Origin of the sequence: Variovorax paradoxus, from assembly GCF_040544635.1 — a bacterium.
GTDB classification, from domain to species: Bacteria; Pseudomonadota; Gammaproteobacteria; order Burkholderiales; family Burkholderiaceae_C; genus Variovorax; species Variovorax paradoxus_R.
In genome coordinates, this window is the sequence record NZ_JBEPKJ010000018.1 from 53,708 (window position 1) to 109,720 (window position 56,013).

50 protein-coding genes, 1 tRNA gene and 2 pseudogenes (2 of these 53 only partly in view) are annotated in these 56,013 nt (G+C 65.1%); 16 read left to right on the plus strand and 37 right to left on the minus strand.

The features are described 5' to 3' along the window. Positions 1-2,176, plus strand: the 3' portion of a protein-coding gene (locus ABIC94_RS25290) for an FtsX-like permease family protein (protein WP_354375745.1). Its footprint begins 425 nt before the window's first position; the window shows 2,176 of its 2,601 coding nt (coding positions 426-2,601); its start codon lies off the left edge, out of view; the stop codon is at positions 2,174-2,176. Between the two features lie 9 nt (positions 2,177-2,185). On the opposite strand, the gene ABIC94_RS25295 is transcribed toward ABIC94_RS25290, so the two are convergent. Then, positions 2,186-4,726 (minus strand): penicillin acylase family protein, encoded by a 2,541-nt coding sequence (locus ABIC94_RS25295; RefSeq protein WP_354375746.1) that lies wholly within the window; start codon positions 4,724-4,726, stop codon positions 2,186-2,188. 99 nt (positions 4,727-4,825) lie between these two features. Here ABIC94_RS25295 and ABIC94_RS25300 point away from each other — a divergent pair, with 99 nt between their 5' ends. The 7 genes and pseudogenes from ABIC94_RS25300 (at position 4,826) to ABIC94_RS25330 (ending at position 11,203) form a co-directional block, all read left to right on the plus strand. After that, on the plus strand, positions 4,826-5,902 hold the full coding sequence (locus tag ABIC94_RS25300; RefSeq protein ID WP_354375747.1) for a PLP-dependent cysteine synthase family protein: 1,077 nt from the start codon (positions 4,826-4,828) through the stop codon (positions 5,900-5,902). Then, positions 5,902-6,972, plus strand: coding sequence for a carotenoid 1,2-hydratase (locus ABIC94_RS25305; protein WP_354375748.1), 1,071 nt, complete (start codon positions 5,902-5,904; stop codon positions 6,970-6,972). The genes ABIC94_RS25300 and ABIC94_RS25305 overlap by 1 nt, the downstream gene beginning before the upstream one ends. A 92-nt stretch (positions 6,973-7,064) precedes the next feature. Beyond that, the gene (locus ABIC94_RS25310) at positions 7,065-7,517 is read left to right on the plus strand and encodes a hypothetical protein (protein ID WP_354375749.1); all 453 of its coding nucleotides are present in this window, start codon (positions 7,065-7,067) and stop codon (positions 7,515-7,517) included. 81 nt (positions 7,518-7,598) lie between these two features. Beyond that, positions 7,599-9,437, plus strand: a complete 1,839-nt coding sequence (locus ABIC94_RS25315; protein WP_354375750.1) for a bifunctional metallophosphatase/5'-nucleotidase — start codon at positions 7,599-7,601, stop codon at positions 9,435-9,437. Positions 9,438-9,450: 13 nt separating this feature from the next. Continuing rightward, positions 9,451-9,577: pseudogene (locus ABIC94_RS25320) on the plus strand (DNA adenine methylase); the annotation flags it as partial. Between the two features lie 398 nt (positions 9,578-9,975). Further along, positions 9,976-10,637, plus strand: a pseudogene (locus ABIC94_RS25325) (peptidoglycan recognition protein family protein). Continuing rightward, complete coding sequence (locus tag ABIC94_RS25330; protein ID WP_354375751.1) at positions 10,634-11,203, plus strand: hypothetical protein; 570 nt, start codon at positions 10,634-10,636, stop codon at positions 11,201-11,203. The pseudogene ABIC94_RS25325 and the gene ABIC94_RS25330 overlap by 4 nt, the downstream one beginning before the upstream one ends. 176 nt (positions 11,204-11,379) lie before the next feature. Here the strand turns inward: ABIC94_RS25330 and ABIC94_RS25335 are convergent, their stop codons facing one another. The 9 genes from ABIC94_RS25335 to ABIC94_RS25375 form a co-directional block, all read right to left on the minus strand. Next, positions 11,380-12,366 (minus strand): branched-chain amino acid ABC transporter permease, encoded by a 987-nt coding sequence (locus ABIC94_RS25335; protein WP_354375752.1) that lies wholly within the window; start codon positions 12,364-12,366, stop codon positions 11,380-11,382. 5 nt (positions 12,367-12,371) lie between these two features. Beyond that, positions 12,372-13,247, minus strand: a complete 876-nt coding sequence (locus ABIC94_RS25340; RefSeq protein ID WP_354375753.1) for a branched-chain amino acid ABC transporter permease — start codon at positions 13,245-13,247, stop codon at positions 12,372-12,374. 49 nt (positions 13,248-13,296) lie between these two features. Next, positions 13,297-14,493, minus strand: coding sequence for an ABC transporter substrate-binding protein (locus tag ABIC94_RS25345; protein ID WP_354375754.1), 1,197 nt, complete (start codon positions 14,491-14,493; stop codon positions 13,297-13,299). Positions 14,494-14,549: 56 nt separating this feature from the next. After that, a complete protein-coding gene (locus ABIC94_RS25350; RefSeq protein ID WP_354375755.1) occupies positions 14,550-15,257 on the minus strand; it encodes an ABC transporter ATP-binding protein in 708 nt (235 codons plus the stop codon). 87 nt (positions 15,258-15,344) lie between these two features. After that, on the minus strand, positions 15,345-16,115 hold the full coding sequence (locus ABIC94_RS25355) for an ABC transporter ATP-binding protein (protein WP_354375757.1): 771 nt from the start codon (positions 16,113-16,115) through the stop codon (positions 15,345-15,347). A 207-nt stretch (positions 16,116-16,322) separates the two neighbouring features. Continuing rightward, positions 16,323-17,888: a DHA2 family efflux MFS transporter permease subunit gene (locus ABIC94_RS25360; RefSeq protein ID WP_354375758.1), complete on the minus strand. Its 1,566-nt coding sequence runs from the start codon at positions 17,886-17,888 to the stop codon at positions 16,323-16,325. Positions 17,889-17,918: 30 nt separating this feature from the next. Beyond that, entirely contained in the window at positions 17,919-19,268 is a 1,350-nt protein-coding gene (locus ABIC94_RS25365; protein ID WP_354375759.1) for an efflux RND transporter periplasmic adaptor subunit, read from the minus strand. A 41-nt stretch (positions 19,269-19,309) separates the two neighbouring features. Continuing rightward, positions 19,310-20,797: an efflux transporter outer membrane subunit gene (locus tag ABIC94_RS25370; protein WP_354375760.1), complete on the minus strand. Its 1,488-nt coding sequence runs from the start codon at positions 20,795-20,797 to the stop codon at positions 19,310-19,312. After that, positions 20,790-21,326, minus strand: coding sequence for a MarR family winged helix-turn-helix transcriptional regulator (locus ABIC94_RS25375; RefSeq protein ID WP_354375761.1), 537 nt, complete (start codon positions 21,324-21,326; stop codon positions 20,790-20,792). The genes ABIC94_RS25370 and ABIC94_RS25375 overlap by 8 nt, the downstream gene beginning before the upstream one ends. Before the next feature lie 75 nt (positions 21,327-21,401). Here ABIC94_RS25375 and ABIC94_RS25380 point away from each other — a divergent pair, with 75 nt between their 5' ends. Continuing rightward, complete coding sequence (locus tag ABIC94_RS25380; RefSeq protein ID WP_354375762.1) at positions 21,402-23,186, plus strand: ABC transporter transmembrane domain-containing protein; 1,785 nt, start codon at positions 21,402-21,404, stop codon at positions 23,184-23,186. 51 nt (positions 23,187-23,237) lie between these two features. Here the strand turns inward: ABIC94_RS25380 and ABIC94_RS25385 are convergent, their stop codons facing one another. From ABIC94_RS25385 to ABIC94_RS25505, 25 genes are all read right to left on the minus strand, one after another. Next, positions 23,238-23,693: a DUF1178 family protein gene (locus ABIC94_RS25385; RefSeq protein ID WP_354375764.1), complete on the minus strand. Its 456-nt coding sequence runs from the start codon at positions 23,691-23,693 to the stop codon at positions 23,238-23,240. A gap of 7 nt (positions 23,694-23,700) precedes the next feature. Then, positions 23,701-24,306: an NUDIX hydrolase gene (locus ABIC94_RS25390; protein WP_354375765.1), complete on the minus strand. Its 606-nt coding sequence runs from the start codon at positions 24,304-24,306 to the stop codon at positions 23,701-23,703. Between the two features lies 1 nt (position 24,307). Beyond that, the gene (locus ABIC94_RS25395) at positions 24,308-24,613 is read right to left on the minus strand and encodes a DUF2818 family protein (RefSeq protein ID WP_354375766.1); all 306 of its coding nucleotides are present in this window, start codon (positions 24,611-24,613) and stop codon (positions 24,308-24,310) included. A gap of 16 nt (positions 24,614-24,629) precedes the next feature. Beyond that, complete coding sequence (gene nuoN / locus ABIC94_RS25400) at positions 24,630-26,117, minus strand: NADH-quinone oxidoreductase subunit NuoN (protein ID WP_354375767.1); 1,488 nt, start codon at positions 26,115-26,117, stop codon at positions 24,630-24,632. A 24-nt stretch (positions 26,118-26,141) separates the two neighbouring features. Then, the gene (locus tag ABIC94_RS25405; protein WP_354375768.1) at positions 26,142-27,617 is read right to left on the minus strand and encodes an NADH-quinone oxidoreductase subunit M; all 1,476 of its coding nucleotides are present in this window, start codon (positions 27,615-27,617) and stop codon (positions 26,142-26,144) included. Between the two features lie 24 nt (positions 27,618-27,641). Further along, a complete protein-coding gene (nuoL, locus tag ABIC94_RS25410; RefSeq protein ID WP_354375769.1) occupies positions 27,642-29,678 on the minus strand; it encodes an NADH-quinone oxidoreductase subunit L in 2,037 nt (678 codons plus the stop codon). 7 nt (positions 29,679-29,685) lie between these two features. After that, positions 29,686-29,994 carry an NADH-quinone oxidoreductase subunit NuoK gene (gene nuoK / locus ABIC94_RS25415; protein WP_012748597.1) on the minus strand — a complete coding sequence of 103 codons (309 nt, stop codon included), beginning with the start codon at positions 29,992-29,994 and terminating at the stop codon, positions 29,686-29,688. Continuing rightward, a complete protein-coding gene (locus ABIC94_RS25420; RefSeq protein ID WP_354375770.1) occupies positions 29,991-30,656 on the minus strand; it encodes an NADH-quinone oxidoreductase subunit J in 666 nt (221 codons plus the stop codon). Before ABIC94_RS25420 ends, nuoK begins: the two co-directional genes overlap by 4 nt. Before the next feature lie 37 nt (positions 30,657-30,693). Continuing rightward, positions 30,694-31,215, minus strand: coding sequence for an NADH-quinone oxidoreductase subunit NuoI (gene nuoI, locus ABIC94_RS25425; protein ID WP_055805171.1), 522 nt, complete (start codon positions 31,213-31,215; stop codon positions 30,694-30,696). Positions 31,216-31,232: 17 nt separating this feature from the next. Continuing rightward, complete coding sequence (gene nuoH / locus ABIC94_RS25430) at positions 31,233-32,309, minus strand: NADH-quinone oxidoreductase subunit NuoH (protein ID WP_354375771.1); 1,077 nt, start codon at positions 32,307-32,309, stop codon at positions 31,233-31,235. Then, positions 32,306-34,468 (minus strand): NADH-quinone oxidoreductase subunit NuoG, encoded by a 2,163-nt coding sequence (gene nuoG, locus ABIC94_RS25435; protein ID WP_354375772.1) that lies wholly within the window; start codon positions 34,466-34,468, stop codon positions 32,306-32,308. The genes nuoH and nuoG overlap by 4 nt, the downstream gene beginning before the upstream one ends. Before the next feature lie 20 nt (positions 34,469-34,488). Further along, positions 34,489-35,829, minus strand: coding sequence for an NADH-quinone oxidoreductase subunit NuoF (gene nuoF, locus ABIC94_RS25440; RefSeq protein WP_354375773.1), 1,341 nt, complete (start codon positions 35,827-35,829; stop codon positions 34,489-34,491). Next, a complete protein-coding gene (locus ABIC94_RS25445) occupies positions 35,829-36,377 on the minus strand; it encodes an NADH-quinone oxidoreductase subunit NuoE family protein (protein ID WP_354375774.1) in 549 nt (182 codons plus the stop codon). Before ABIC94_RS25445 ends, nuoF begins: the two co-directional genes overlap by 1 nt. A 10-nt stretch (positions 36,378-36,387) precedes the next feature. Continuing rightward, the gene (locus tag ABIC94_RS25450; protein ID WP_354375775.1) at positions 36,388-37,641 is read right to left on the minus strand and encodes an NADH-quinone oxidoreductase subunit D; all 1,254 of its coding nucleotides are present in this window, start codon (positions 37,639-37,641) and stop codon (positions 36,388-36,390) included. Position 37,642: 1 nt separating this feature from the next. Next, on the minus strand, positions 37,643-38,254 hold the full coding sequence (locus tag ABIC94_RS25455; RefSeq protein ID WP_354375776.1) for an NADH-quinone oxidoreductase subunit C: 612 nt from the start codon (positions 38,252-38,254) through the stop codon (positions 37,643-37,645). Positions 38,255-38,267: 13 nt separating this feature from the next. Continuing rightward, a complete protein-coding gene (locus tag ABIC94_RS25460; RefSeq protein ID WP_012748606.1) occupies positions 38,268-38,747 on the minus strand; it encodes a NuoB/complex I 20 kDa subunit family protein in 480 nt (159 codons plus the stop codon). 15 nt (positions 38,748-38,762) lie between these two features. Further along, entirely contained in the window at positions 38,763-39,122 is a 360-nt protein-coding gene (locus ABIC94_RS25465; RefSeq protein WP_055805154.1) for an NADH-quinone oxidoreductase subunit A, read from the minus strand. A gap of 65 nt (positions 39,123-39,187) precedes the next feature. Continuing rightward, a tRNA-Leu gene (locus ABIC94_RS25470) sits at positions 39,188-39,272 on the minus strand. 117 nt (positions 39,273-39,389) lie between these two features. Further along, complete coding sequence (gene secG, locus ABIC94_RS25475) at positions 39,390-39,815, minus strand: preprotein translocase subunit SecG (RefSeq protein WP_354375777.1); 426 nt, start codon at positions 39,813-39,815, stop codon at positions 39,390-39,392. Between the two features lie 39 nt (positions 39,816-39,854). Next, positions 39,855-40,619 carry a triose-phosphate isomerase gene (gene tpiA, locus ABIC94_RS25480; protein ID WP_354375778.1) on the minus strand — a complete coding sequence of 255 codons (765 nt, stop codon included), beginning with the start codon at positions 40,617-40,619 and terminating at the stop codon, positions 39,855-39,857. A 13-nt stretch (positions 40,620-40,632) separates the two neighbouring features. Further along, positions 40,633-41,631, minus strand: a complete 999-nt coding sequence (locus ABIC94_RS25485) for an NAD(P)H-quinone oxidoreductase (RefSeq protein ID WP_354375779.1) — start codon at positions 41,629-41,631, stop codon at positions 40,633-40,635. Positions 41,632-41,718: 87 nt separating this feature from the next. Then, on the minus strand, positions 41,719-44,037 hold the full coding sequence (pnp, locus tag ABIC94_RS25490) for a polyribonucleotide nucleotidyltransferase (RefSeq protein ID WP_354375780.1): 2,319 nt from the start codon (positions 44,035-44,037) through the stop codon (positions 41,719-41,721). A gap of 215 nt (positions 44,038-44,252) precedes the next feature. Beyond that, the gene (gene rpsO / locus ABIC94_RS25495; protein WP_007837783.1) at positions 44,253-44,519 is read right to left on the minus strand and encodes a 30S ribosomal protein S15; all 267 of its coding nucleotides are present in this window, start codon (positions 44,517-44,519) and stop codon (positions 44,253-44,255) included. A gap of 115 nt (positions 44,520-44,634) precedes the next feature. Then, complete coding sequence (locus tag ABIC94_RS25500) at positions 44,635-45,792, minus strand: pyridoxal phosphate-dependent aminotransferase (protein ID WP_354375781.1); 1,158 nt, start codon at positions 45,790-45,792, stop codon at positions 44,635-44,637. 11 nt (positions 45,793-45,803) lie between these two features. Then, positions 45,804-47,099, minus strand: a complete 1,296-nt coding sequence (locus tag ABIC94_RS25505; RefSeq protein ID WP_354375782.1) for a branched-chain amino acid ABC transporter substrate-binding protein — start codon at positions 47,097-47,099, stop codon at positions 45,804-45,806. A gap of 121 nt (positions 47,100-47,220) precedes the next feature. Here ABIC94_RS25505 and ABIC94_RS25510 point away from each other — a divergent pair, with 121 nt between their 5' ends. Further along, positions 47,221-47,592 carry an Hsp20/alpha crystallin family protein gene (locus tag ABIC94_RS25510; RefSeq protein ID WP_354375783.1) on the plus strand — a complete coding sequence of 124 codons (372 nt, stop codon included), beginning with the start codon at positions 47,221-47,223 and terminating at the stop codon, positions 47,590-47,592. 198 nt (positions 47,593-47,790) lie between these two features. Continuing rightward, complete coding sequence (locus ABIC94_RS25515; protein WP_354375784.1) at positions 47,791-48,552, plus strand: alpha/beta hydrolase-fold protein; 762 nt, start codon at positions 47,791-47,793, stop codon at positions 48,550-48,552. Here the strand turns inward: ABIC94_RS25515 and tsaD are convergent. Next, on the minus strand, positions 48,485-49,549 hold the full coding sequence (gene tsaD / locus ABIC94_RS25520; protein ID WP_354375785.1) for a tRNA (adenosine(37)-N6)-threonylcarbamoyltransferase complex transferase subunit TsaD: 1,065 nt from the start codon (positions 49,547-49,549) through the stop codon (positions 48,485-48,487). The genes ABIC94_RS25515 and tsaD overlap by 68 nt on opposite strands. A gap of 75 nt (positions 49,550-49,624) precedes the next feature. On the opposite strand from tsaD, the gene ABIC94_RS25525 reads away from it, so the two are divergent. The 4 genes from ABIC94_RS25525 (at position 49,625) to ABIC94_RS25540 (ending at position 54,260) form a co-directional block, all read left to right on the plus strand. Beyond that, complete coding sequence (locus tag ABIC94_RS25525; protein WP_354375786.1) at positions 49,625-50,905, plus strand: nitrate- and nitrite sensing domain-containing protein; 1,281 nt, start codon at positions 49,625-49,627, stop codon at positions 50,903-50,905. Positions 50,906-51,248: 343 nt separating this feature from the next. Further along, complete coding sequence (locus ABIC94_RS25530) at positions 51,249-52,493, plus strand: CmpA/NrtA family ABC transporter substrate-binding protein (protein WP_126749741.1); 1,245 nt, start codon at positions 51,249-51,251, stop codon at positions 52,491-52,493. Between the two features lie 22 nt (positions 52,494-52,515). After that, entirely contained in the window at positions 52,516-53,454 is a 939-nt protein-coding gene (gene ntrB / locus ABIC94_RS25535; protein WP_354375787.1) for a nitrate ABC transporter permease, read from the plus strand. Further along, a complete protein-coding gene (locus ABIC94_RS25540; RefSeq protein ID WP_354375788.1) occupies positions 53,451-54,260 on the plus strand; it encodes an ABC transporter ATP-binding protein in 810 nt (269 codons plus the stop codon). Before ntrB ends, ABIC94_RS25540 begins: the two co-directional genes overlap by 4 nt. Positions 54,261-54,285: 25 nt before the next feature. On the opposite strand, the gene ABIC94_RS25545 is transcribed toward ABIC94_RS25540, so the two are convergent. Beyond that, complete coding sequence (locus ABIC94_RS25545; RefSeq protein ID WP_354375789.1) at positions 54,286-55,584, minus strand: ANTAR domain-containing protein; 1,299 nt, start codon at positions 55,582-55,584, stop codon at positions 54,286-54,288. Between the two features lie 257 nt (positions 55,585-55,841). Here ABIC94_RS25545 and ABIC94_RS25550 point away from each other — a divergent pair, with 257 nt between their 5' ends. Then, positions 55,842-56,013: the 5' end (the start) of an MFS transporter gene (locus ABIC94_RS25550; RefSeq protein WP_354375790.1), read on the plus strand. The gene runs 1,094 nt beyond the window's last position; only the first 172 of its 1,266 coding nucleotides appear in the window; it begins with the start codon at positions 55,842-55,844; its stop codon lies beyond the right edge, outside the window.

Sequence of the window (56,013 nt, forward strand, 5' to 3'; positions counted from 1 at the left end):
GTTTCTCAACGCATCGGCGCGCAACGTGCTGGGCCTGGCGGCCGAAGCCGTGGAAGGTGATGCCGAAACCGTGCAGTTGCGCAGCAGTGGGTCTTGGCAACGGCTCGAAGTCGCGGGCCACGTCGCCGCCACCGGCGCGGCGCTCGCGGTGATGGATATCGGCGCCGCGCAAGACCTGTTCGACAAGGTCGGCCAGCTCAGCCGCGTCGACTTGAGGCTTGCTCCCGGCACCGACCGGGCGACTTTTATCGCATCGCTGCAGCGGTCGCCGGGCTGGCCCGCGGGCTTGCAGTTCGCCGAACCGGGTGATGCGGCCGAGCGCGTGAGCAATCTCTCGCGCGCCTATCGCGTCAACCTGACGGTGCTGGCGCTGGTGGCGCTTTTTACCGGCGCATTTCTGGTCTTCTCGGTGCTGGCACTCAGCGTGGCCAAGCGTGCGCAACAGTTCGCGCTGCTCGGCGTGCTGGGCCTGACGCCGCGCGAGCGGCTGCGCCTGGTGCTGATCGAATCGCTGGTGCTGGGCCTGATAGGAAGCGCCGCCGGCCTGGCGCTGGGGACGGCGCTCGCAGCCTTCGCGCTGCGTGTGCTCGGCGGCGACCTGGGCGGTGGATATTTCCAGGGCGTGGCGCCTACGCTGCACTGGAGCAGCGGCTCGGCACTGCTGTACGGCGCGCTCGGCGTTCTGGCGGCGCTGGTTGGCGGCTGGTGGCCCGCGCGCGCGGCGCAGGCGCTGCCCGAGGCGCAAACGCTGAAGGGCCTGGGCGCCGCACCCGTGCAAAGCAAAAGCCACTGGCTGGCGCTCGGGCTCATTGCCGCGAGCGCGGGGCTGGCCAACATGCCGGCTGTCGGCGGCATTCCCGTCGCAGCCTATCTCTCGGTGGGCTGCCTGCTGGTGGGCGGCATCACCGCACTGCCCTGGCTGATTGCGCTGCTCTACGACCGCGTGGCGCCCATGTTCGCGCAGCGCGTGTTGCCGATGCTGGCCATCGAGCGCGCAAGGCGAATGCGCGGCACGGCGGCCGTGGCGGTCAGCGGCGTGGTCGCGAGCCTGAGCCTCGCGGTGGCGCTCACGGTCATGGTTGCGAGCTTTCGCGATTCGGTCACGCATTGGCTCGACGTGGTGCTGCCGGCCGATCTCTATCTTCGCGCCACCTCGAGCGGCCGCTCCGGCAATTCGGGCACGCAGAGCAGCAGCGACACGGCCACCTTCTCGCCCGCTTTCGTGCAGGCCTTGGCGCAACTGCCCGGCGTGGAACGCACCGGCACCCTGCGCACCCGGTCGCTGCAGCTCGACCCCGCGCAGCCTGCCGTCACGCTGATTGCGCGAAGCCTCGAAGGCGGCGCGGCGCAGGCGCTGCCGCTGGTGGGCCCCGCGCTACCGGTGCCTGCGGGGCAGATCGGCATCTACGTGAGCGAACCGATGGTGGAGCTGTACGGCGCGAAACCGGGCGCCCTCTTCGCGCCGCTTTCGTCTGCATTGGGCGTCGCAGGTTCCGGGCCGGTGGCGTTCTTCGTGGCGGGCGTGTGGCGCGACTATGCGCGGCAGTTCGGCGCTATCACCATGGACGCGCGCGATTTCGAACGCCTCACAGGCGAGCGCGAAGTAAGCGATGTGTCGCTGTGGCTTGCGCCGGGTGCGTCCGAAAGCACCGTGCAGGCTGCGATCCGCGAACTGGCGGCACGCCGCGGAAGCGCCGGGTCCGATTCGAGCATCGAGATTTCATCGGTCGGGCAGATCCGTGCGACCTCATTGCGCATCTTCGACCGCAGCTTCGCGGTGACCTACTGGTTGCAAGCGGTAGCCATTGCCATCGGTCTGTTCGGCATTGCGGCGAGCTTCAGCGCGCAGGTTCTGGCGCGGCGCAAGGAGTTCGGGCTGCTCGCGCACCTGGGTTTCACGCGGCGGCAGGTGCTGGCCGTGGTGGCGGGTGAAGGTGCCGCATGGACGGCCATCGGTGCCGTGGCGGGGCTCGTGCTGGGCTTGGCCGTTTCGGTGGTGCTGGTGAAGGTGGTCAATCCGCAGAGCTTTCACTGGACCATGGACTTGCTGGTGCCGTGGACGAGGCTGCTGGTGCTGTGCGGCGCGGTGGTGGTGGCCGGCACCGTCACCGCGTGGCTGGCGGGGCGGGCCGCGGCAGGCAAGGACGTGGTGCTCGCGGTGAAGGAAGACTGGTAAGGCGTCTATCTACCGCGCAGGTGTCAGTTGAATGCGCTCCACCGTCTCTTTTTCCACAGCCCCGCGGCTATAGACCAGCGGCACGTACTTGCCTTCGAGCCACAGCGGCGCAAGGTCGCGGTAGTTCGGACTGTCCGGGTTGCCCGACTGCCCGGGCGTGTTGATCACCCGAGAGGCATCCCAGTTGCCCACATCGAGCACCATCCGGAACGATGCCCCTGAAGTCAGCTTGTAGTCGCTGGCACGGTAGCTTGCCGCCATGGGCGTAAAGGCCGAACCCGACATCGGCCAGTCGCCGACCTCCAGCTTCTTGCGCGTGGCCGAATCGACCACGCCGCCGAGCGGGTGGCGGAACTCCGCGCGATGCAGCGCGCCCCACTTCCAGGCCGCCATGTCGGGCCCGAGCTTGGCGGTGAGCTCCTGCATGGCCGGCGGCAGCGTCTGCAACAGCAAGGCATCACGCTGCGCGTCGCTGACCCAGCCGGAGGGGTTTTCGAGCAACAGCACCATGCGCGTGTTGTCGCCGGGCGTAGCCAGCGATGCAGCGGCATCACCGGCACCGGCCTTGAGCACGGCGGTGCGCAAGGTCTTGCTGCTCCACACTTCGTACAGCGCCGCGGCGGCGCTGTCGCGGTGCATGGTGCCGTCCCAGCCCTGCAGCAGGCGCAGGCCGGCTGCTGTCTGGGCGTCCTCGCTGCGCAAGCCCGCCAGGAGTTTGAGCAGCCGCTGTGCGGGCGTCGCGACGATGTCGTTCTGCATGCGTTCCGAGTCCTCGATGGTGAAGCGCGAGCCCGCCGCCGCCTTTGCCGCGAACAACTCCTTGAGGCGGCGCGCGCGGGCCGCATCGCTCCATTCGTAGCCGACGCCTTTCTTTGCAGCCGGATGATCGGGCGGAATATTGTTCTCGTTCGCGGTCACCACGTAGCCGCGCGCGGGGTTGAACTCCGAAGGCAGTTCGTCGCCGTTGCGAAAGCCCGACCACTCGTAGCGGCCGTCGCCCGGCACCGGCATCAAGCCGTCCCAGTTGAGGCGGATGGGCGTAAGGCCGCCCGGCATCCAACCGACGTTGCCATTGCGGTCGGCATAGACCTGGTTCTCGCCGGGGGCGCCCCAGCGGTTCATGGCGGCGCGAAACTGGTCCCAGTTCTGCGCGCGCATGTAGTCCATGGAACCGAAGTACGGCGCCATGCCGGGCTCGAGCCACGCGGCCCGCAGCGCGAAGGCACGCTGCTTGCCGGGCTCGGACAGCAGCACCGGACCATGGCGGGTGAAGGTGTTCACCACCTCGCGCGGCGCGCTTTCGCCGCGCACCGTAATGCGCTCGGTGACGCTCGTCATAGGCTCCCAGCGGCCCTGGTAGCGGTACTCGCTCGGGTTCTGGGGATTCAGCTGGTACACGTACAGATCCTCCTGGTCCATGTAGAAGCGCGTGAGGCCGAAGGCGATGGTGCCGTTGTGCCCGATCGAAAGTCCGGGAAGGAAGGGCTCGCCGGCGCCGATGGCGTCCATGCCGGGCGCGCTGAGATGCGTCATGTAGCGCAGGCTCGGCGCACCATGGGCGCGGTGCGGGTCGTTGGCGAGAATGGGCCTTCCGGTGGACGTGAGCTTCGGCGCAATGACCCAGTTGTTGCTGCCATAGGCGGCTGTGGGGTCGCCTTGCAGTGCCTGCCGCTGCTGCTCTTCTTCGTCGGCGTTTCCTGCCACGGCTTCGGCGCTGCCCGGCGGCATCGCCACTGATGCGGCAGCCGCACCGGCCAGCCGCGTGTTCTCCTTGGTGAAGCGCGGCGACTCGGTGGCGCGCAGGTAGGCGGCGCGCAACTCGGCCGCCGGAATGGTGCAGGGATCGAAGCCGGGCGGCACCTGCGGCGTGACCGGCGGATCGAGTTCGCGGCGCAGCCAGTCCGCCTTGATGCCTTCGCTGCCAGCGCAGAAGGCGCGGGCACGGTCCACCTCGGACGTGAAGTTGAGCGTGAGGCCGTGGTGCCGGATTCGCACCACGTCTTCGGGCGACCAGGTGGCCGGCTGGTAGCCCAGCAGCGCAAACTCGGTCGGCAGCAGCGCCGGCTGCGCGCGCACCTGGGCGACATAAGCGTTGACGCCCGCGGTAAAGGCCTCGGCCACGCGCTTGGCATCGGAGCCGTAGGCCAGCCATTCGCGGTACATGTCGCCGCGATAGAGCACGGCGCGCGCGGCACGGTCGCCCTCGACCCATGCGGGGCCGAAGTCCTTCGCCATCTCGCCGAGGCCGCGCTTGCGCCAGAGGTCCATCTGCCAGAGCCGGTCGCGCGCGGCAATGAAGCCCTGCGCCACGAAGGCATCGTAGAGCGTGCCGGCATACAGGTGCGGCACGCCCCAGCGGTCGACCAGCACCTCGGCTGGTTTCTCGAGGCCGGGCACCGCGAACGACGACGGTGCACGCGGTGGCGTCTGCACACTCGGAGGCCCCGATGCGCAGCCCGCGAGCACGAGGGCCGCGAGCGCTGCGGCGCCAATGGAATGCCTTTGACCTAACGAGCGCCGCGACGTCGGGCGCAGGTGTCTTGTTCTCATGCGTCTTGTCTCCTGCCGGGTGGAATTTGGCAGCGCACAGTATCCCGATTTGCGCGTTCGCTGGGTGCTGCGAGGGATGACTTGTAGACTTCCTCCTACATGCAGCAAACACCCTCCTCCATTTCATGCGGCGGCTGGCTCGGCTCTGCCATACGCCGCATCGAAGCCGACTACCAGCGCAGCGCCGACACGCACCTGATTCCGCTGCCGCTGCCCTCGCTTGCCGCGGCCGGCATCGACCTGTACCTGAAGGACGAGTCGACGCACCCCACGGGCAGCCTCAAGCACCGGCTCGCGCGTTCGCTTTTTCTCTATGCGCTGTGCAACGGATGGGTGCGCGAAGGCACGACCATCGTCGAGGCCTCGAGCGGCTCTACGGCGGTGAGCGAAGCCTACTTCGCGCGGCTCCTGGGCCTGCCCTTCATCGCGGTGATGCCGCGCAGCACCTCGCCCGAGAAGGTGGCGCAAATTGCCTTCTATGGCGCGCGCTGCCACTTCGTCGATCATGCGGCGCAGGTCTACGAAGAGGCGCGCGCGCTCGCCGAGCAGACCGGCGGCCACTACATGGACCAGTTCACGTATGCCGAACGCGCGACCGACTGGCGCGGCAACAACAACATCGCCGAGAGCATGTTCCAGCAGATGGCGCGCGAGCGGCATCCGGTGCCGGCATGGATCGTGGTGGGCGCGGGCACCGGCGGCACCAGCGCCACCATCGGGCGCTATGTGCGCTTTCGCTGCCACGACACGCAGGTGTGTGTGCCCGACCCCGAAGGCTCGGTGTTCTCGGCCTATCACCGCACGGGCGACACCACGCTGACGGCGGCGGGTTCGCGCATCGAAGGCATCGGCCGGCCGCGCGTGGAGCCGAGCTTCATTCGCACGCTGGTCGACCGGATGATCGAAGTGCCCAACCTCGATTCGGTGGCGGCCATGCATGCGCTCTCGGCACTGCTGGGCCGCAAGGTCGGCCCCTCGACCGGCACCAACTTCGTCGGCATGCTGGCCATTGCACAAGAGATGCGTGCCGCCGGCCAGCAGGGTTCCATTCTTTCGCTTCTGTGCGATGCGGGCGAACGCTACCTGCCGAGTTATCACGATGCGGCCTGGGTGCGGAACGCATTCGGCGACATCGAGCCGGCGCAGCAACGCATGGACGCGCTGGTTGCGCAGTGATGCCCCCGCCTGCCTTCCACAAGCTCTCGCGCCGCAGCCTGCTGCTCGCGGCGTTGGCCGCTGCGCCCGCAAGCTGGGCCTTGCCCGAGCGCGCGCTGCAGTTCCCGCGCGACTTCGGCAGCCACCCCGATCTGCAAACCGAGTGGTGGTACATCACGGGCCACGCAAGGACCGCGGTAGGACGCGAGTTCGGCTTCCAGGTGACCTTCTTCCGCTCCCGCGTCAATGCGGCGCAAGGCATGCGATCGGCCTTCGCGGCCAGGAACCTCGTGTTCGTGCACGCAGCCGTCACCGACCTCGAAGGCCGGGTGCTGCTGCATGACCAGCGCATTGCGCGCGCGGGCTTCGGCGTTGCGTCAGCCAGCGAAGCCGACACCGACGTGCGCCTGCGCGACTGGTCGCTGGCGCGCAAGGACGGCAGCTATTCGGCGCGCATTTCCGCCGGCGAGTTCGCGCTCGACCTGCGTTTCACGCCCACGCAGCCGGTGCTGCTGCAAGGCAAGGGCGGGCTCTCGCGCAAGGGCCCGGAGGAAGCACAGGCGAGCTACTACTACAGCGAGCCCCAGCTCAAGACGCAGGGCACGCTCACGCTCAAGGGCCGGGCCTTCGACGTCGATGGCACCGCCTGGCTCGACCACGAGTGGAGCGAGGCGCTGATGCATCCCGAGGCGGTAGGCTGGGACTGGATCGGCATGAACCTGGACGACGGCAGCGCCCTCACGGCCTTTCGCCTGCGCCGCCGCGACGGCAGTGCGTTGTGGGCCGGCGGCTCGTTTCGCACACGCGATGGAGCTCTTCGCGTTTTCAACAACGACGAGGTGCGCTTCGACGGTGCGAATGCGTGGACCAGCCCGCGCACGCAGGCAAAGTACCCGACCCAGTGGCGCGTGCAGACCCCATCGGGAAACTTCGAGGTTCGCGCACTGCTCGACGACCAGGAGCTCGACAGCCGCGGCTCCACCGGCGGGGTGTACTGGGAAGGCGTGAGCGACCTGCTCGATGCGCAAGGGCGCCGCGTCGGGCGGGGCTATCTGGAGATGACCGGCTACGCCGCACCGCTGCGGCTCTGAGGCCGCACAGCCTGCCTTTGTCATCACGCCGTCATGCCGGGCCTCTGAACTCGGCCTTCGACATTGCACGATGGACGTGCGTCAAGGCTTGAATGAACAGACCCCGGGTCGTCGCGCTGCTGATGGTTTTCCTGGCCGTTGCGGGTCTCGCGTGGGCATTCGCAGCGGCGCGCCCTGCGCCAGCCGCGGTCGGCTCGCAGCTTGAAATCCGCTGGCACGGCAACGGCATCATCCTCCAGGGTGCGGTGAGGGACGCGGCCACGCAACATGTGCTGGTGGAAGGCGCGACCGCGCGGCTCGGCGGCGAAGCCGACCAGGTGGTGGACTGGCTGGACATCGTGCCCGCGGCGCTGCCCGTTGCGAACGCCGAGGCACTCGCCGGCCTGATTCGCCTTGGGCAAGAAGGCTGGCATCTCCAGCGGCACGCCGCCGATGCATCGCTGGCCGTGCAATCGCCCGGCGACGAGCGCAGCGTGCAGGCGAGGGAACTGCTGCAACGCGCCTTCGGCCCCGACGTGGCCGTTCGCCTCGTCTCCCTGCCCTGACGGCTCCGCCGCCCGGGCGGTCATGGTGACGTCATCTGCCTTGTCCAGCATGCGCTGCATTCCACCAAAGAGGAGAGGCTCATGCACGCATCGTTGAAACATCTCGCCGTGGCGGGGGTTGTCCTGGCCACGTTGTCCGCTTGCGGCGGAAGCAGCAATTCGAACGGGTTCATTCCGTTTGTTCCGGCGCCTGCACCGGCTCCCGCGCCGCCAGCACCGCCCCCTCCTGCTCCGGCCACGCCCGGCAGCGTGGACGTGAAGCTCATTGCCTTCAACGACCTGCACGGCAACCTCGAGCCGCCCAGGCTTTCCATCACCGCCCCGGCCAGCGGCGGCGGCACGGTGCCGGTGCCTGCCGGCGGCGCCGCCTACCTTGCCTCGGCCATTGCGTCGCTCAAGGCCAAGAACGAAAACAATGCCGTGGTCTCCGCCGGCGACATGATCGGCGCCTCGCCGCTGGTCTCGGCGCTGTTCCTCGACGAGCCGACCATCGAAGCGGTGAACGCGATGAAGATCGACTTCAACGCGGTCGGCAACCATGAGTTCGACAAGGGCCAGACCGAACTCCTGCGCATGAAGAACGGCGGCTGCGCCAAGAACACGCCGCTGGAGCCCTGCCGGGTCAACAAGGCCTTCCCGGGCGCGAACTTCGGCTTCCTGGCGGCCAACACCGTGAAGACCGACGGCAACACGCTCTTTCCCGCCACGGGCATGAAGACCTTCACGAAGGACGGCGCCACCGTGAAGGTGGCGTTCATCGGCATGACGCTCAAGGGCACGCCGAGCATCGTGACGCCGGCCGGCGTTGCGGGCCTGAGCTTCAAGGACGAAGCGGACACGGCCAACGCGCTGATTCCGCAATTGAAGGCCGAGGGCGCCGACGCGATCGTCGTCGTGGTGCATGAAGGCGCCACGACCACGGTCGGCTACAACGACAAGAGCTGCGCCGGGCTGAGCGGCGACATCCTGCCGATACTCAACAAGCTCGACGCTTCCGTGGACGTGGTGATCTCGGGCCACACGCACCGCTCGTACATCTGCGACTACGCAAAGACGAACCCGGCCAAGCCCTTCCTGCTGACGAGCGCCGGCCAGTACGGCACCTTGCTGACCGACATCAACCTGACGATCGACACGCGCACCCGCAAGGTCACGGCCAAGACGGCCGACAACGTGATCGTGCAAGGCGAGGCCTACACCAGCGGCGCCAACACGGTCGCGCTGACCGACCAGTACCCCACGTTCGGCAAGAACCAGGAAGTGGCCGCGCTCATCAGCCAGTACCTTGCCATCGCCGCCCCGCTGGTGCAGCGGGTGGTGGGCACGCTCTCCGGCCCGGCCACGCGTACCCAGACAGCATCCCGCGAAAACGTGCTCGGCAACCTGATTGCGGATGCGCAGCTCGATGCGACCAGCCCCAGCAACAAGGGCAGCGCGCAAATCGCCTTCATGAACCCGGGCGGCGTGCGGGCCGACCTCGTGCCGGCCAACGACGGCAGCGTGACCTATGGCCAGATCTTCAGCGTGCAGCCCTTCGGCAACAGCCTGGTGGTGAAGACGATGACCGGCGCGCAGATCAAGGCCCTGCTCGAGCAGCAGTTCAACAGCGGCACCAACACGGTCGCCGCGCCGAGGGTGCTGCTGCCTTCGCGCAGCCTGAGCTACAGCTACAGCCTCTCGGCGCCCGCGGGCTCCCGCATCAGCAACATGGCACTCAACGGAACCGCGATGACCGACGGCACCAGCTACCGCGTGACGATGAACAGCTTCCTGGCCACCGGCGGAGACAACTTCACGGTGTTCAACCAGGGCACGGACACGCTGGGCGGCGACCAGGACGTGGATGCCCTGGAGGCCTACATCAAGGCGAACAGCCCGCTGGCACCGCCCGCGACCAACCGCATTACCGTGGTGCCCTGAGCGGGCTTGCGCCATCGAGCGGCTCGACTGGGGCGGCCTGCCTGGACCGCTACGACCGGCCGCACACACTGTTCTACATGGACCCGCCGTACTGGGAGACCGAGGGCTATGACGTCATGTTCCCCTGGGCGCAGTACGAGTGTGGATGACCTGGCTGAACCGAGCAATATCGACGAGTTCCTCGATCTGATCCAGGGTGTGCGCAACAACCTGTTTGCGGAGCGCGCCAAACTCTTGGAGGCGTTTCCGAGTCACCAACCGTAGAGCGCAGAGGAACCGGAAGCTGGGGCGGGCCGCTTCAGTCTGCCGCGAAAAGCTGCACGGGGCGTGACAAATTGCCGATCTCCCCACAGCCGCTAGCAGCCACCGTAGTCTTTTGGTTGACTGGTGGGCCATGCCCGCGCCGATAAGATGCTGCGGGATCGCCGCTCGGTCGGTCGAAAAGGGAGAGAACTCATGTCAACCATCGGTCAGTTGAGCCGCCTTGTTCTGCGCACCGTACGCCAACCGACGACAAATTATTCCTCAAGGAGGTCGCATGGCAGTTCAAATTGACACAGACGGAATGATCATTCACGCGAGAGTCCGCAGTGCTCGCAGCCAAATCATTGAACGGGGCAGGCGGAGCGTTCCGATCACCGGCATCATCGTGCACCAGACCGATGCGGATACTGCAGCATCCTCGCTGAGCAGCTACACACGTCCCAGGCCAATGGCGCACACTTTCTCATCGACACCAATGGAACCATTTACCAGACGGCCGCGATCTACCAGCGCACGAATCATGTCGGGCCATTGAGGGCGAGGTGCCTTCTCACGGGCAGATGTATGCCGGCATACGGCCCCAAAAATTCAGGTGTAGACGCGATGCACCGCATTGAAATGACCAAACCGCCTAGCGACCGCTACCCGAGCAATATGGAAGCCATCGTTGAGATGGTCGGCAGAGCCAGGTTGCCACTGGGTTTCAGGGCCCCAGACCCTCGCAAGCAGCGATCTACGGAACAGCTACGCGGAGAATTTGGCGTCTACGACACGCCAACCGCAGCTCAAAATCAATCGCTCTCGTGGCTTGTCAAGGCGCTTGAAGACTCCATGCAGATCGCGCCGAGCGAGGTTTTTCGTCATCCAGATGCCAGTAGGAAGAACCCAACGGAGGCGCAGGGAGCGAATTGGAATCTCCCCGTCACGGCCCCATGAACAAGACCAACGTCTTGGCAGTCGCGCTGCTCTTGGCATCAGCGGTCTGCGCTACTCACGCGGCTGACAAGCGATACCCTGTCGCGTATGTGAAGAAGATTGAAATCACTGAACCTTCGATCCGGTCCGCTTGGGAAAGGAAGGATTTCCTAGACTGTGACGACGTTGTCTTGACCGAAGACGACGTTCTCTACGCATTGCGTCACATGCGGAGGGTCTCCGAAAAATCTTATTACAGCGAAGATACGGAGAGGACGGGATGCTTAGGGGGCGCACGAGTCTTTTTTAAGAATGGCAAAGCCATCACTATCGGCATTGAGCCCTCAGGTCGAATAAACACATTTGAGCTGAATGCAAAACTAGAGCCCGCTGGTCGTCCAGAGACCTACTACGAATGCGAGCCCTGCGCGTCACGAAAGATGGCGCTTCTCAAAGATGCCCTGAATCGGGCAGATGAACGCCGACTCAAGCGACTGGAGGCAGAAGGCCAGATTCCCCCAGGTCAGGCAGAACCACGGCTCAAGGCGCTGCGAGAAAGTCGCGAGCCCAACCCATCCAAGAACTGAAACGCGCACTGCCTGAATTCCCGTGCCCGGGTATTCAGGCACCGGGCTGGGGCGCCTGTTGCCGAAGGGCGCACTCTGGGCCATTGCTCGGCCAAGAAGGCTTCGGGGGCTGTCGAACTGGCGTTAAATGCTGGATCAAATCAAGTGCCTGCCCGGATCAATCCAAACGTCGCGCTTCAGGCTTTCTTGCCTTTGCGGCGGTCGAGGAAAGCGATGACCTCGCCCATGACGCCCTTGCGGAATGCGAGCACGCAGATCACGAAGATCAGGCCGGTGACCATGGTCACCGACTCGCCGAGCGTGTTGAACCAGTCGACACCGGTGAGGCGCGCCATGAAGGTGCCGAAGTCACCGACCTTGTTCTCCAGCAGCACCACCACGGCCGAACCTACCAGCGGGCCGGAGAGCGTGCCGAGGCCGCCCACCAGCGTCATGAGGATCACGTGGCCCGATGCGGTCCAGTGCACGTCGCTGAGCGAAGCGAAGCCGAGCACCAGCGTCTTGAGCGACCCGGCCAGGCCCGACAGCGCGGCCGAAATCACGAAGGCCAGCAGCTTGAAGCGGTTGACGTCGTAGCCGAGCGAGATGGCGCGCGGCTCGTTCTCCTTGATGCCCTTGAGCACCTGCCCGAATGGCGAATGCACGGTGCGCGCAATCAGGAGGAAGGCCGCGACCACGATCGCGAGCGCAACGTAGTACATCGTGAGATCGTTGCTCAGATCGACGACGCCGAAGAGCTTGCCGCGCGGCACGCTCTGCAGGCCGTCTTCGCCGCCGGTGAAAGGCGCCTGCAGCACGACGAAATACATCATCTGAGCCAGCGCCAGCGTGATCATCGAGAAGTAGATGCCCTGGCGGCGGATGGCCAGCCAGCCGAACACCAGCCCCAGCAGCGCGCCGGCCAGCGTGCCCATGATCAGGCCGAGCTCGGGTGTGAGATGCCAGACCTTGAGCGCATGGCCCGTGAGGTAGGCCGAGCCGCCCAGGAACGCGGCATGACCGAAGGAAAGCATGCCGGTGTAGCCCAGCAGCAGGTTGAACGCGCAGGCGAACAGTGCGAAGCACAGCACCTTCATCACGAACACCGGATAGAAGCCTATGAAGGGCGCGGCAATGAGCGCCAGCAGCAGCACACCGTAGACGACGAGCGATATTTTCTTCATGGACTTCACTTCTCGCTGCCGAACAGGCCGGCCGGACGAATCAGCAGCACCACGACCATGATCACGAACACCACGGTGGCCGAGGCCTCCGGATAGAACACCTTGGTCAGCCCCTCGATCACGCCGAGCCCCAGGCCCGTAAGGATGGCCCCCATGATCGAGCCCATGCCGCCGATGACGACCACCGCGAACACGATGATGATGAGGTTCTGCCCCATCAGCGGCGAGATCTGGATCACCGGCGCGGCGAGCACGCCGGCGAAGGCCGCCAGCGCCACGCCGAAGCCGTAGGTCAGCGTCACCATCAACGGCACGTTGACGCCGAAGGCCTCGACCAGCCGCGGGTTCTCGGTGCCCGCGCGCAAGTAAGCGCCGAGCCGTGTTTTCTCGATGGCGTACCAGGTGGCAAAGCACACGACGAGCGACGCCACCACCACCCACGCGCGGTAGTTGGGCAGGAACATGAAGCCGAGGTTGGTGCCTCCGCTCAGCGCCTCGGGCGTGCTGTAGGCCAGCCCGGACACGCCGTACACCGAACGGAAGCCGCCTTCGATCAGCAGCGTGAGGCCCAGCGTGAGCAACAGGCCGTAGAGGTGGTCGAGCTTGTAGATCCAGCGCAGCAGCAGCCGCTCGATCAGCACGCCGAACAGGCCCACGATCAGCGGCGCCACCGCCAGCATGACCCAGTAGTTGACGTTGAAATAATTCATCGCCATCCACGACAGCACCGCCCCCATCATGAACAGCGCACCGTGCGCGAAGTTGATGACGTTGAGCAGCCCGAAGATCACCGCCAGCCCCAGGCTCAGGATCGCGTAGAACGACCCGTTGACCAGCCCCAAAAGGAGCTGGCTCAACAGGGCAGGCATAGAGATGTTCATCGTGGAAACAGGTTCAGAAGGCCGTCAAGGACCGGGAGGCGGGTAACAGTTACTTCCAGAGCGCGCAGGTGCTCTCTTCCTTGGTCGTGTAGACCTGGTCGCCCGGCACCTTCTTGACGATCTTCAGCAGGTCCCACGGGCCCTTGGATTCCGAAGGCTTCTTGACCTCGGCCAGCAGCATGTCGTGCACCATGCGGCCGTCCGGGCGAATCACGCCCTTGGCGTAGAAGTCGTTGATCGGCGTCTTCTTGAGGTGAGCCATGACCTTGTCGGCGTCGGTGCTCTTCACGGCTTCGACGGCCTTGAGGTAGGCCATGGTGGCCGAGTAGTCCGCCGCCTGGATGTCGGTCGGCTTGTTCTTGGTCTTGGCTTCGTAGCGCGCGGCCCACTTGCGCGACTCGTCGTCGGCGTCCCAGTACCAGCTGGTCGTGTGCAGCAGGCCCTGCGTGGCCGGCAGGCCCAGGCTCTTCACGTCGGTGAGGAACACCAGCAGGCCCGCAACCTTCATCGACTTGTCGATGCCGAATTCCTTCGATGCCTTCATCGAATTGATGAAGTCGCCGCCCGCGTTGGCCAGGCCCAGCACCTGTGCCTTGGAGCTCTGCGCCTGCAGCAGGAACGACGAGAAGTCCGACGCATTGAGCGGCGCACGCACGGTGCCCACCACCGTGCCGCCCTTGGCCTTGACGACCTTGGCGGTGTCGGCCTCGAGCGCATGGCCGAAGGCATAGTCGGCCGTCAGGAAGAACCAGCTCTTGCCGCCCGTGTCGACCACGGCGCCGCCGGTGCTCTTGGCGAGCGCCACGGTGTCGTAGGCGTAGTGCACGGTGTAGGGGCTGCACTGCGCATTGGTCAGCGCCGAGGTTGCCGCGCCGTTGGTGAAGAACACGCGCTTCTTCTCTTGCGCCACCTTGGCCGTGGCCAGCGCCACGCCCGAATTGGTGCCCGCGAAAATCATCGTGGCACCGGCCGTGTCGATCCACTCGCGCGCCTTGGAGGCCGCAATGTCGGGCTTGTTCTGGTGATCGACGCTCAGCACTTCCACCGGCTGGCCGAGCACCTTGCCGCCCATGTCGTCGATGGCCATCTGGATGGCCGTTGCGCCGCCCTTGCCTTCCAGGTCGGCATACAGGCCCGAGAGGTCGCTGATGTAGCCGATGACGACCTTCTCCTGCGCCTGCACGGCATGGCTGGCAAGACCCGCGGCTCCGAGCATGAGAGCAATGATTTTGAGCTTGGTTTGCATGGTGTCTCCTGGGATGGTTGAGAGAGTCAACGGAAAAACGGTTGGCGCGGCCGCGGCTACACGCCCAGCAGCTCGCTGAGCACGGGCATCTTGGCGTCGAGTTCCTTGGCGCCGAAAGCCTCGACCATGCGGCCGTGCTCCATCACGTAGAAGCGGTCGGCCAGCGGCGCGGCGAAACGGAAGTTCTGCTCCACCATCACGATGGTGTAGCCCTTGGCGCGCAGGGTGTGGATCATCCGGGCGAGCGCCTGCACGATCACCGGCGCCAGGCCTTCGGAAATCTCGTCGAGCAGCAGCAGCTTGGCGCCGGTGCGCAGGATGCGCGCGACCGCCAGCATCTGCTGCTCGCCGCCCGAAAGCCGCGTGCCGGGGCTGTTGCGGCGCTCGGCCAGGTTGGGAAACATCTCGTAGATTTCGGCCACCGACATGCCCGGCCCCGCGCCCTTGAGCGCGGGCGGCAGCAGCAGGTTTTCCTCGGCCGAGAGGCTGGCGAAGATACCGCGCTCTTCCGGGCAATAGCCGATGCCCAGGTGCGCGATGCGGTGCGTGGCCATGCCGATGGTCTGCACGCCATTGACTTCGATGCTGCCCTTGCGGGAGCCGGTCAGCCCCATGATGGCGCGCAGCGTGCTGGTGCGCCCGGCGCCGTTGCGGCCGAGCAGCGTGACGACTTCACCCGGCTGCACGACCATGTCGACGCCGTGCAGCACATGCGATTCGCCGTACCAGGCGTGGAGGCCTTTGATTTCCAGGGCGGCGGTCATCGGGTCTCCTGCCGGGCCGCCCCAAAGGGGGCCCGCGCCCCCTCGGGGGGCAGCGCATACACGAAGTGAGGAGCGTGGGGGCTCATATCAATGGGCCCCTTGCAGTTGGCCGTCGGTAGTGCCCATGTAGGCTTCCATCACCTGCGGATTCTTCGAGACCTCGGCATAGGGCCCTTCGGCCAGCACGGCGCCGCGCTGAAGCACGGTGATGGTGTCTGCAATGGTCGAGACCACGCTCATGTTGTGCTCGACCATCAGGATGGTACGGCCGGCCGACACGCGCTTGATGAGTTCGGCCACGCGGTGCACGTCTTCGTGGCCCATGCCTTGCGTGGGTTCGTCGAGCAGCATGAGTTCGGGATCCATGGCCAGCGTGGTGGCAATCTCGAGCGCGCGCTTGTGGCCGTACGGCAGATTCACCGTCAGCTCGTCGGCCTCGTGTGCCAGGCCGACTTCATCGAGCAGTTCGCGGGCACGCGCATTGAGCGGTTCGAGCGATTTCTCGCTCTTCCAGAAGTGGTACGAAGTGCCGAGCGCGCGCTGCAGCCCGAGGCGCACGTTCTCGAGCAGCGTGAGGTGCGGAAACACCGCCGATATCTGGAACGAGCGGATGATGCCGCGCCGGGCAATTTGCGCCGGCCGCTCGCCCGTGATGTCTTGCCCGTTGAACAGGATCGTGCCGCTGGTCGGCTCGAGAAATTTGGTGAGGAGATTGAAGCAGGTGGTCTTGCCGGCGCCATTGGGCCCGATGAGCGCGTGGATCGAGCCGCGCACGACCTGCAGGTTGACCTTGCTGACCGCGGTGAACCCTTTGAATTCCTTGGTGAGCTGGCGTGTTTCGAGGATGACGTCGCTCATCTCGCGAAGTCGCCCAGGGTCAGGAAAGATATGTCGGTCATGCGGTCCATCTCATGCGCCACTGTCGAGCGCGGCCTGATTGTTCGTGGGCGACCCGCACTTGCATACTGGGGCAAATGCCTATGCTGCAGTGCAACCTGCCCGCGCCGGTGGTTCCGGCATCGGGCGACTGTCGTCGCAATGACAATGACCTATCGGGCTCGAACCCTAGTGCGCGCCTGCTGCGGCGTCGCCGCCTGCACCGCCTTTTTGCGGCCGTGCCAGCCACACCAGCGGAATGAGCAGCAGGAACAGAATCGCCGATGCATAGAAGATGTCGTTCGCGGCCAGCATGAAGGACTGCTGATCGACCAGGCGGTTGATCTGCCCCAATACCTGCTCGCTGCTCAAGCCGCTGCCGGCCAGGCCGTTCATGGCGCTGGTCGCCGCGTTGTTGCCCTGGTTCACCGATTCGGCCAGCTGCGAGTGATGCAGCGCCGCACGGTTCTCCCAGAGCGTGGTGGTAATCGACGTGCCCATGGCGCCCGCGGTAATCCGCAGGAAGTTCGACAACCCCGAGGCGGCCGGAATGCGGTCGGGCGTGAGGCCCGAGAGCGTGATGGTCACCAGCGGAATGAAGAAGAACGCCATCGCAATGCCCTGGATGATCGTCGGGATGATGATCGTCACGAAGTCGGCCTGCGTGTTGAAGTTCGACCGCATCCACAGCACCAGCGCGAACACCAGGAACGAGAAGGTCGCATAGCGGCGCGGATCGATCTTGGACACGGTGAGCCCCACCACCGGCGAGAAGAAGATGGCGAGCAGCCCCACCGGCGCCATGATCATGCCGGCCTGCGTGGCGGTGTAGCCCATCCACTGCTGCAGCCATAGCGGCAGCAGCACCACGTTGCCGAAGAACAAGCCGTAGGCCACGGCGGTTGCCACCGCGCCCGACCAGAAGTTGCGGCGCTTGAAGAGCGACAGGTCGACCACCGGGTGCTTGTCGGTCAGCTCCCAGATGAGGAAGAACGCGAAGCCGACCACGGCGACCACGGCCATCGTGATGATCTCGGGCGAGTGGAACCAGTCGAGCTCCTTGCCCTTGTCGAGCATGAGCTGCATGGCACCGACCCACAGCACCAAGAGCGCGAGGCCGATGGCGTCGATGGGCACCTTGCGCGTGGTGCTCTCACGGTCGCGGTAAAGCGCCCAGGTGATGGCCGCCGCGACGATGCCCACGGGAATGTTGATGTAGAAGATCCACGGCCATGAAATGTTGTCGGTGATCCAGCCGCCAAGGAGCGGCCCCATCACGGGCGCCACGAGCGTGGTCATCGACCACATCGCCATGGCAAGGCCGGCCTTGGCGCGCGGATAGCTCGACAGCAACAGCGTCTGCGACAGCGGAATCATCGGGCCCGCGACGAAGCCCTGCAATGCGCGAAACGCAATCAGCGTCGTCATGTTCGGCGCCAGCCCGCACAGGAGCGAGCTGATCATGAACAGGATCACGCTGGCCATGAACAGGCGCACCTGGCCGAAACGCTGGGTCATGAAACCCGTGAGCGGCACCGCGATGGCATTGGCCACCGCGAAGCTGGTGATGACCCAGGTGCCTTGGGTGGTGCTCACCCCCAGGTCGCCCGAGATGGCCGGCAGCGACACGTTCGCGATCGACGAATCGAGCACGTTCATGAACGTTGCCGCGGAGAGCGCGATGGTCCCCCAGACGCGGGCGGAGCCCTCGAGTGGCGGCGGCGCTACGTAAGCGGGAGCAGCAGCAGTGGCCATTGGCTTTGCCTTGAAGACCGGCAACGGCGATCAGCCGGGATGGGACTGCGATGCAGTGTGCGCCGCGGTGCCAGCGGTTGCTGCTGCTGCGGTAGCGGCGTTGGCGGCACGGCCCGCCGGCGCTGCGGCGGCTGCGGGCGCGCCGCGGCCGAGGTTCGCGGCCACGATGCGATCGACCTCGGCGTCGGCACCATGGTCGAGCTTGCTGTAGACCTGCGTCTGCGAAATGGCGGTGGCGCGCGGTGCGTCGGCCAGCATCTTGCCGGTCTTCTGCGTGATGTCGATCTCGGCATCCATCGAAAGACCGATGCGCAGCGGGTTGGCCTTGAGCTGCTCGGGGTCGAGCGCGATGCGCACGGGCACGCGCTGCACCACCTTGATCCAGTTGCCCGTGGCGTTCTGTGCCGGCAGCAGCGCGAATGCGCTGCCGGTGCCCACACCCAGGCCCGCGACCTTGCCGGTGTATTCCACCTTCTTGCCGTAGACGTCGGCCGTGAGCTTCACGGGCTGGTCGATGCGGATGTTGCGCAGCTGCACTTCCTTGAAGTTGGCATCGACCCACAGCTGGTTGAGCGGCACGATCGACATCATCGGCGTGCCGGCCGCCACACGCTGGCCGAGCTGAACGGTGCGCTTGGCGACGTAGCCGTCGACCGGTGCCGGCATGGCCACGCGCTGCGTGGCGAGATACGCCTCGCGCACCTTGGCGGCAGCGGCCTGCACGCTCGGGTGCTGGGCCACGCTGGTGCCTTCGGTCAGCGACTGGTTGCTGGCCAGCGCTTCGCGCGCGGCCACCACGCCGGCCTGCGCAGCGGCGAGCTGGCTCTTCGCGTTGTCGAGCGCCGTCTCGGCGTGGTTGAGTTCTTCCTTCGAGACCGCGCCGTTGCCCGACAGCGCGCGGCGGCGCTGCAGGTCGTCCTGTGCCTTGGCGATATCGCTCTGCGCCCGGGCGATGTCCGACTGGCGCAAGGTGACCTGCGCGGCCAGCGAGCCGTTGTTGGCGTAGAGCGTGCGCACCTGGCGAACGGCCTGCGCGAGCGCGGCCTCGGCCTGCTCGAGCGCCACCTTCGCATCGGCGGGGTCCAGCTGCACCAGCGGCTGGCCGGCCTTCACGAAGTCGGTGTCGTCGGCGTTGATGGCCATGACGGTGCCGCCGATCTGCGGCGTGATCTGGATCACGTTGCCCTGCACGTAGGCGTTGTCGGTGTCCTCGTAGTGGCTGGCCACGAGCCATTCGTAGAGGCCCCAGCCGCCGCCGGCGACGATCACCACAGCCGCGAGCGCGGTGAGTGCGCGGCGGCGCTTGCCGTTGCCGGCGGGGGCTTCAGGAGTCGCGGGGGCTGCAGTGGCAGCGGACGTCGGAGTGTTGTTGTCGCTCATGATGAAGTTCTTTCCGAAGACGAGAGAAGTCGGTTCAGGGTTCAGTTCAGCGCGGCCGATGAAGCCGCTACCGCAGCAGTGGAGGCAGCGGTGGCCGGCGGCTGCCAGCCGCCGCCGAGTGCACGCGCCAGGCCCACCTGCGTGTCGAGCGCGCGGGCGGCCAGGTCGACAGCCAGCCGGCGTTGCGCGAGCACGGCGGTTTCCGCGGTCAGCACGTTGAGGTAGTTGCCAAGGCCCGCGCGGTAGCGCTGCACGGCGATGTCGTAGGCGCCTTCGGCCGCGGTCTGCGCGTCGCGCTGCTCGGCCTGCTGGCGCGCGATCGACTGCGCGCTCGACACCTGGTCGGCCGCGTCGCGCACCGCATCGAGAACGGCGGCGTTGTAGCTCTCGATGGCGGCATCGAGATCGGCCGCCTTGCCGCGCAGGTTGGCGCGCAGTTGGCCGCCTTCGAAGATCGGCAGATGGATGGCGGGGCCCACGCCCCACTGCTCGCTGCCCGACTTGAGCAGCTTGCCGAATCCCAGGCTCTGGAAGCCGACGAAGGCCGTGAGGTTCACGTTGGGATAGAACTGCGTCCTGGCATTGGCCACGTCGCTCGTGGCGGCCTCGACGCGCCAACGCGCGGCCGCAATGTCGGCGCGGCGGCCGAGCAGGTCGGCCGGAATGTTGGCCTGCAGCGCGATGGGCTTGACGGCTTCGAGCATCGGCGGCTTGAGCGATGCGGACACGTTGGGCTGGCCCACGAGTGCATCGAGCGCGTGCTGCTGCAGCGCGATCTGCTCGTTGAGCGCTTCGATCTGCTGGCGCGCTTCGGGCAGGCCGCCTTCGCTCTGGCGCAGCTCAAGGCGGGTATCGAGGCCGGCGGACACGCGGTCGCGCACGAGCTTGAGCGTTTCATCGCGCTGGGCCAGCGTGCGCTGGGCCACGCCAAGCTGTTCGTTCAGGCGAGCCCACTGCAAATAGCTGCGCGCCACGTTGCTGGCCAGCAGCACGCGAGCGGCATCGGCGTCGGCCGCGGCTGCATTGGCGGCGCCAATGGCGGCCTCGAGCGCGGTGCGGTTCTTGCCGAAAAAGTCGAGCTCCCAGCTTGCGCCGAGCTGCAGCAGGCCGATGTTCTGGGTCGAGCCGCCGAGCGGTGCGGGATAGATGTAGTTGCTGTTGAACTTCTGGCGGTTCAAATCGAGCTCGCCGCTGACCTTGGGCTTGCGGGCGGAGTCGGCGATGTCGGCGGTCGCCTGGGCGCGTGCGAGCCGCGCGCGCGCCACCTGGAGGTTCGGATTGCCGGCAACGGCCTGGTCGATCAGCGTGTTGAGTTGCGCGTCGCCGAAGGCCAGCCACCATTGGCTGTCGACGCTGGGCACAACCGCAGCACTGGTGTCCGCGGCAATGCCCAGCGACGACGCATCGCGCAGCCTGGCTTGCGAACCGATGCCGGCCATGTCGGCACAGCCGGCCAATGCAACCACCAGCAGTGCGGCGGCCATGACGGGGGTGCGCCGCACGGCGCGAGCGGCGAAAGAATCAGTCATTTTTTTCTCCACGGGCTGCAAGGGCCTGCGCGTTGTCGAGGATGCGGCGCAGATAGCCCTTGAGCTGCTCCCATTCCTCTTTGGTGAAACCCGCCAGGTGTTCGTTCTGCACGCGGCTGAGCACGTACGGCACTTCCTTGGCGGCGGCGCGGCCTTCTTCGGTGAGTTCGATGTTGACCACGCGACGGTCCTCGAGCGATCGCACACGGCGGCACAGGCCCTTGGCTTCGAGGCGGTCGAGCAGGCGCGTCATCGCACCCGTGTCGAGCTCGCAGGCGCGGGCGAGTTCGGCCACCGTGGTGGCGACGCCGAGGTGCAGCTTGTACAGCGGCAACCACTGCGGAAAGGTCGGACTGCCGGGCTCGCACATGCGCATTTCTACCGCCTGGGCCACCGCACTCAGGATGCGGCGCATCAGGTAGCCGATGCTTTCCTCGGCCTTGTAGGTCTCGGCCCGATAGAAATCGACCGGCCGGCGATCGGCGTCGGCGGCAGGCGGCGGGACTTGCGGTTTGTCTGGATCGCTCATGCCCAAAATATTAATTGCCTCGACAACTATTGTCAAGGCTGCCTTTGTGGAGGCAAGGGTCAGTAGAATCCGCGCATGGCTTCTTCCCCCCTGTCCTCACCGGCCAAGGGCTCGCCCCGATCACTGTCGGGCCTGAGCCCTTTTCTTCGGCCCTACCGCGTCCAGATCGTTCTGGCGGGCATTTTTCTGGTGATGGCTGCCGTCACGACGCTGGTGTTTCCGCTGGCGCTGCGCAGCCTGATCGACGGTGGGCTGATCAGCGCCGACAAGGGCGCGCAGACCATGGCGCTGCGCGAGCACTTCGGCGCCCTCTTCGCGGTGGCCGTGGCACTGGGTGTGTTCTCGGCCGCACGCTTCTATACAGTGAGCTGGCTCGGCGAGCGCGTGACGGCGGATCTGCGCAACGCGGTCTACGGCCATGTGCTGCGCCAGAGCCCGGCGTTCTTCGAAACGACGCAGACCGGCGAAGTGCTGTCGCGCCTCACGGCCGACACCACGCTGGTACAGACGGTGGTCGGCTCGTCCCTCAGCATGGGGCTGCGCAATGCCGTCATGGGCGTGGGCGCGCTGGCGGTGCTGATCTGGACCAACCCCTACGTGATGGTCCAGGTGCTGGGCATTCTGGTGCTGGTGGTGCTGCCGAGCATGTGGTTCGGCCGGCGCGTGCGCAAGCTCTCGCGCGCCAGCCAGGACCGCGTGGCGGACTCGAGCGCCATCGCGGCCGAGGTGCTCAATGCAATTCCGGTCGTGCAAAGCTACACGGCCGAAGCACGCGAAGCCGACCGCTTCAATGCCTCGACCCAAGACGCCTTTCGTACCGCCGTGCGCCGCACCAAGGCGCGCTCGGTGCTGGTGGCGTTCATCATCATCGCCACCTCGGCGGCGCTGCTGTGGGGGCTGTACCAAGGCACGCAAGCGGTGCTGCGCGGCGACATCACGGCGGGCCATCTCGGCCAGACCGTGGTCTACGTGGCCATTCTTGCCAGCGCAACCGCCGTGCTGGGCGAGGTCTATGGCGACCTGCTGCGAGCCGCCGGCGCAACCGAACGCCTGATGGAACTGCTGCATGCGCCTGCGGCGATCGTTTCGCCGCCGAATCCGGCGGCTGCGCCCGTCCCTGTGGCCGGCAGTGCCATCCAGTTCGATGCGGTGACTTTCCACTACCCGTCCCGGCCCAATACGCCGGCGCTGAAAGACTTCAGCCTGGACATCGCGCCCGGCGAGACGGTGGCCCTGGTAGGGTCCAGTGGTGCGGGCAAGAGCACGGTGTTCCAGCTGCTGCTGCGCTACTACGATCCGCAGTCGGGACGGCTGCTGCTCGACAGCGCGCCGCTGGCCTCGCTCGCGCTGTCCGATCTGCGCACCCGCATCGGCCTGGTGCCGCAAGACGCGGTGATTTTTTCGGCCAGCGCCTTCGAGAACATTCGCTACGGCCGCCCCGACGCGAGTGCCGACGAAGTGCATGCCGCCGCCCGAGCGGCCTTTGCGCACGACTTCCTGCAGGCACTGCCCGAGGGCTACGACACCTTCCTGGGCGAGCGCGGCGTGCGGTTGTCGGGCGGGCAGCGCCAGCGCATCGCCATTGCGCGCGCCATTCTCAAGAACCCGCCGCTGCTGCTGCTCGACGAAGCCACGAGTGCGCTCGATGCGGAGAGCGAGCGCATGGTGCAGGCTGCCCTCGAATCAGCCATGGAGGGCCGTACCACGCTGGTCATTGCGCATCGGCTCGCCACGGTGCAGAAGGCCGACCGCATCATCGTGCTGGACCACGGCGGCATCGTCGAACAGGGAACGCACGCGGCGCTGGTGGCGCAAGGCGGGGTGTATGCCCGCTTGGCGGCGCTTCAGTTCACGGCCTGATTCACGAACCCGCGGACCCCTGCAGCAAGCAAGCCGCAGCAGGGAAGCGAGCTATTGCAGCGTTTCCTTGAGTGCCGCGGGAATCGGCAGCGGCATGACCGGAATGCCCTCGTCGAGCAGCGCTTCGGTCTGCTCGCGGGTTGCCTGGCCGCGGATTCCTCGCTCTTCGGCTTCGCCGTAATGCATCTTGCGCGCCTCGTCGGCAAAGCGGTCGCCGACGTCTTCGGTCTTCGCGAGAACCTCGCGCACGGCGCGCATCCAGCGCGCCTCGGGAGACAGTTCGGCGGGCACCTGGGCGGTAGCGGGTGCCGGTGATGCAGCCTCGGCCGGCGCCTTTGCGTTGCCCAGGTTGAGGCGCGGCGCGCTCAGCAGCTTGACGATGCGCGTGTCGGCGCAGACCGGGCATTCCACCAGTCCGGCGGCAAGCTGGGTCTCGAAAGCTTCATTGGACGCAAACCAGCCTTCAAAGCCGTGACCGTGCGAGCAGCGGAGATCGAGAACCTTCATGCGCGGATTATCCCGCGCCGCCTTGCGAAGCGGTACCCTGCCAATCGAGTGTCCATGCGCCCGAAAGGACGTGCTGCAGCCAGAGCGTGCAAGTGAGCGACTTGGCGTCGGTGACCGTGCCGTCGCGGCACCAGCCGGCCAACTCCTGCGGCGTGGCCGTGAACACGTCGAGAAACTCGCCGTGGTCGAGTTGCCGCTCGCCAAGCGAAAGGCCGCGCGCAAAGTAGATGTGGATGATCTCGGTGGAATACGCCACCGCCAGGTGCATGGCGCCGGCATAGGCCCATTCACGGGCGGTGTAGCCGGTTTCCTCGAGCAGTTCGCGCTGGCCGCAGACGAACGGATCTTCGCCCGCGTCGAGCTTGCCGGCCGGAAACTCGACCATCACATGCCCGACCGGATAGCGGTATTGCCGCTCCAGCACCACACGGCCATCGTCCAGCATCGGAACCACCACCACTGCACCCGGATGAATCACATATTCGCGCGTTGCGGTATGGCCGTCGGGCAGCCGCACGGTGTCGCGGCAGACCTGGAGGAAATTGCCCTTGAGCAGAACCTCGCTGGCCGTGCGCTCTTCCTTCAAGTGCGAATCGGCGATGGGAGAAGTCATGTCAGTGCCTATGTTTCATCAGGTAGCGCCAGGTGAACCCTGGAAAAGCCAGCACGATGAAGAGCGCGCCGGTCACTGCATAGAACTCCCAGCCCTGGGGAGCAATCTGCCCTGCCCGGCTTTCGAACAGCAAGCCGACGCCGCCGGCAACGAAATACAGCACCACCAGTTCGGCGAGCCGCACCGCGAGCGGCTTGGGCTGCGTGGCCAGCGGCACGATGCCAAACAGCCGTTCGTTGAAGAACGGCAGGTTGGCCGCCACCAGCGCCACCAGCAGGACGACCCAGACCGATGCGGTTTGCGACACCGTGGGCAAACCGCGATCAGTTGGCCAGCGTGGCCACGATCGCCTTGGCGCAAAGCGTCATGAGGCCGCCGGGAACGATGCCCAGCACGAGAATCAGCAAACCGTTGACCGAGAGCACGGCGCGCACGTCGCGCGGCGCCGAGACGGTGCTGGCGGTAACGGGCGCATCGAAGTACATGACCTTGACCACGCGCAGGTAGTAGAAGGCGCCGATCAGCGACGTGATCACCGCGAACACCGCAAGACCGATGTAGATCGCCTGGCCCGACGCGATCAGCGCCTGCAGGACCGCGAGCTTGGCGTAGAACCCGACCAGCGGCGGCAGGCCGGCGAGCGAGAACATCGCGATGGCCATCACGCCGGCGTACAACGGGCTGCGCTGGTTCAGGCCGGCAAGATCGGTGATCTCTTCGCTTTCGAAGCCTTCGCGCGCCAGCAGCAGGATGATGCCGAAGCTGGCCAGCGTGGTCAGCACGTAGGTCACGATGTAGAACATCGACGCGCTGTAGGCAAACTGCGCGTTGTAGGTGTTGCCGTTGACCACGCCCGCCACCAGGCCGAGCAGCATGAAGCCCATTTGCGCGATGGTCGAGTAGGCCAGCATGCGCTTGAGGTTGGTCTGCGCAATGGCGGCCAGGTTGCCCACCAGCAGCGAGGCGATGGCCAGCAGGGCCAGCATCTGCTGCCAGTCGATGGCCAGCGGCAGCAGCCCTTCCACCAGCAGGCGGATGATGATGGCGAAGGCAGCCAGCTCGGGCGCCGCGCCAATCAGCAGCGTCACCGCCGTCGGAGCGCCCTGGTACACGTCGGGCACCCACATGTGGAAAGGCGCAGCCCCCACCTTGAATGCCAGGCCCGCGACGATGAACACCAGGCCGAACACCAGCACCTGATGGTTCACCTTGCCACTGGCAATGATCTTGAACACCTCGTTGACGTCGAGCGAGCCGGTCGCGCCGTACAGCATCGAAAGGCCGTAGAGCAGGAAGCCGCTGGCCATGGCGCCGAGCACGAAGTACTTCATGGCCGCTTCGCTGGCCACCGCGTTGTCGCGGCGCAGCGCCACCAGGGCGTAGCTGGACAGTGTGAGCAGTTCCAGGCCCAGGTAGATCAGCAGGAAGTTGCTGCCCGAGATCATCACGAACATGCCCAGCAGCGCGAACATGCTGATGGTGAACATTTCGCCGCCGCGCAGCATGTCGCGGTCCGCCGCATAAGGCCGGCCGTAGACCAGCGTGACCATCAAAGCGACGGTGGCAAAGCACTTGAGCCAGTTGCCCATGGGGTCGCTCACGACCATGCCGCCGAAGCCGTAAATCGTCTTGCCGTCGTTGGCGGCCATGCCGGTCAGAACGGCCACCACGGCCAGCGTGAGCAGCGTCAGGATGTAGGTACGCGTGCGGCGGGCGCCAGTGGTCGACAGGTCGACCAGCGCAATGATGCAGGCCATGACCAGCAGCACGATTTCGGGGTAGATCGCGACCCAGCTGAGTTTGTCAATCATCTCGTTCTCTTCTTCAGCGTGGAATCAGGGCAGTTTGGACGTTGCCACATGGCGCAGGAGCTCCGTCACGGAAACATCCATCACATCGGTGAACGGCTTCGGATAGATGCCCATCCACAGCACGGCAATGGCCAGCAGCGACAGCATCAGGAACTCGCGGGCATTGATGTCGGTGAGTTCCTTGACGTGGTCGTTGCCGACCGGGCCGAGGTACACGCGCTTGTACATCCAGAGGGTGTAGGCCGCGCCGAAGATCAGTGCCGTTGCGGAACCCAGGCCGACCCAGAAGTTGTACTTGACCGCGCCCAGGATGACCATCCACTCGCCCACGAAACCGGCGGTGCCCGGCAGGCCGCAATTGGCCATGGCGAACAGCAGCGCGAACGCGGCGAACTTGGGCATGGTGTTGACCACGCCGCCGTAGTCGGCAATCTGGCGCGAATGCACGCGGTCGTAGAGCACGCCGATGCCCAGGAACATCGCGCCCGACACGAAGCCGTGCGCAATCATCTGCACGATGCCGCCCGAAACGCCCAGCTCGTTGAAGATGAAGAAGCCGAGCGTCACGAAGCCCATGTGGGCGACCGACGAGTAAGCCACGAGCTTCTTCATGTCTTCCTGCACCAGCGCCACCAAGCCGACGTAGATCACCGCGATGAGCGACAGCGCGATCATGAGCCAGGCCCATTCGTGCGAGGCGTCGGGCGCAATCGGCATCGAGAAGCGCAGGAAACCGTAGGCGCCGAGCTTCAGCATGATTGCGGCCAGCACGGCCGAGCCGCCGGTCGGCGCCTCGACGTGCACGTCGGGCAGCCAGGTGTGGACCGGCCACATCGGCACCTTGACGGCAAAGGCGGCAAAGAACGCGAAGAACAGGAAGGTCTGCGCCGTCGAGCCCAGTGGCAGCTTGTGCCAGCTCAGGATGTCGAAGCTGCCGCCCGACTTGTTGTACAGGTAGATCAGCGCCACCAGCATCAGCAGCGAGCCGAGCAAGGTGTAGATGAAGAACTTGAAGGCCGCGTAGATCTTGTTCGGACCGCCCCAGATGCCGATGATCAGGTACATCGGGATCAGCGTGGCTTCGAAGAACACGTAGAACAGGATGCCGTCGAGCGCGGCGAACACGCCGATCATGAAGCCCGAAAGAATCAGGAACGCGGCCATGTACTGGTTGACGCGCTCGGTGATCACTTCCCAGGCCGAGATCACGACCACCACGGTAGTGAACGAGGTCAGCAGCACCAGCCAGAGCGACAGGCCGTCGACACCGAGGTGGTAGTTGACGTTGAAGCGCGCAATCCAGCTGGCCTTCTCGACGAACTGCATCGCGGCAGTGCCGTTCTGGAAGCCCGTGTAAAGCGGTACGGTCACCAGGAAGCTGACGATCGCACCGACCAGCGCGACCCATCGCACGCCCCTGGCGTTCTCGTCACGCCCGAACGCCAGCAGCGCGATACCGAATGCGATCGGCACCCAGATGGCAAGGCTCAACAAACCCATTTTTCTTTTTCTCCAGCGCTTAGCTCAGCGCTTGAACCAGACGAAGTACGTCATCAGGATGAAGATGCCGAGCAGCATCGCGAAGGCGTAGTGATAGATGTAGCCCGACTGCAGCCAGCGCACCGCACCCGAGATGCGGCCGACGACCTTCCACGAGCCGTTGACCACGGCGCCGTCGATCAACGCCTGGTCGCCGCCCTTCCACAGGCCGGTACCAAGGGCACGCGCGCCGCGGGCGAGGATGTTCTCGTTGATCCAGTCGAGGTAGTACTTGTTGTCGAGCAGGCGGTAGACCGGGCCGAAGGCACGCTTGATCGCGGCCGGCAGTGCCGGATTGACCATGTACATGTAGAACGAGAGCACCACGCCGGCCAGCGCCAGCCAGAACGGCGCGGTCTGCAGACCGTGGATGGCCATGGCCACCGGGCCGTGGAAGGCTTCTCCGAGTTCCTTCATGGCATGGTGCTTGTTCGCGTCGACGGCAATGGCCCCCTTGAAGAACTCGCCGAAGAGCATCGGCTCGATCGTCATGAAGCCGATCACCACTGACGGAATGGCCAGCAGCACCAGCGGCAGCCACACCACCATCGGCGACTCGTGCGGCTTGTGGTCGTGGTGGCCATGGCCGTGGTCGTCGCCATGCGCGGCATGGTCGTCATGGTGTGCATCGGGGTTCAGGTCGTAGCGCTCCTTGCCGTGGAACACCAGGAAGTACATGCGGAACGAGTAGAACGCCGTCACGAACACGCCGGCCAGCACCGCGTAGTAGGCGAACTGCGCGCCCCACAGGTGGCTTTCGTGCACCGCTTCGATGATGCTGTCCTTCGAGTAAAAGCCCGAGAAGAACGGCGTGCCGATCAGCGCCAGCGAACCCAGCAGCGAGGTGATCCAGGTAATGGGCATGTACTTGCGCACGCCGCCCATCCAGCGGATGTCCTGATTGTGGTGCATGCCGATGATCACCGAGCCCGCGCCGAGGAACAGCAGCGCCTTGAAGAAGGCGTGCGTCATCAGGTGGAACACCGCGACCGAATAGGCCGAGGCACCGAGCGCTACGGTCATGTAGCCGAGCTGCGAGAGCGTCGAGTACGCCACCACGCGCTTGATGTCGTTCTGGATGATGCCCAGGAAGCCCATGAACAGCGCGGTGATGGCACCGATCACCAGGATGAACGAGAGGGCCGTGTCGCTGAGCTCGAACAGCGGCGACATGCGCGCCACCATGAAGATGCCGGCGGTCACCATCGTTGCCGCGTGGATCAGCGCGGAGATGGGCGTCGGGCCTTCCATCGAGTCGGGCAGCCACACGTGCAGCGGGAACTGCGCGCTCTTGCCCATGGCGCCGATGAACAGGCAGATGCAGATCACGGTCACCAGCATCCACTCGGTGCCGGGGAAGGTGATGCCGGCCAGCGTGTTGGCCTTGGCAAAGGCTTCGCCGTAGTTCAGCGTGCCGGCATAGGCTGCAATCAGGCCGATGCCGAGGATGAAGCCGAAGTCACCCACGCGGTTGACCAGGAACGCCTTCATGTTCGCGAAGATGGCCGTGGGCTTGTTGAACCAGAAGCCGATCAGCAGGTACGACACCAGGCCCACCGCTTCCCAGCCGAAGAACAGCTGGAGCATGTTGTTGCTCATGACGAGCATCAGCATCGAGAAGGTGAACAGAGAGATGTACGCGAAGAAGCGGTTGTAGCCCTCGTCTTCTTCCATGTAGCCGATGGTGTAGATGTGCACCATGAGCGAGACGAAGGTCACCACGCACATCATCATGGCGGTGAGGCCATCGACCAGGAAGCCGACTTCCATCTTCAGGCCGCCGACCACCATCCATTCGTAGATCGTGGCGTTGAAGCGGGCGCCGTCGACGACGACCGACTTCAGCGTCATGGCCGAGATGATGAAGGCGACCAGCACGCCGAGGATGGTCAGCGAATGCGTGACTTTGCGGCCGATGTGGTTGCCGCCGAACTTCGTGCCGAACAGGCCTGCGACGGCGGCGCCGACCAGGGGTGCCAGCGGCACGGCCAGCAGGGTGGATGCGGAAAGGGTTGCGCTCATGTTGCTGTCAACCCTTGAGCGAGTTGAGTTCGTCGACGTTGATGTTCGACTTGTTGCGGAACAGCAGGACCAGCAGGGCCAGGCCGATGGCCGACTCGGCCGCAGCCACCGTCAAGATGAAGAACACGAAGATCTGGCCGTGCATGTCGCCCAGGTAGTACGAGAACGCCACGAAGTTCATGTTCACCGCGAGCAGCATCAGCTCGATGGCCATCAGCAGCACGATGAGGTTCTTGCGGTTCAGGAAAATGCCGATCACCGAAAGCGCAAAGAGCATTGCGCCGAGCGAAAGAAAGTGTCCGAGCGTGAGCGTCATGCCTTGTTTTCCTTTGCCGCTGCTGCGCCTGCATCCGCGGGTGCTTCCACCACCGGCTCGGCGGCGCGCGTGACCTGCATCTGCACGATGCGCACGCGGTCGCGCGCCTTCACGCGCACCTGGTCGGATGGGTTGACGTACTTGCTGTCCTTGCGGGTACGCAGCGTCAGGGCGATGGCGGCCACGATGGCCACCAGCAGGATGACGGCCGCAATTTCGAGCGGATACAGGTACTCGGAGTACAGCAGCTTGCCGAGCTCGAGCGTGTTCGAGCTGTTGGCCGCAACGGCAGCGCTCACGCGCGGCGCCTCCGCCAGGCGGAAGCCGCCCATCAGCACGGCGGCCATTTCAAGCGCAATGAGCGCACCCACGCCGGCTGCCAGCGGAAAGTGCTTCCAGAAGCCCTGCCGCAGGCCGTCGACGTTGATGTCCAGCATCATGACGACGAAGAGGAACAGCACCATCACCGCCCCGACGTAGACGAGCACCAGCGCAATCGCCAGGAACTCGGCGCGCAGCAGCAGCCAGATCGCCGATGCCTGGAAGAAGGCGAGCACCAGGTACAGCGCCGCGTATACGGGGTTGCGGGCGGTGATGACGCGGAAGGCCGCGAACAGCAGCACCGCGGCAAACAGATAGAACAGACCGGTCTTGACGTCCATTGGAATTCGAATTGGTACGGGGTTCGGGCTGGTCGGATCAGCGGTACTTGGCGTCGGCCGCCTTGTTCGCTGCAATTTCTTTTTCGTAGCGATCGCCCACGGCCAGCAGCATGTCCTTGGTGAAGTACAGGTCGCCGCGTTTTTCGCCGTGATATTCGAAGATGTGGGTCTCGACGATCGAATCGACCGGGCAGCTTTCTTCGCAGAAACCGCAGAAGATGCACTTGGTCAGGTCGATGTCGTAGCGCGTGGTGCGGCGCGAGCCGTCGTCGCGCACATCGGATTCGATGGTGATGGCCAGTGCGGGGCACACGGCCTCGCAGAGCTTGCAGGCAATGCAGCGCTCTTCGCCGTTTTCGTAGCGGCGCAGCGCATGCAGGCCGCGAAAACGCGGCGACAGCGGCGTTTTCTCTTCCGGGAACTGCACCGTGATCTTGCGGGCGAAGGCGTACTTGCCGGTGATGGCCAGGCCCTTGAACAGTTCGAACAGCATGAAGCTGCCCAGAAAGTCCTTGAGCGAGAACGGAGCGGACGTTGTTGCGGTGTGCGCAGCAGACATGATGTTGGCGCTTCCAGTTATTTCCAGATATTGAACGGGGTCTGCATCCAGGCGCCGACCACCACCAGCCACACGAGCGTGACCGGAATGAAGATCTTCCAGCCCAGACGCATGATCTGGTCATAGCGGAAGCGCGGGAACGTCGAGCGAACCCACAGGAACATCGTGACCACGCAGAAGGTCTTGGCACCGAGCCAGATCCAGCCGGGAATGAAGCTCAGGAACTCGAACGGCGGCAGCCATCCGCCGAGGAACAGCACGACGCACAGGATCGAGACCAGCCACATGTTGGCGTACTCGGCCAGGAAGAACATCGCGAAGCTCATGCCCGAGTACTCGATCATGTGGCCCGCAACGATTTCGGATTCGCCTTCGACCACGTCGAAGGGGTGGCGGTTGGTTTCAGCCAGGCCCGAGATGAAGTAGACGACGAAGATCGGCAGCAGCGACAGCCAGTTCCACGAGAGGAATCCGATGCCCATTCCCGCGAAGGTGCCCTTGCCCTGCCCCATGACGATGTCGGTCATGTTCAGGCTGGCCGAGACCATCAGCACCACGACGAAGCAGAAGCCCATCGCGATTTCGTAGCTCACCATCTGCGCCGAGGCACGCAGCGCACCCAGGAAGGCGTACTTCGAGTTCGATGCCCAGCCTGCGATGATCACGCCGTAGACCTCGAGCGAGGTAATGGCCATCACGAACAGCAGGCCGGCATTGATGTTGGCCAGTGCCACATCGGGACCGAAGGGAATCACGGCCCATGCAACGAGCGCCGGCATGATGGTCATGATCGGGCCCAGCAGGAACAGGCCCTTGTTGGCGACCGTCGGAAGAATGATTTCCTTGGTCATCAGCTTGAGCGCGTCGGCGATGGGCTGCAGCAGGCCCAGCGGTCCGATGCGGTTCGGGCCGACGCGGATCTGCGTGAAGCCGATGGCCTTGCGCTCCCATAGCGTGAGGTAGGCCACGGCCCCCATCAACGGGAGCACGACCACCATGATCTTGATCAGCGTCCAGATCACGGGCCAGGCCACGGCCGTCCACCAGCCCGCATGGACCAGTCCCTGGCCGAAGGCATGCAGTGAATCGATCATGCCAATGCCTCCTCGGCACGGGCCGGTGCGGTCGATGCGTTGCGCGCATCGGCGGTGAGTTGCAACGACGGTGCGCGGCGCACGATCGAGTCGAGTTGATAGATGCTCGCGACCACGGGCACCGGAGCAGCGCCATCGGCAACCACGGCACTCGCGGCGGTGGCATTGCTCAGGGCATTGGCCGGCACGGCGCCGTTGTCGCCGATGGTGCGAAGCACTTCAGCGGTCGATTCGAAGGCAAAACCCGGCAAACCAAGCAGGTTGGCCAACACGCGCAGCACCTTCCAGGCCGGACGCGCCTCGCCTTGCGGCTTCACGACGGCATGGAAACCTTGCACGCGGCCTTCGGCATTGACGAAGGTACCCGGCGTTTCGGTGAACGGCGCGATGGGCAGCAGCACGTCGCTGAACTCGAGGTTGGCCTTGAAGGGACTCAGCGTGACGACCATCTGCGCATTGCCGATGACATCGGCGGCTGCGGCGCCAGCGGCCGAATCGAACACCGGTTCGGTGTTGAGCAGCAGCACGGCCTTGAGGCCGGAGCCGGCGGCGAGCATGCGGCCGGCGTCGAGGCCGCCGTTCTGCGGGAAGGCGCCGACGAGCTGCGCGCCCACGGTGTTGGCGGCTTCCGTCAGGTAGCCGACGGTGGCGCCGGTCTGCGCGCCGATCCAGTTGGCGAGGGCCAGCAGGCTGCTGGCTTGCGCGTGGTGGGCAGCGGCGTTGCCGAGCAGGATGGCCTTGCGCTCGCCGCTCAGCAGCGAGGCTGCGATGGCTTGCGCGGCGGCGTCGGGTGCGTTCTTCGGTGCCAGCGGTGCGCTAGCGCCATTGGTCTGGCCGATGGCGGCAGCAACGGCGGCCAACGCCTCGACCCATTGGCCGGCTTCGACGATCGTCGATTGCGCCACGTGGATGGCCCAGGCGTCGCGGTCGGCCATCAGGCCGGCCGAGGTGATCACCGACAGCGCTGCGCCCTTGCGCACGGCCTGGCGGATGCGCTGTGCGAACAGCGGGTGTTCCTTGCGCAGGTTCGAACCCACGACCAGCGCGCGCTGCACTTGCGTGAGCGATGCGATCGAGGTGCCGAGCCAGCGCACGCCTTCGAAGGCCGTGAATTCGGCGTTGCGCAGGCGGTAGTCGATGTTGTCGCTGCCGAGTTCACGCGTGAGCATGGCGGCGAGCTGCAGTTCTTCGAGCGTGCTGTGCGGGCTGACCAGCGTGCCGATGCTTTGCGCGCCGTGGTCGGCCTTGATCTGCTTGAGGCCGTTGGCCACGTATTCGAGTGCGGTCTGCCAGTCGACCTGCTGCCACTGGCCGCCTTGCTTGAGCATGGGCTGTGTGAGGCGTTCCGGGCCGTTGAGGGCTTCGTACGAGAAGCGGTCGCGGTCGGCGATCCAGCATTCGTTGACTTCTTCGTTCTCGAGCGGCACCACGCGCATCACGCGGTTGTTCTTGACCTGGACGATCAGGTTGGCACCGGTGGAATCGTGCGGGCTCACCGACTTGCGGCGCGATAGCTCCCACGTGCGGGCGCTGTAGCGGAAGGGCTTGCTCGTGAGCGCACCGACCGGGCAGATGTCGATCATGTTGCCCGACAGTTCGGAGTCGACCGAGTCGCCGAGGAAGGTTTCGATTTCGGAGTGCTCGCCGCGCTGGGTCATACCGAGCTCCATCACGCCGGCCACTTCCTGGCCAAAACGGACGCAGCGCGTGCAATGGATGCAGCGGCTCATTTCTTCCATGCTGATCAGCGGGCCGACGTCTTTGTGGAAGACGACGCGCTTTTCTTCTTCGTAGCGAGAAGAGGAACCGCCATAGCCCACGGCCAGGTCTTGCAGCTGGCATTCGCCGCCCTGGTCGCAGATCGGGCAATCCAGCGGGTGGTTGATCAGCAGAAATTCCATGACGGACTGCTGGGCCTTGATGGCCTTTTCGCTCTTGGTGCGAACGATCATGCCCTGCGTGACGGGCGTGGCGCAGGCCGGCATCGGCTTGGGCGCCTTTTCCACGTCGACCAGGCACATGCGGCAGTTGGCCGCAATGCTGAGCTTCTTGTGATAGCAGAAGTGCGGGATGTACGTGCCCGCCTTGTCGGCCGCATGCATCACCATGCTGCCTTCGGTCACTTCGACCTTCTTGCCGTCGAGTTCGATTTCGATCATGAGTATGTTTCTTCTCGCGCTCAGGCTTGGACGGGCGCTTTCGGGACATAGCCCGGAATCAAGGCCTCGAACTCGTGACGGAAGTGCTTGATCATGGCACGCACCGGCATGGCCGCCGCGTCACCGAGCGCGCAGATCGTGCGGCCCTGGATGTTGTCTGCCACGGAGTTGAGCAGGTCCATGTCCGACGCCCTGCCCTGCCCGTTGTGGATGCGGTCCACCACGCGGTACAGCCAGCCCGTGCCTTCGCGGCAAGGCGTGCATTGGCCGCAGGACTCGTGCATGTAGAAATACGAAAGGCGCCGCAGCGACTCGACCATCGAGCGGCTGTCGTCCATGACGATGACCGCGCCCGAGCCCAGCATGGAGCCGGCCTTGGCGATGGAGTCGTAGTCCATCGTGCATTCCATCATGATGGAAGCGGGCAGCACCGGCGACGACGATCCGCCGGGGATCACGGCCTTGAGCGTGCGGCCCTTGCGAACTCCACCGGCCAATTCCAGAAGCTTGGAGAACGGCGTGCCCATGGGCACTTCGTAGTTGCCGGGCAACTCGACGTCACCGCTCACCGAATAGATCTTGGTGCCGCCGTTGTTCGGCTTGCCGCATTCGAGATACGCCGGACCACCGTTGTTGATGATCCAGGGCACCGCCGCGAAGGTCTCGGTGTTGTTGATGGTGGTCGGCTTGCCGTAGAGGCCGAAGCTGGCCGGGAACGGCGGCTTGAAGCGCGGCTGGCCCTTCTTGCCTTCGAGCGATTCGAGCAGCGCGGTTTCTTCGCCGCAGATGTAGGCGCCGAAACCGTGGGCGGCGTGCAACTGGAAGTTGTACGTGCTGCCCATGATCTTGTCGCCGAGGTAGCCGGCAGCGCGCGCTTCTTCGAGGGCTTCCTCGAAGCGGTCGTAGCTCTGGAAGATCTCGCCGTGAATGTAGTTGTAGCCCACGCTGATGCCCATCGCATACGCGGCGATGGCCATGCCTTCGATCACGATGTGCGGGTTGAACTGCAGGATGTCGCGGTCCTTGCACGTGCCCGGCTCGCCTTCGTCCGAATTGCAGACGAGGTATTTCTGGCCCGGGAACTGGCGGGGCATGAAGCTCCACTTGAGGCCCGTCGGGAAGCCCGCGCCGCCGCGGCCGCGCAGGCCCGAGGCCTTGACTTCGGCAATCACCTGGTCGGGCGTGAGTCCTTCGGTGAGGATCTTGCGCAGCGCCTGGTAGCCGCCGCGCGCTTCGTAGTCGGCCAGGCGCCAGTTGGTGCCGTTCAGGCCCGCATAGATCTGCGGCTCGATATGGCGGTCGTGGAAACAGGTCTGGACGCCCGTTGCCTGGAATTGCTGGAGTACTTGTTCGGGCGACATCACGCGGCCTCCCCTTTGGTCGAACCACGCAGCCCGTCGATGAGCTGGTCGAGCTTCTCGTTGCTCATGAAGCTGCACATGGTGCGGTCGTTGACCAGCATCACGGGCGAATCGGCGCAGGCGCCCAGGCATTCGCTCTGCTGCAGCGTGAACAGGCCGTCGGCCGTTGTCTCGCCCATCTTGATGCCGAGCTTCTTCTCGAGGTGAACGAGCGCGGTGACGCCGTCGCGCAGCTGGCACGGCAGGTTGGTGCACACGTTGAGCTTGAACTTGCCCACCGGATGCTGGTTGTACATGTTGTAGAAGGTCGTGACCTCGTGCACGGCGATGGGCGCCATACCGAGGTACTCGGCGATCTCGCGTTCGCGCTGCATGCTCACGAAGCCTTCGTCCTGTTGCACGATGGCCAGGCAGGCCATCACGGCCGACTGCTTGCCCGCTTCGGGGTACTTGGCGACTTCGCGCGCAAAGCGCTCGAGAATCGCAGGCTTCAGAGGAGCAGAAGGCGCCGTAGGCGCCGTGTCATGGTGGGTCGAGGAAGTCGTCATTCGCTCTTTCTCACCTGTCGATTTCGCCGAACACGATGTCCATCGTGCCGATCACCGCGACAGCGTCGGCGATCATGTGACCGCGCGACATTTCGTCGAGGGCGGCGAGGTGCGGGAAACCGGGGGCCCGGATCTTCAGGCGGTACGGCTTGTTGGCGCCGTCGCTCACGAGATAGATGCCGAACTCGCCCTTCGGGTGCTCGACGGCGGCATAGGCCTCGCCTTCGGGCACATGGAAGCCTTCGGTGAAGAGCTTGAAATGGTGGATCAGCTCCTCCATGTTCGCCTTCATCGATTCGCGCGCGGGCGCTGCCACCTTGTGATTGCTGGTGATGACCGGACCAGGATTGGTGCGCAGCCAGGCCGAGCACTGCTGGATGATCTTGTTGGCCTGGCGCATTTCTTCCACGCGCACGAGGTAGCGGTCGTAGCAGTCGCCCGTCCTGCCGACCGGCACGTCGAACAGCATCTGGTCGTAGACGTCGTAGGGCTGCTTCTTGCGCAGGTCCCATTCGATGCCCGAGCCGCGCAGCATGGGGCCGGTGAAGCCGAGGTTCAGCGCGCGCTCCGGCGTCACGACGCCGATGCCCACGGTGCGCTGCTTCCAGATACGGTTGTCGGTGAGCAGCGTTTCGTACTCGTCGACCATCTTCGGGAAGCGCTTGCAGAAGTCGTCGATGAAGTCGAGCAACGAGCCCTGGCGGTTCTCGTTGAGCTTTTCGATCGCCTTCGCGTTCTTGATCTTGCTGACCTTGTACTGCGGCATCGTGTCTGGCAGGTCGCGATAGACGCCGCCCGGACGGAAGTAGGCCGCATGCATGCGCGCGCCCGACACGGCTTCGTACATGTCGAACAGGTCTTCACGTTCGCGGAAGCAGTAGATGAGCATGTTCATCGCGCCGCAGTCGAGACCGTGCGCGCCGAGCCACAGCAGGTGGTTCAGCAGGCGGGTGATCTCGGCGAACATCACGCGGATGTACTGCGCGCGAATCGGCACATCCAGGCCCATCATCCGTTCGATGGCCAGGCAGTAGGCGTGCTCGTTGCTCATCATCGACACGTAGTCGAGACGGTCCATGTACGGCAGCGACTGGATGAAGGTGCGCGATTCGGCGAGCTTTTCGGTTGCGCGGTGCAACAGGCCGATGTGCGGATCGGCGCGCTGGATCACTTCGCCGTCGAGCTCGAGCACCAGGCGCAGCACGCCGTGCGCTGCCGGATGCTGAGGACCGAAGTTGAGTGTGTAGTTCTTGATTTCGGCCATATCAGTGCAAACCGCTGCCGTAGTTGTCTTCGCGAATCACGCGCGGGGTGATTTCTCGCGGCTCGATCGATACCGGCTGGTAAACGACGCGCTTTTGCTCTTCGTCGTAGCGCATTTCGACGTGCCCCGACACCGGGAAGTCCTTGCGGAACGGATGGCCGATGAAACCGTAGTCCGTAAGAATGCGGCGCAGGTCGTCATGACCCTCGAACACGATGCCGTAAAGGTCGAAGGCTTCGCGCTCGAACCACGTGGCGGCATTCCACACGGGCTGGAGCGAATCGACAACCGGCAGGTCTTCGCTCGGCGCAAACACCTTGAGGCGCACGCGCTGGTTGAAGCTCACCGAAAGCAGGTGCGTGACGACGCAATAGCGCTCGCCCTGCCACTCGCCTTCGCGGTAGTCGGAGTAATCCATGCCGCAGAGGTCGATCAGCTGCTCGAAGCGGCAGCCGGGCGCGTCGCGCAGCAGCGTGGCGGTTTCGATGTAGTCGGCAGCGCCCACCACAACGGTTACCTCGCCCAGCGCGAGCGTCACGCTCTTGGCCTTGGCGCCGAGCGTCTCGGCGATCGTGGCGCGCAGCACCTCCGGCGATATTGCAAAGTCAGTCATCGTCGGCAGTCTCTCAGGCGCGGGCAATGGTGTTGGTGCGGCGAATCTTCTGCTGCAGCTGAATCACACCGTAAAGCAGGGCTTCGGCGGTGGGCGGGCAACCGGGCACATAGACATCCACCGGCACGATGCGGTCGCAGCCGCGCACCACCGAATAGCTGTAGTGGTAGTAGCCGCCGCCATTGGCACAGGAGCCCATGGAAAGAACCCAGCGCGGCTCCGGCATCTGGTCGTAGACCTTGCGCAAAGCGGGCGCCATCTTGTTGCACAGCGTGCCGGCCACGATCATCAGATCGGACTGGCGGGGGCTGGGCCGGAACAGCATGCCGAAACGGTCGATGTCGTAGCGGGCTGCGCCCGCGTGCATCATTTCGACGGCACAGCAAGCCAGACCGAAAGTCATCGGCCAGAGTGATCCGGTCTTCGCCCAGTTCACCACCGAGTCGTAGGTGGTGGTGACGAAGCCTTCCTTCATGACGCCTTCAATGGCCATTTTGATGATTCCTTGTCATTCCCAGTCGAGCGCGCCTTTTTTCCACTCGTAGACAAAGCCTACGACGAGGATGGCGAGAAAGATCATCATGGCCCAGAAGCCGACGGCGCCAATTTCCTTGAGCGCAATGGCCCACGGAAAGAGAAAGGCAATCTCGAGATCGAACAGGATGAAGAGAATGGCGACGAGGTAATAGCGCACGTCGAATTTCATGCGCGCATCCTCGAAGGCCTCGAAGCCACACTCGTAGGGAGCGTTCTTCGCTGCGTCGGGCCGATTGGGACCCAGGATGTAGCCGATGACTTGCGGTGCGACACCTACACCGACACCGACCAAAATAAACAAAAGGACGGGGAGATAGGAATCGAGGTTCATCGGGAGATTTTCACCGCTTGCCACCGGCAGAAACGCTCCAAATGAGGTTTTCTGCCGGTGAGATTTGGTGCGGTCGGCGAGACTCGAACTCGCACAGCTTTCGCCACTACCCCCTCAAGATAGCGTGTCTACCAATTTCACCACGACCGCGGTTTTTTGTTCGGATGGCATGAGGTACCTGTGAAGGTGTTTGGCTTTCCGAACAGCTTTAGAGTTTACCCTGAAATGAAGCCGTTTCTTGCCAGCGACTCCATGAAAACAACTGGATTATTTGCTCGGGATCTGGCCCGGGCCTGAAACAGGTGCAGCAGGAGCCGAAGCTGGTGCATTGGCCGGTGCCGCGCCCGACGTACCCGCGGGAATCTGACCGGGAATTTGCCCTGCGGGAGCGGAAGCGGGCGTGGCGGGTGCACCGACGGCTGCGCGCTCCAGCAGGCTGCCGCCGCCGGCGGGCCGTGCATGGCTGAAGTAGGCCAGCAGCAAAGTGCAGGCAAAGAATACGGCCGCCAGAACGGCCGTGGTGCGCGAAAGGAAATTCGCGCTGCCGCTCGCGCCGAACAGGCTGCCGGCGCTGCCGCTGCCGAAGGCCGCGCCCATGTCGGCGCCCTTGCCGTGCTGGATCAGGATCAGCCCGATCATTGCAAGGGCCGACAGCATCTGCACGCCGACCAAAAGATTGAGGACCACATTCATTCGTTCTTACTCCTAATTGATGGCAGCCGCTGCTCGCGTTCAGCGAGCGGCAGCGGAAATGATCTGTAAAAAGTCGGGGGCCTTGAGCGATGCGCCGCCGATGAGGCCGCCGTCGATGTCGGGCTGCGCCAGCAACTGCGCGGCGTTGGCTGCGTTCATGCTGCCGCCGTAAAGAATGCAGATGCCGGCCGCGTGCTCGCTGGCCGCATGCTGCAGCTGTGCGCGCAGCACGGCGTGCACCGCCTGTGCCTGCTCGGGCGTTGCCGTCTTGCCGGTTCCGATGGCCCAGACGGGCTCATAGGCAACGACGATTTCGCTGATGCAGTGGCCATTGACATGGATCACCGCGGCCAGTTGGCGCTTGACGACTTCTTCGGTATGCCCTGCTTCGCGCTCGGCCAGCGTTTCGCCCACGCAGACGATGGGCGTGATGCCGTTCGCCAGCGCAGCCGCTGTCTTGGCCGCCACCGCTTCATCGGTTTCGCCGTGGTACTGGCGACGCTCCGAATGACCGACGATGGCATAGCGCACGCCGAATTCCTTCAGCATGGCCGCCGACTGCTCGCCGGTGAACGCACCCTGCGGGTGCGCCGAGATGTCCTGTGCGCCGAGCGCCATGGCCGTCGAACCCGCCAGCAGCGATTGCAGCTGGGCGAAATACGGGGCCGGCGCGCAAAGCGCGATGTCGCAACCAGCCGGCGCCGCGGCCAGGCCCTGCAGCAAGGCCTTCACCAGCGCCTCGTTGGCGGCAAGGCTGCCGTTCATCTTCCAGTTGCCAGCGATCAGCTTCTTTTTCGTTGTCATCGTATGTTGCCCGTCACCATGTCAGCACGATCTTGCCGATGTGCTGGTTGGATTCCATCAGCGCATGCGCCTGCGCTGCGCCACTGGGTTCGCCACCCGCCACAAAGGTGCTGTGGATCACGGGCTTGACCGCACCGCTTTCGAGCAGCGGCCAGACCTTCTCGCGCAACGCCTTGGCGATGGCGCCCTTGAACGCCACGGGCCGCGGACGCAGCGTCGAACCGGTGATCACCAGCCGCTTGCGCAGCACCAGGCCTGCATTGAAATCGCTCTTGACGCCGCCCTGCACCGCGATGATCACGAGCCGGCCGTCTTCGGCCATGCATTCGATCTCGCGCGCCACGTAGTCGCCGGCAACCATATCCAGGATCACATCCACGCCCTTGCCGCCGGTGAGCTTCTTCGCCTCTTCGACGAAGTCGCTCGTGCGGTAGTTGATGGCGTGATCCGCGCCCAGCTTCTTGCAGGCTTCGCACTTGTCGTCGCTGCCGGCCGTGACGATCACGGTGGCACCCAGCGCCTTGGCGATCTGGATCGCCGTCACGCCGATGCCGCTCGAGCCGCCCTGGATCAGCAGGGTCTCGCCCTTTTGCAGGCGACCCCGCTCGAACACGTTGCTCCAGACGGTGAAGAAGGTCTCGGGCAGCGAAGCTGCCTCGGTATCGCTCCACCCCTTGGGCACCGGAAGGCATTGCGCCACAGGCGCCACGCACAGCTCGGCATAGCCGCCGCCCGCGACCAGCGCGCAAACGCGGTCGCCGATCTTGAAGCCTGCTTCGGCCAGGGCCGCGGCGTCGCCCGACACGATCTCGCCGGCCACTTCGAGGCCCGGCAGGTCGGAGGCACCCGGCGGAACCGGGTAGTGCCCCTTGCGCTGCAACACGTCCGGACGATTCACGCCGCTGGCTGCGACGCGAATCAACAGTTCGCCCACGCCGGCCACCGGATCGGGACGCTCCACGGCGCGCAGCACCTCAGGGGCGCCGTACGAAGTGATTTCAATGGCTTTCATGGTCTTTGGCCTGCAACGCCCATGTTCCGGGCGTGGTTAGCTATTTAAAAAGTTGGCAACGGCTGCAAAGCTGCCGTTGCACCCTTCTTATTCTTGCGGTTCGCGCGGTGCGTACGGCTGCTCGCCGGCGGGCGCCTGCGGCTGCTCGTTGCGCGGCTGCTGCTGCTCGTTGTTGAAACGAGGCGCGCGTTCGCCGCCGCGATCGCCGCCACGGTCACCGCGGTCCGAACGTTCGCGACGCTCGCCGCCACGATCACCACGGTCGCCGCCGCGGTCTTCACGCGGTGCGCGTTCCTGGAACTCCATGCCGGCCGGACGCTCGGTCAGGGCCTTCATGGACAGCTTGACGCGGCCCTTTTCGTCGGTCTCGAGAACCTTGACCTTGACGATCTGGCCCTCGCTCAGATAGTCGGTCACCTTCTCGACGCGCTCGTGCGCGATCTGGCTGATGTGCAGCAGGCCGTCCTTGCCGGGCAGCAGGTTGATGAGCGCGCCGAAGTCCAGGATCTTGGTGACGGGGCCTTCGTAGACCTTGCCGATTTCGACTTCAGCGGTGATCTGCTCGATGCGGCGCTTGGCGAACTCCGCCTTCTCCGGATCGGTCGAGGCGATGGTGATGGTGCCGTCTTCGTCGATGTTGATCGTCGTGCCGGTTTCTTCCTGCAAGCCGCGAATGACAGCGCCGCCCTTGCCGATCACGTCGCGGATCTTCTCGGGGTTGATCTTGAGCGTGGTCAGGCGCGGTGCGAACTGCGACACCTCGGTCTTGGCTTCGCCCATGGCTTCCTGCATCTTGCCCAGGATGTGCATGCGCGCTTCCTTGGCCTGGGCCAGTGCGACCTGCATGATTTCCTTGGTGATGCCCTGGATCTTGATGTCCATCTGCAGCGCGGTGATGCCGTTGGTCGTGCCGGCCACCTTGAAGTCCATGTCGCCCAGGTGATCTTCGTCGCCCAGGATGTCGGTCAGCACCGCAAAGCGGTTGTCTTCCTTGATCAGGCCCATGGCGATGCCGGCCACGTGCGCCTTCATCGGCACGCCCGCGTCCATCATCGAGAGGCAGCCGCCGCAGACCGAAGCCATCGACGACGAGCCGTTCGACTCGGTGATTTCCGACACCACGCGAATGGTGTACGGGAATTCTTCCTTGGTCGGCAGCACGGCGACGAGCGCGCGCTTGGCCAGGCGGCCGTGGCCGATTTCGCGGCGCTTGGTCGAGCCCATGCGGCCCACTTCGCCGGTGGCGAAGGGAGGCATGTTGTAGTGGAACAGGAAGCGGTCTTCGTATTCGCCGGCCAGCGCATCGATGCGCTGTGCGTCGCGTTCGGTGCCGAGCGTGGTGATGACCAGGCCCTGCGTCTCGCCGCGGGTGAACAGTGCCGAACCATGGGTGCGCGGCAGCACGGAGTTGCGGATTTCGATGGGGCGCACGGTGCGCGTGTCGCGGCCGTCGATGCGGGGTTCGCCCGAGAGAATCTGGCTGCGGACGATCTTCGATTCGATCGAGAACAGCAGGTCGTTGACCTTGCCGGCGTCGAAGGGTTCGCCGCTTTCCTTCAGCGTGTTCATCACACTGGCGTTGGCTTCGCGCAGGGCTTGCGTGCGGGCCTGCTTGCTGCGGATCTGGTAGACGGCGCGCAGCTTTTCTTCGGCCAGGCTCTTGACCTTGGCGACGAAGGCTTCGTCTTCGGCCGGCGGCTGCCAGTCCCACACCGGCTTGCCGGCGTCGCGCACGAGTTCATGAATCGCGTTGATCGCGATGTTGGCTTGTTCGTGGCCGAACACCACGCCGCCCAGCATGATTTCTTCGCTGAGTTGCTGTGCTTCGGATTCCACCATCAGCACGGCGACTTCGGTACCGGCAACGACGAGGTCCATCTGCGAATCCTTGCGGGCGGTCTGGCCCGGATTCAGCACGTATTGGCCGTTGATGTAGCCCACGCGCGCAGCGCCGATCGGGCCGCTGAACGGAATGCCGGAAATCGACAGCGCGGCGCTCACGCCGATCATGGCGGCGATGTCGGCGTCGACTTCAGGGTTGAGCGACAGCGTGTGGATGACCACGTGCACTTCGTTCAGGAAACCTTCGGGAAACAGCGGGCGGATCGGACGATCGATCAGGCGGCTGGTCAGCGTTTCGTGTTCGCTGGGCTTGGCTTCGCGCTTGAAAAAGCTGCCGGGGATCTTGCCCGCGGCGTAGGTCTTCTCGATGTAGTCGACGGTCAGCGGGAAGAAATCCTGGCCGGGCTTGGCAGTCTTGGAGGCCACCACGGTCGCCAGGACCACGGTTCCGTCGATGTCGACCACCACGGCACCACTAGCCTGGCGGGCGATTTCGCCCGTTTCCATGACGACAGTCTTGTCGCCCCATTGGAAGGACTTGGTGACTTTGTTGAAGAGGCTCATGTTTGCTCCTGTTTTGATAGCGATTGACCTGTATTCATCACAGGTTCCGCAGGGACGGAGGCTTCTCAGAACACGATGCCATTCCAGCGAAGCTCGGCGGGAACTTCATTGGAATGACACAGCTTCGCTCTGTTTTGGCACTCCGAAAGTGGATCGCGAAGTAAAAAACGCCTGAGCTAGCGGACTAACCCAGGCGTTTTTTCATGCGATTCGGTTTACTTGCGCAGACCCAGCTTGGCGATCAGCGCGGTGTAACGATCGGCGTCCTTGGACTTGAGGTAGTCCAGGAGCTTGCGGCGACGGCTCACCATGCGCAGCAGGCCGCGACGACCATGGTGGTCCTTGGCGTGCGTCTTGAAGTGGGGGGTGAGCTCGTTGATACGGGCGGTCAGCAGTGCGACTTGCACTTCGGGGCTACCGGTATCGTTGGCGGCGCGGGCGTTGTCTTTGACGACTTCGGCCTTGATGGAGGCTGCGATCATGTTGAATTTCCTTGTTCCGGGATGTTTGACTTGCGGTGAGCGCTGGAACTGCCCTCACCGTGCGCCTTGCGGCATGCAAAGCCTCGGGATTATAGCTCGCCCGGGGCTTGCGCGTTTACTGTCTGGATAGCCAGCTTTTCAGGCGCTCCACGCCTTGCACAAGGCGCTGGGGGTCCTTGGAAGCGAAGCACCAGCGCAGCCACCCTTGGGCTTCCGGGGCGAAGGCGTTGCCAGGGGCGAGGCCAAGGCCGGCCTCGACGACCAGGCGCTTGGCAAGCTCGAGGGAGTCGCCGAAGCCTTCCAAGCGGAAAAAGGCGTACATGCCGCCCTTGGCCGGGGCCACCTGCACACCGGGCAAGGCTGCCAGCAGCGGCACCAGGGTGTCGCGGCACTCTTTCAGATGGGCCACCACGCGGGGCGTGATCTCCGCGGTGTGCTCGATGGCCGCAACGGCGGCGCGCTGGGTAAAGACGCTGGCACAGGAGGTGTTGAACTCGATCAGCTTGCCGATGCCCTCGACCATCGCGGGCGGCAGCACGAGCCACCCAAGGCGCCAGCCGGTCATGAGAAAGCTCTTCGAGAAGCTGTGCGTCACCACCAGCCGGTCGTCGGGCCTCGAAATGTCGAGAAAGCTCGGCGCGCAACCGCTGGGCGTGGGCTCGAAATACAGGCGCTCGTACACCTCGTCGGCCAGGATCCAGGTGCCGGTTTCGCGGCAGTGGTCGAGCACGGCCTGCTGCTCTTCACGCGTCATGGTCCAGCCGGTCGGGTTGTTGGGCGCGTTGACGATCAGCAGCTTGGTCTTCGGCGTGACCGCCTTGCGCAGCGCGGCCAGATCGAGCGTCCACTGCCCATTCGCGGGCACCAGCGACACCGTGCGCACCTTGGCGCCCAGAATTGCCGGCTGCGCCGTGAGGTTGGGCCACACGGGGGTGACCGCGACGACCTCATCGCCCGCATCGACCAGCGCCTGCACCGCGAGCATCAGCGCGCTGACGCCGCCGGAGGTCACGGCGATGCGCGAAGCATCGACCTTGGGATGCAGCTTGCTGGTGTAGCCGGCGATCGCCTCGCGCAGCTCCGGCAGGCCGAGGTTGTGCGCGTAGAAGGTTTCGCCGCGCTGCAGGGAGTCGATGGCCGCCTGGCGGATCACCTCGGGCGTGACCTCGTCGCTTTCGCCGAACCAGAAGGCGAGCACGTCATCGCGGCCGAGCCCGGCATTGGCAACCTCGCGGATCTTGGAGGCTTCGAGGTTGTGGATGGCTTCACGCATGTCTTGGCTTTCTAGATTCTTTTCATTTTGCAGGTGGTCGGCAGCTCGGCGCGTTCGGGGGCAATGGTCTTGATCACGCGAAAGCCGTAGCCCGAACCTTCGACATCGAACTGCACGCCCGGCTTGCCCTGCTTGTCCATCACGCCGACCACGAGCTGCTGCTGGAACTGATGGTCCGCCGCGCGCATGCGGCCGCGCTGCCCGTACAGGCTCACGTCGGCTTGCTCGAGCGCACGCGCCACAGCCACCGCATCGACACTGCCCGCGCGTTCGATCGATTGCGCCAGCGACTCCACGAGCAACTGCATGCGCATGTGCACGTAGTCGTCGGCCGGCTTCGGAAAACGCGCGCGGAAGGCGCGATAGAACGCCTCCGACTGCGCGGTCTGCACGTTGGGCAGCCAGTCGGCCACGGCAATCACGCGGCCGATGCCGGCATCGCCGATGGCCGCGGGCGCGCCGAGCGCGTTGCCATAGAAGGTATAGAAGGTGCCGTTGAAGCCGGCCTCGCGCGCCGCCTTCACCAGCAGCGTGAGGTCGTTGCCCCAGTTGCCGGTGAACACCGCCTGCGCGCCGCTCGCAATGATCTTGCTGGCGTAGGGCGCGAAGTCCTTCACCTTGCCCATCGGGTGCAGCTCGTCCCCGACGATTTCCACATCGGGCCGCTGCACGCCCAGCAGGCGTTTCGATTCGCGCAGCACCGACTGCCCGAAGCTGTAGTCCTGCCCGATGAGGTACGCGCGCTTGAGCGTTGCGTCGTCCTTCACCACTTCCATCAGCGCGGCCACGCGCATGTCGGCATGCGCATCGAAGCGAAAGTGCCAGAAGCTGCAGCGCTCGTTGGTGAGCACCGGATCGACCGCCGCGTAGTTGAGGAAGATCACACGCCGCGACGGATCGCGCTCGTTGTTCTTCTCGATGGCATCGACCAGCGCCGCCGCCGTGGCCGACGAGTTGCCCTGCAGCACGATGCGCGCACCGTCGTCCATGGCCGCGCGCAATGCCGACAGCGCTTCTTCGTTCTGCCCCTTGCTGTCGTAGCGGTCGAGTTGCAGCGGCCGCGCGCCGCCTGGCACGCCCGGCAGCTTGACGCCGCCGCGCGCGTTCACGCGTTCCACGGCCCACAGCAGATTGCGAAACACCGCTTCGCCGGTGTTGGCGAAGGGGCCGCTCATGCTTTCGATCAACGCGAGGCGAATGGGCGCGGGCGGCGTCTGCGGTTGCGCTTGCGCGGCGAAGGGGGCTGCGCATAGCGCCAGCGCCGCAAATTTCAAGGCCTTGCGACGCCAAATAAAGGGGGGATTCATTGTCTTGAAACGGGTGCGGCCGCGCCTAGATGTGGTGTCAAGCGGCACTCAGGATTGAATGGCCGCGCAGTGTAAGGGACACACATTCCTTGTCCCCATTGTGTTCATTCAGGAGTCTTTCATGTTTTTTGCACCCACCCTTCGCACCGCCCGCTTTGCTCCCCGTTCGTACGACCGCGCCTTCGAGCGCTTCGTCAACGAAGCCTTCACCGGCGCACACCGCTCGCCGCTTGTAGAACAGGACGACAAGAGCTGGACCCTCTCCGTCGATGTACCGGGCCTTTCTCGCGAAGACCTCACCATCGGCATCGAAGGCGCCGTGGTCCGTATCGACAGCAAGGCCGAAGCCAAGCGCCAGTTCAAGGCCGCCTACGAGCTGCCGCAAGACATCGACGTGGGCACCAGCGAAGCCAGGCTCGAGAACGGCGTACTCACGCTGAAGCTCGGCAAAAAAGTGCCGGTCAGCCAGGTCTCGGAACTGCAAATCAGTTGATTTTTTGCAAAGCCCACAAGAGGAAAGTGTCGTTAACTATTGTTTTTGACTTTGAAGACGCTCTTTAATCACAATAGGACAGTGAATAACGTCAAATCATGTGACGTTTTCACATTTTTCTTCTTTCTTTTTCGTGGGCGTCTCGCAAACGCACCGAATCCCTGACGGTGCGGATTCGGGTGCCCTCAAAGGCACACCATGATCACGCACCTCAAGTCAGCCAATGCCGATGAACGGTCCGATACGCTCCTGGTCTTCCTCCCCGGCGCCTACCTGAAACCCGACGAGTTCGAACGCGAAGGTTTCATCAGCGCCGTGCAGGAGCGCCACCTGGCCGCCGATTCACTGCTGGTGGACGCGGACGTTTCCTACTACTACGACCAGACGCTCAGCGAGCGCCTGCATGCGGACGTCATCGAACCGCAGCGGGCCAAGGGCTACAAGTCGATCTGGCTCGTGGGCATTTCCATCGGCGGCTTCGGTGCGCTGGTCCATGAACTCTCCAGGCCAGGGTCGGTCGACGGCATCGTCGCACTTGCGCCCTACCTGGGGCGGCGCGTCCTCGGCGCCGAGATTCTCAAGGCCGGCGGCCTGCGCACCTGGCAGGCCCCCACCGGCCCCCAGCCGGACGAGGAAGTCGACCGCAAGCTCTGGCCCTGGTTCCAGCAATACCTGGAACCACAGCAATCCCGGGCCCTCCCGCCGCTCTACCTCGGGTTCGGCCTCAGCGACCGCTTTGCCAGCAACCACAAACTGCTGGCCGATGCGCTGCCCGAAGGCCGCGTCTTCACCACGGAGGGCGGCCACGACTGGCCGCAGTGGCGCCAGCTATGGCGCAATGTGCTCGACGTGCTGCCGCTGCCGTCGCTCGGCCGCTCGCGCCCGTCGTCGGCTACGCGGGCACCGGCCGCGGCGTCTCGGATGACGTCATCAGCGAAGCCATGGGCCATCGCGGCTTGACGTCGAAGGCATAGCGTTCGCTGGCTTGCGCCAGCCCTGACTGCAGCCGCATGGCGGCCGCCATTGCAATCATCGCGCCGTTGTCGGTGCACAGGTGCAGCTCGGGGTAGTGCACGCGCACGCCGCGCCTGGCGCAGGCGGCGTTCAGTTGCTCCCTCAGGCTTCGATTCGCGCCCACGCCGCCGGCGACGACGAGCCGCTTGAGGCCGGTCTGCTCGAGCGCAGCAAGCGACTTCTTCAGCAGCACCTCGACGATCGCGGCCTGCGTGGAAGCCGCCAGGTCGGCCTTGTTGGCCTCGAGTTCGGCCCCGAGCTTCTTGGCCTGCGTCAGCACCGCCGTCTTCAGCCCCGCGAATGAAAAATCCAGGTCGCCGCTGTGCAGGAGCGGCCTCGGCAGCTTGAAGGCCGTGGCATTGCCCTCTTCCGCCAGCTTGGCCAGCCAGGGACCGCCCGGATAGGGCAAGCCCATGAGCTTGGCGCTCTTGTCGAAAGCCTCGCCGGCCGCGTCGTCGATGGTTTCGCCCAGGAGCTCGTAATGCCCCACGCCGTCGACCCGCATCAGCTGCGTATGGCCGCCCGACACCAGCAGCGCCACGAACGGAAACTCCGGCGGATCCGCGCTCAGGAAGGGCGACAGCAGGTGCCCTTCGAGGTGATGCACCCCGAGCACCGGCTTGCCGAGCGCCGCACCCAATGCGCAGGCCACGCCCGCGCCCACCAGCAAGGCCCCGGCAAGACCCGGGCCGCGCGTATAGGCGACCACGTCGATTTCGGCCAGCGAACGCCCCGCCTCCGCCATCACGGCTTCGGTCAGCGGCAGCACGCGGCGGATGTGGTCGCGGCTGGCGAGCTCGGGCACCACGCCGCCATAGGCCTGGTGCATGGCGATCTGGCTGTGCAGCGCGTGCGAACGCAGCAGCGGCAGCGCGTCGCCGTGCGATTCGACCAGCGCCACGCCGGTTTCATCGCAGGAGGATTCGATTCCCAGAAGAAGCATCGCAGGAGTGTAGGCGGCGCCGAATGCCCGTGCGGCACGGATGTTGCAGCAGGCCTTTGCCTCCCCTTCCCCACCATGAAATCCGGACTGAGTTTTCTGATCGCCGCCAGAAAGTGCGAAATCGACGAGCTGGACCAGCTCGCGCGCACCAGCGACCTGGTCGGGCTGATTGCGCGCCTCGTCCATGCGCTGCAGCGGGAGCGCGGCATGTCGAACGTGTTTCTCGCCTCGCGCGGGGTCCGCTTCGCCGACCAGCGCGATCCGCAGATCGCCGAATGCCTGGCGCTCGAAGAAGAGGTGCGCGCCAGCTTCGACCAGCTCGAAACCGAAGGCCGCCTGGGAGCCACCGCGGGCAACAGCGCCCGCCTCTTCAGCCGCATTGCCTGGGTGCTTCCCGGACTCGACGGCCTGCCCGCGCTGCGCCGCCGCGTCGGCGCGCTCGAATTGACGCCCGCGCAGGCCACCGCCGCCTTCGCGAAGCTCGTCGCCGGCTTGCTGGCGGTGGTGTTCGAAGCGGCCGACGGCGCCACCGATCCGGAAATCTCGCGCCTCCTCGTCGCGATGTTCAATTTCATGCAGGGCAAGGAATTCGCCGGGCAGGAACGTGCTTTCGGCGCCGCGTCGCTGGCGCTGGGGCGCAGCGACGAGGCGCAGCGCCAGCAATGGCTGCATCTCATCGAGCTGCAGGAGCGCTGCTTCCAGGTGTTCATCGATTTCTCGAGCAGCGGCGTGCTCGCGCTTTGGCACCAGAGCCAGTCCGACGCCGTCATGGCCGAGATCGAACGCCTGCGCCGCATGAGCGTGACCTCGGCCCAGGCAGCTTCGGCGGCCGCGCCCGATCCCCGGCTCAGCCAGGACTGGTTCGACTGCTGCACCCGCCGAATCGACGCCATGAAGACCGTCGAACACCGGCTGGCCGAAGACCTGCGCGAACTCTGCGCCCGCAAGATCGCGCAGGCGCGCGGCGAACTGCAGAAATACCAGCAAGTACTCGGCACGCTCGCGCCGCAAGCCGAGGGCGCCCTCTTCTTCGACGACACGGGCTCGGAGGCCACGGCGCCGGCCCAGTACGGCCGGCACCTCGAGCGTTCGGTGCTCGACATGGTGCAAGAGCAGTCGCACCGGCTGCAGGCCATGAGCGAAGAGCTCGAAACCGTTCGCGCTTCGCTCCACGAGCGCAAGCTGGTCGAACGCGCCAAGGGCCTGCTGATGGCGCATCGCCGAATGAGCGAGAACGAAGCACACAAGATGCTGCTGCAGACCGCCATGAACCAGAAGCGCCGGCTCGTCGACGTGGCCGAGTCGATGCTCGCCATGGCCGACTACCTGCCCATCGAGGCGACATCCCGACGCTGACTGCAGCTTGCGGGCGTTCGAAATGGTGCGGCGCACAACAATCGTGCATGACCCTGACTTTTCGCCCTGGAGACCTTGCACGCACACGGCCAGTGGCTCTTTTGCTGCCTATTTGATAGCAAACGGCGGCAAACAAAGCTGGCACACAGTTTGCTGAAGTAGTACATGGACCCACGGGTCCCAGGCAGGCAGCACCCAACGGCGGGTGTTGCCCACCGAAATCGGACAAAGGCGTCCCCCATCCCGCAAGGGCTCGTTTTCGAGCAGCCCCTGCGCGGTGCGGGACGCCTTTTTGTTTTTTGTCTTCCTTTTTTGTTGTTGTTCTTCAACCGGAGCCCGTCACATGACCGACCTGCTGAAAACCCGCCTCAGCCGCCGCCGCGTACTGCAAGCCGCCGCCATTGGCGCTGTGGGAATCGATCCCGCCCTGCGCGCCGCCGTCTGGGCCCAGGGCTCCGACAAGCCGGAAAAGGAAGAAGTGAAGATCGGCTTCATCCCGTTGACCGACTGCGCCAGCGTGGTGATGGCCTCGGTGCTCGGCATCGACAAGAAGTACGGCGTGAAGATCGTGCCCAGCAAGGAAGCCAGTTGGGCCGGCGTGCGCGACAAGCTCTCCAACGGCGATCTGGACATGGCGCACGTGCTCTACGGCCTGGTCTACGGCATGCACCTGGGCCTGAGCGGCCCGAAGAAGGACATGGCCGTGCTCATGACCCTCAACAACAACGGCCAGGCCATCACGCTGTCGAAGAAGCTCGCCGACAAGGGCGCGGTGGACGCGGCCTCGCTCGCCAAGCTCATCGCCACCGAAAAGCGCGAATACACCTTTGCCCAGACCTTCCCCACGGGCACCCACGCGATGTGGCTCTATTACTGGCTGGCCTCGGCCGGCATCGACCCGTTCAAGGACGTCAAGAACATCACCGTGCCGCCTCCGCAGATGGTGGCCAACATGCGCGTGGGCAACATGGACGGCTACTGCGTGGGCGAGCCCTGGGGCCAGCGCGCGATCATGGACGGCATCGGCGTGACAGCCATCACGACGCAGGACATCTGGAAAGACCATCCGGAAAAAGTGCTCGGGACCACGGGCGACTTCGTCAAGAAGTACCCCAACACCGCGCGCGCCGTGACCGCGGCCATCATCGAAGCCGGCAAGTGGATCGACACGGGCCTGCAGAACAAGAACAAGATGGCCGAGACCATTGCAGACAAGAGCTACGTGAACACCAGCGTGGACGCCATCAACCAGCGCATCCTGGGCCGCTACATCAACGGCATGGGCAAGAGCTGGGACGACCCCAACCACATGAAGTTCTACAACGGCGGCGCCGTGAGCTTCCCGTACCTGTCGGACGGCATGTGGTTCCTCACGCAGCACAAGCGCTGGGGTTTGCTGAAGGAGCATCCGGACTACCTGAAGGTGGCCACCGAGATCAACCGCATCGACATCTACAAGCAGGCCGCAGCCGCCACGCAAACGCCTGTGCCCAAGGACGTGCTGCGCACCAGCAAGCTGTTCGACGGCTCCGTGTGGGACGGCAAGGACCCAAAGAAATATGCCGACTCTTTCAAGATCCACGTCTGAGACGCCTGAGGAGAAACACACCATGGTCAGCGCTGTATTTCATTCGCCGATGGACGCATCTCTTCCTCTACCGCGTGCGGGAGAGGCCCGGGGTGAGGGTGCTGCCCGCGCCGAAGCGGCCACCCTTCCCACCCCGCTTCCTAAAAAGGAACGGGAGCAAAAGTCACGCTCGCCCATCGACCTGCGCGCCTTCTGGATGCGCGTGCTGCCGCCGCTCGCGGGCTTCGGCCTGCTGGTGCTGGTCTGGGAGCTGGTCGCCATGAAGAGCACCACCGGCTTTCCGTCGCCGCTTGCCACCTGGCAGCAGGCGCTCACGGTGTTCAGCGATCCGTTCTACAGCAAGGGCCCGAACGACCAGGGCGTGGGCTGGAACGTGCTCTCGTCGCTGCAGCGCGTGGCATTGGGCTTCGGTCTCGCGGCCGCCGTCGGCATTCCGGCGGGCTTTGCCATCGGCCGCTTCGAGTTTCTCTCGCGCATGTTCAACCCGCTGATCAGCCTGCTGCGCCCCGTGTCGCCGCTGGCCTGGCTGCCGATCGGCCTGCTGGTGTTCAAGGGCGCCAACCCGGCCGCCATCTGGACCATCTTCATCTGCTCGATCTGGCCGATGGTGATCAACACTGCCGTGGGCGTGCAGCGCGTGCCAAGCGACTACATGAACGTGGCCAAGGTGCTGAACCTCAGCGAATGGAAGATCTTCACCAAGATCCTGTTCCCCGCCGTGCTGCCCTACATGCTGACCGGCGTTCGCCTGGCGGTGGGCACCGCCTGGCTGGTGATCGTCGCGGCCGAAATGCTCACCGGCGGCGTCGGCATCGGCTTCTGGGTGTGGGACGAGTGGAACAACCTCAACGTCGCCAACATCATCATCGCGATCTTCGTCATCGGCATCGTCGGCCTGGTGCTGGAGTTCGCGCTCATCAAGCTTGCTACCGCGTTCACGTTCGAAGAGGTGAAGTCATGAATGATGATTCCAAGTACATCGAGATCCACAACGTCGAGCAGCGCTTCAAGACCGCCAAGGGCAGCTTCCTTGCATTGCAGGGCGTCAACCTGAACGTGGCCAAGGGCGAGTTCGTCACGCTCATCGGCCACTCGGGCTGCGGCAAGTCGACGCTGCTGAATCTCATCGCCGGCCTGACCACGCCCACGCAGGGCGTGCTGCTCTGCGCCAACCGTGAAATCAAGGGCCCGGGCCCGGAGCGCGCGGTGGTCTTCCAGAACCACTCGCTGCTGCCCTGGCTCACCTGCTTCGAGAACGTGTACCTCGCGGTCGAGCGCGTTTTCGCCGCCACCGAAAACAAGGCGCAACTGCGCGCACGCACCGATGCGGCGCTCGCGATGGTCGGCCTCACGCCCGCCGCGCAAAAGCGCCCCGGCGAAATCTCGGGCGGCATGAAGCAGCGCGTGGGCATTGCACGCGCGCTCTCCATGGAACCCAAGGTGCTGCTGATGGACGAACCCTTCGGCGCCCTGGACGCACTCACGCGCGCCAAGCTGCAGGACGAACTGCTCGGCATCGTGCAGAAGACCCAGAGCACTGTCGTCATGGTCACGCACGACGTCGACGAGGCGGTGCTGCTGAGCGACCGCATCGTGATGCTCACCAACGGCCCGGCTGCCACCATCGGCGAAGTTCTGAAGGTCGACATCGCACGTCCGCGCAACCGCGTCGAACTGGCCGAAGACCCGACCTATGTGCACGCCCGCAAGGCCGTGATCGATTTTCTCTACACGCGCCAGGCGCACGTGGAGAAGGTTGCGGCCTGACACCGCCGGCACGGCACAACCGGAGTCAGGACATGATGACTTGCAGGCTGTGCTCGTACCAGGCTGTGAGGCGCTCGAAGGTATCGACCAGCGCTTCGCTGGACCGCACCAGCGTTGCGCGGCCCTCGGGGCTCTCGAGCGCCTGCACGCCGCCCACCAGGCGCAGCCACTCGTCCCGCGCGGTTGCCAATGCGGCGCGAATCTCGGGTGAACTGAGGGGCGCGCGTTCCAGTTCCAGCAGCGCGGCCTCGAACTCGTTCATGGTCGGCAGCAGCCGTTCGCGCGAAGGCCCTGCCGCGAGCGCCGAAGCCAGCAACGCGTCCTTGGCCAGGCGCTGTGCGCGCATCCGCTGCCGCCCGCAGATGTTGACGATGCGCAGCGCACGCCGCGCGCCGGATGCTTCCAGCGCATCGGTCAGTGCCTCGGCCGCGCCCAGCAAATCGTCGCCGAGCTTGTCGATGTCGGCCAGCGCCTGCGGCACCGCTCGCGCCGCCAGCGCGACGGCAAGCCCGCTCCAGGCGGTCTGCACATCGCCCAGCGCGCCCGCGCCGGGAGCGCCCAGTTCTAGGGTGGCCAGATGATCCAGGTTCTGCTGCACCCGCTCGACCGACTGCGTGCGCAAGACGCGCGCGCGCTGCACGTCGATGCCGGCAAGCATTTGCGCCGCAATCCGCACCAGCCGCTGCGACAGCATGCGCAATTGCCCGGCACGGTTGATGGCATCGGCCCACTGCGCGGCCTCGATCACCGAGCGCGACACCTCGCCCAGCCGCAGGTTGGCGTGCATGGCAGCGCCGCGCAGCAAGCCGAAGGCTTCGTCTTCGCCGATGCCGCGGGAAGACATCAGAAGACCCTTGGCGCGATCGACCCATTTGCGTTCGTCCATGCGCGTGCGCAGGCCGTCGAGTTCAGTGCGCAACGCGTCCTCGCGTTCCCGGCGGGCTTGCGCCAGGACCGTCAGCGCGGAAAGCGAGGCGCCATCGCAAGCCTCGAGCGGCAGCCACGCATGCACGCCGAGCGCCACCAGCGCTTCGTGCCGAGCACTGTCCAGCGGCGCGCTGACGAGGCTCAGCGCGCAAGGGGGAGCGCCCTTCCATTCGCCAAGAGCATCGAGCAGCGCCTGCAGCTGTTGCGCCGACGCCGGTTCGGGCAGCCAGACCAGCACCTGTTGCGGTGCGAGCGCGCTCACCCGCTGCACCAGCGTGTGGCAGGTGGCCCGCTCGCCGGCGGTTGCGCCGGCACCCGCCAGCGCCTGCTGGAGTTGCTCCGGCAACGGCGCGGGCTCAGCGAATTCATTGGGCAGAACGACAAGAAGGGACATCATGGCAAAGCGGTTGAAGGCACGGCAAGCATAGGCCACGCCCGCGCATTTGCGCAGGCACGCCTCTTGCATCGATACGGGTGCGGTGTAACGAAGCACCGCTTTGGTGAGGCTGCAGGCTCCTGCATCCGTCCTGGCTGCGCAATGGCCGGGAAGCACCCCCACGCCGACAGCGTCCGCTGGCGGCATTCCTTCCCAACCCCGTCCGTCGACTCGGCCCTCCCACGGCTGCGCCGCGGCATTTCGCACGATTGAACGCCATGTCCAGTTTCAGGACCTTCTTGCACTCAGGCCACGGCCCGACGCTGTTCGCGGCCTTTCTGTACTTCTCGTTCTCCTGCTGCATCTGGGTGCTCAACGGCGCCATGGCGCCGTTCATCGGGGAAACCTTCGATCTTTCGCCCGCGCAGAAGGGCCTGATGCTGTCTGTGC

Excerpts from the sequence above, each read along its gene's own strand:
- ABIC94_RS25310 (WP_354375749.1), top strand. The coding sequence starts at position 7,065 with ATGAACAGACCCCGGGTCGTCGCGCTGCTGATGGTTTTCCTGGCCGTT.
- ABIC94_RS25330 (WP_354375751.1), top strand. The coding sequence starts at position 10,634 with ATGAACAAGACCAACGTCTTGGCAGTCGCGCTGCTCTTGGCATCAGCG.
- ABIC94_RS25465 (WP_055805154.1), bottom strand. The coding sequence starts at position 39,122 with ATGAACCTCGATTCCTATCTCCCCGTCCTTTTGTTTATTTTGGTCGGT.
- ABIC94_RS25530 (WP_126749741.1), top strand. The coding sequence starts at position 51,249 with ATGACCGACCTGCTGAAAACCCGCCTCAGCCGCCGCCGCGTACTGCAA.
- rpsO (WP_007837783.1), bottom strand. The coding sequence starts at position 44,519 with ATGATCGCAGCCTCCATCAAGGCCGAAGTCGTCAAAGACAACGCCCGC.
- ABIC94_RS25295 (WP_354375746.1), bottom strand. The coding sequence starts at position 4,726 with ATGAGAACAAGACACCTGCGCCCGACGTCGCGGCGCTCGTTAGGTCAA.
- ABIC94_RS25350 (WP_354375755.1), bottom strand. The coding sequence starts at position 15,257 with ATGACCGCCGCCCTGGAAATCAAAGGCCTCCACGCCTGGTACGGCGAA.
- ABIC94_RS25315 (WP_354375750.1), top strand. The coding sequence starts at position 7,599 with ATGCACGCATCGTTGAAACATCTCGCCGTGGCGGGGGTTGTCCTGGCC.
- tsaD (WP_354375785.1), bottom strand. The coding sequence starts at position 49,549 with ATGCTTCTTCTGGGAATCGAATCCTCCTGCGATGAAACCGGCGTGGCG.
- ABIC94_RS25420 (WP_354375770.1), bottom strand. The coding sequence starts at position 30,656 with ATGGACGTCAAGACCGGTCTGTTCTATCTGTTTGCCGCGGTGCTGCTG.
- ABIC94_RS25455 (WP_354375776.1), bottom strand. The coding sequence starts at position 38,254 with ATGACTGACTTTGCAATATCGCCGGAGGTGCTGCGCGCCACGATCGCC.
- ABIC94_RS25345 (WP_354375754.1), bottom strand. The coding sequence starts at position 14,493 with ATGCAAACCAAGCTCAAAATCATTGCTCTCATGCTCGGAGCCGCGGGT.
- ABIC94_RS25405 (WP_354375768.1), bottom strand. The coding sequence starts at position 27,617 with ATGGGTTTGTTGAGCCTTGCCATCTGGGTGCCGATCGCATTCGGTATC.
- ABIC94_RS25460 (WP_012748606.1), bottom strand. The coding sequence starts at position 38,747 with ATGGCCATTGAAGGCGTCATGAAGGAAGGCTTCGTCACCACCACCTAC.
- ABIC94_RS25485 (WP_354375779.1), bottom strand. The coding sequence starts at position 41,631 with ATGAAAGCCATTGAAATCACTTCGTACGGCGCCCCTGAGGTGCTGCGC.
- ABIC94_RS25365 (WP_354375759.1), bottom strand. The coding sequence starts at position 19,268 with ATGAGCGACAACAACACTCCGACGTCCGCTGCCACTGCAGCCCCCGCG.
- nuoK (WP_012748597.1), bottom strand. The coding sequence starts at position 29,994 with ATGACGCTCACGCTCGGACACTTTCTTTCGCTCGGCGCAATGCTCTTT.
- tpiA (WP_354375778.1), bottom strand. The coding sequence starts at position 40,619 with ATGACAACGAAAAAGAAGCTGATCGCTGGCAACTGGAAGATGAACGGC.
- ABIC94_RS25545 (WP_354375789.1), bottom strand. The coding sequence starts at position 55,584 with ATGATGTCCCTTCTTGTCGTTCTGCCCAATGAATTCGCTGAGCCCGCG.
- ABIC94_RS25335 (WP_354375752.1), bottom strand. The coding sequence starts at position 12,366 with ATGAAGAAAATATCGCTCGTCGTCTACGGTGTGCTGCTGCTGGCGCTC.
- ABIC94_RS25305 (WP_354375748.1), top strand. The coding sequence starts at position 5,902 with ATGCCCCCGCCTGCCTTCCACAAGCTCTCGCGCCGCAGCCTGCTGCTC.
- ABIC94_RS25300 (WP_354375747.1), top strand. The coding sequence starts at position 4,826 with ATGCAGCAAACACCCTCCTCCATTTCATGCGGCGGCTGGCTCGGCTCT.
- ABIC94_RS25385 (WP_354375764.1), bottom strand. The coding sequence starts at position 23,693 with ATGAAGGTTCTCGATCTCCGCTGCTCGCACGGTCACGGCTTTGAAGGC.
- ABIC94_RS25360 (WP_354375758.1), bottom strand. The coding sequence starts at position 17,888 with ATGGCCACTGCTGCTGCTCCCGCTTACGTAGCGCCGCCGCCACTCGAG.
- ABIC94_RS25515 (WP_354375784.1), top strand. The coding sequence starts at position 47,791 with ATGATCACGCACCTCAAGTCAGCCAATGCCGATGAACGGTCCGATACG.
- nuoN (WP_354375767.1), bottom strand. The coding sequence starts at position 26,117 with ATGATTGACAAACTCAGCTGGGTCGCGATCTACCCCGAAATCGTGCTG.
- ABIC94_RS25525 (WP_354375786.1), top strand. The coding sequence starts at position 49,625 with ATGAAATCCGGACTGAGTTTTCTGATCGCCGCCAGAAAGTGCGAAATC.
- ABIC94_RS25540 (WP_354375788.1), top strand. The coding sequence starts at position 53,451 with ATGAATGATGATTCCAAGTACATCGAGATCCACAACGTCGAGCAGCGC.
- ABIC94_RS25500 (WP_354375781.1), bottom strand. The coding sequence starts at position 45,792 with ATGCGTGAAGCCATCCACAACCTCGAAGCCTCCAAGATCCGCGAGGTT.
- nuoI (WP_055805171.1), bottom strand. The coding sequence starts at position 31,215 with ATGTCTGCTGCGCACACCGCAACAACGTCCGCTCCGTTCTCGCTCAAG.
- pnp (WP_354375780.1), bottom strand. The coding sequence starts at position 44,037 with ATGAGCCTCTTCAACAAAGTCACCAAGTCCTTCCAATGGGGCGACAAG.
- ABIC94_RS25380 (WP_354375762.1), top strand. The coding sequence starts at position 21,402 with ATGGCTTCTTCCCCCCTGTCCTCACCGGCCAAGGGCTCGCCCCGATCA.
- ABIC94_RS25445 (WP_354375774.1), bottom strand. The coding sequence starts at position 36,377 with ATGACGACTTCCTCGACCCACCATGACACGGCGCCTACGGCGCCTTCT.
- secG (WP_354375777.1), bottom strand. The coding sequence starts at position 39,815 with ATGAATGTGGTCCTCAATCTTTTGGTCGGCGTGCAGATGCTGTCGGCC.
- ABIC94_RS25390 (WP_354375765.1), bottom strand. The coding sequence starts at position 24,306 with ATGACTTCTCCCATCGCCGATTCGCACTTGAAGGAAGAGCGCACGGCC.
- ABIC94_RS25510 (WP_354375783.1), top strand. The coding sequence starts at position 47,221 with ATGTTTTTTGCACCCACCCTTCGCACCGCCCGCTTTGCTCCCCGTTCG.
- ABIC94_RS25340 (WP_354375753.1), bottom strand. The coding sequence starts at position 13,247 with ATGAACATCTCTATGCCTGCCCTGTTGAGCCAGCTCCTTTTGGGGCTG.
- ABIC94_RS25370 (WP_354375760.1), bottom strand. The coding sequence starts at position 20,797 with ATGACTGATTCTTTCGCCGCTCGCGCCGTGCGGCGCACCCCCGTCATG.
- nuoH (WP_354375771.1), bottom strand. The coding sequence starts at position 32,309 with ATGATCGATTCACTGCATGCCTTCGGCCAGGGACTGGTCCATGCGGGC.
- ABIC94_RS25355 (WP_354375757.1), bottom strand. The coding sequence starts at position 16,115 with ATGAGCGACGTCATCCTCGAAACACGCCAGCTCACCAAGGAATTCAAA.
- nuoF (WP_354375773.1), bottom strand. The coding sequence starts at position 35,829 with ATGTCGCCCGAACAAGTACTCCAGCAATTCCAGGCAACGGGCGTCCAG.
- ABIC94_RS25375 (WP_354375761.1), bottom strand. The coding sequence starts at position 21,326 with ATGAGCGATCCAGACAAACCGCAAGTCCCGCCGCCTGCCGCCGACGCC.
- nuoG (WP_354375772.1), bottom strand. The coding sequence starts at position 34,468 with ATGATCGAAATCGAACTCGACGGCAAGAAGGTCGAAGTGACCGAAGGC.
- ABIC94_RS25505 (WP_354375782.1), bottom strand. The coding sequence starts at position 47,099 with ATGAATCCCCCCTTTATTTGGCGTCGCAAGGCCTTGAAATTTGCGGCG.
- ABIC94_RS25450 (WP_354375775.1), bottom strand. The coding sequence starts at position 37,641 with ATGGCCGAAATCAAGAACTACACACTCAACTTCGGTCCTCAGCATCCG.
- ntrB (WP_354375787.1), top strand. The coding sequence starts at position 52,516 with ATGGTCAGCGCTGTATTTCATTCGCCGATGGACGCATCTCTTCCTCTA.
- nuoL (WP_354375769.1), bottom strand. The coding sequence starts at position 29,678 with ATGAGCGCAACCCTTTCCGCATCCACCCTGCTGGCCGTGCCGCTGGCA.